The 57,671-nt window shown below is 38.4% G+C and carries 56 protein-coding genes; 41 read left to right on the top strand and 15 right to left on the bottom strand.

Annotated elements, in window-relative coordinates:
- Positions 1-11: 11 nt before the first annotated feature.
- From I2E21_RS07270 to I2E21_RS07240, 7 genes are all read right to left on the bottom strand, one after another.
- A complete protein-coding gene (locus I2E21_RS07270; protein WP_186935201.1) occupies positions 12-218 on the bottom strand; it encodes a hypothetical protein in 207 nt (68 codons plus the stop codon).
- Positions 175-300, bottom strand: coding sequence for a hypothetical protein (locus tag I2E21_RS12560; RefSeq protein ID WP_333780949.1), 126 nt, complete (start codon positions 298-300; stop codon positions 175-177). The genes I2E21_RS07270 and I2E21_RS12560 overlap by 44 nt, the downstream gene beginning before the upstream one ends.
- A gap of 226 nt (positions 301-526) precedes the next feature.
- Positions 527-706 (bottom strand): hypothetical protein, encoded by a 180-nt coding sequence (locus I2E21_RS07260; RefSeq protein WP_022233904.1) that lies wholly within the window; start codon positions 704-706, stop codon positions 527-529.
- Between the two features lie 529 nt (positions 707-1,235).
- Positions 1,236-1,664: a GNAT family N-acetyltransferase gene (locus tag I2E21_RS07255; RefSeq protein ID WP_195410864.1), complete on the bottom strand. Its 429-nt coding sequence runs from the start codon at positions 1,662-1,664 to the stop codon at positions 1,236-1,238.
- 603 nt (positions 1,665-2,267) lie between these two features.
- Complete coding sequence (locus I2E21_RS07250) at positions 2,268-2,471, bottom strand: hypothetical protein (RefSeq protein ID WP_207735319.1); 204 nt, start codon at positions 2,469-2,471, stop codon at positions 2,268-2,270.
- Positions 2,472-2,639: 168 nt separating this feature from the next.
- Positions 2,640-3,818 (bottom strand): 23S rRNA (uracil(1939)-C(5))-methyltransferase RlmD, encoded by a 1,179-nt coding sequence (gene rlmD, locus I2E21_RS07245; RefSeq protein ID WP_195410862.1) that lies wholly within the window; start codon positions 3,816-3,818, stop codon positions 2,640-2,642.
- Between the two features lie 70 nt (positions 3,819-3,888).
- Positions 3,889-5,187, bottom strand: coding sequence for a hemolysin family protein (locus I2E21_RS07240; protein ID WP_195410861.1), 1,299 nt, complete (start codon positions 5,185-5,187; stop codon positions 3,889-3,891).
- Positions 5,188-5,368: 181 nt separating this feature from the next.
- Between I2E21_RS07240 and I2E21_RS07235 the strand changes: the two genes are divergently transcribed.
- From I2E21_RS07235 to mscL, 6 genes are all read left to right on the top strand, one after another.
- The gene (locus I2E21_RS07235; RefSeq protein ID WP_022233909.1) at positions 5,369-6,169 is read left to right on the top strand and encodes an ATP-dependent Clp protease proteolytic subunit; all 801 of its coding nucleotides are present in this window, start codon (positions 5,369-5,371) and stop codon (positions 6,167-6,169) included.
- A gap of 95 nt (positions 6,170-6,264) precedes the next feature.
- Complete coding sequence (locus I2E21_RS07230) at positions 6,265-7,227, top strand: undecaprenyl-diphosphate phosphatase (protein ID WP_195410860.1); 963 nt, start codon at positions 6,265-6,267, stop codon at positions 7,225-7,227.
- A gap of 24 nt (positions 7,228-7,251) precedes the next feature.
- A complete protein-coding gene (locus tag I2E21_RS07225) occupies positions 7,252-10,026 on the top strand; it encodes a DNA translocase FtsK (RefSeq protein ID WP_243240605.1) in 2,775 nt (924 codons plus the stop codon).
- Positions 10,027-10,043: 17 nt separating this feature from the next.
- Entirely contained in the window at positions 10,044-11,966 is a 1,923-nt protein-coding gene (locus I2E21_RS07220) for a YgiQ family radical SAM protein (protein WP_195410859.1), read from the top strand.
- Between the two features lie 123 nt (positions 11,967-12,089).
- A complete protein-coding gene (gene tyrS, locus I2E21_RS07215) occupies positions 12,090-13,313 on the top strand; it encodes a tyrosine--tRNA ligase (RefSeq protein ID WP_022233913.1) in 1,224 nt (407 codons plus the stop codon).
- A gap of 128 nt (positions 13,314-13,441) precedes the next feature.
- Positions 13,442-13,870 (top strand): large conductance mechanosensitive channel protein MscL, encoded by a 429-nt coding sequence (gene mscL, locus I2E21_RS07210; RefSeq protein ID WP_022233914.1) that lies wholly within the window; start codon positions 13,442-13,444, stop codon positions 13,868-13,870.
- A 271-nt stretch (positions 13,871-14,141) separates the two neighbouring features.
- Here the strand turns inward: mscL and I2E21_RS07205 are convergent, their stop codons facing one another.
- From I2E21_RS07205 to I2E21_RS07195, 3 genes are all read right to left on the bottom strand, one after another.
- Complete coding sequence (locus tag I2E21_RS07205) at positions 14,142-15,614, bottom strand: LCP family protein (protein WP_195410858.1); 1,473 nt, start codon at positions 15,612-15,614, stop codon at positions 14,142-14,144.
- The gene (gene srtB, locus I2E21_RS07200) at positions 15,598-16,395 is read right to left on the bottom strand and encodes a class B sortase (protein WP_195410857.1); all 798 of its coding nucleotides are present in this window, start codon (positions 16,393-16,395) and stop codon (positions 15,598-15,600) included. Before srtB ends, I2E21_RS07205 begins: the two co-directional genes overlap by 17 nt.
- Before the next feature lie 123 nt (positions 16,396-16,518).
- Positions 16,519-17,001: an LPXTG cell wall anchor domain-containing protein gene (locus I2E21_RS07195; protein ID WP_195410856.1), complete on the bottom strand. Its 483-nt coding sequence runs from the start codon at positions 16,999-17,001 to the stop codon at positions 16,519-16,521.
- 256 nt (positions 17,002-17,257) lie between these two features.
- Here I2E21_RS07195 and nadA point away from each other — a divergent pair, with 256 nt between their 5' ends.
- Both nadA and mnmA read left to right on the top strand, forming a co-directional pair.
- On the top strand, positions 17,258-18,175 hold the full coding sequence (gene nadA / locus I2E21_RS07190) for a quinolinate synthase NadA (protein ID WP_022233918.1): 918 nt from the start codon (positions 17,258-17,260) through the stop codon (positions 18,173-18,175).
- 10 nt (positions 18,176-18,185) lie between these two features.
- Positions 18,186-19,259 carry a tRNA 2-thiouridine(34) synthase MnmA gene (gene mnmA, locus I2E21_RS07185; RefSeq protein ID WP_195410855.1) on the top strand — a complete coding sequence of 358 codons (1,074 nt, stop codon included), beginning with the start codon at positions 18,186-18,188 and terminating at the stop codon, positions 19,257-19,259.
- Positions 19,260-19,348: 89 nt separating this feature from the next.
- On the opposite strand, the gene I2E21_RS07180 is transcribed toward mnmA, so the two are convergent.
- Positions 19,349-20,392: a HAMP domain-containing histidine kinase gene (locus I2E21_RS07180; RefSeq protein WP_195410854.1), complete on the bottom strand. Its 1,044-nt coding sequence runs from the start codon at positions 20,390-20,392 to the stop codon at positions 19,349-19,351.
- Between the two features lie 773 nt (positions 20,393-21,165).
- Complete coding sequence (locus I2E21_RS12555; protein ID WP_195410853.1) at positions 21,166-21,945, bottom strand: sporulation initiation factor Spo0A C-terminal domain-containing protein; 780 nt, start codon at positions 21,943-21,945, stop codon at positions 21,166-21,168.
- A 167-nt stretch (positions 21,946-22,112) separates the two neighbouring features.
- On the opposite strand from I2E21_RS12555, the gene I2E21_RS07170 reads away from it, so the two are divergent.
- From I2E21_RS07170 to I2E21_RS07145, 6 genes are all read left to right on the top strand, one after another.
- Positions 22,113-22,484 carry a helix-turn-helix transcriptional regulator gene (locus tag I2E21_RS07170; RefSeq protein WP_195410852.1) on the top strand — a complete coding sequence of 124 codons (372 nt, stop codon included), beginning with the start codon at positions 22,113-22,115 and terminating at the stop codon, positions 22,482-22,484.
- A 240-nt stretch (positions 22,485-22,724) separates the two neighbouring features.
- The gene (locus I2E21_RS07165; protein ID WP_195410851.1) at positions 22,725-23,861 is read left to right on the top strand and encodes an ATP-binding protein; all 1,137 of its coding nucleotides are present in this window, start codon (positions 22,725-22,727) and stop codon (positions 23,859-23,861) included.
- Positions 23,862-24,295: 434 nt separating this feature from the next.
- Entirely contained in the window at positions 24,296-25,342 is a 1,047-nt protein-coding gene (locus I2E21_RS07160; protein ID WP_195410850.1) for a sulfate ABC transporter substrate-binding protein, read from the top strand.
- Positions 25,343-25,418: 76 nt separating this feature from the next.
- Entirely contained in the window at positions 25,419-26,258 is an 840-nt protein-coding gene (cysT, locus tag I2E21_RS07155) for a sulfate ABC transporter permease subunit CysT (protein WP_022233925.1), read from the top strand.
- A gap of 1 nt (position 26,259) precedes the next feature.
- A complete protein-coding gene (gene cysW / locus I2E21_RS07150) occupies positions 26,260-27,081 on the top strand; it encodes a sulfate ABC transporter permease subunit CysW (RefSeq protein ID WP_195410849.1) in 822 nt (273 codons plus the stop codon).
- Positions 27,081-28,139: an ABC transporter ATP-binding protein gene (locus tag I2E21_RS07145; RefSeq protein ID WP_195410848.1), complete on the top strand. Its 1,059-nt coding sequence runs from the start codon at positions 27,081-27,083 to the stop codon at positions 28,137-28,139. Before cysW ends, I2E21_RS07145 begins: the two co-directional genes overlap by 1 nt.
- A 58-nt stretch (positions 28,140-28,197) precedes the next feature.
- Here I2E21_RS07145 and I2E21_RS07140 read toward each other — a convergent pair whose 3' ends face one another.
- Both I2E21_RS07140 and I2E21_RS07135 read right to left on the bottom strand, forming a co-directional pair.
- Positions 28,198-28,950 (bottom strand): tRNA threonylcarbamoyladenosine dehydratase, encoded by a 753-nt coding sequence (locus tag I2E21_RS07140; protein WP_195410847.1) that lies wholly within the window; start codon positions 28,948-28,950, stop codon positions 28,198-28,200.
- Positions 28,943-29,173 carry a hypothetical protein gene (locus tag I2E21_RS07135; RefSeq protein WP_022233929.1) on the bottom strand — a complete coding sequence of 77 codons (231 nt, stop codon included), beginning with the start codon at positions 29,171-29,173 and terminating at the stop codon, positions 28,943-28,945. The genes I2E21_RS07140 and I2E21_RS07135 overlap by 8 nt, the downstream gene beginning before the upstream one ends.
- 263 nt (positions 29,174-29,436) lie before the next feature.
- Here I2E21_RS07135 and hemA point away from each other — a divergent pair, with 263 nt between their 5' ends.
- The 6 genes from hemA to hemL are packed head-to-tail and all read left to right on the top strand — an operon-like array spanning position 29,437 to position 35,770.
- Entirely contained in the window at positions 29,437-30,573 is a 1,137-nt protein-coding gene (hemA, locus tag I2E21_RS07130) for a glutamyl-tRNA reductase (protein WP_195410846.1), read from the top strand.
- Positions 30,573-31,178 carry a bifunctional precorrin-2 dehydrogenase/sirohydrochlorin ferrochelatase gene (locus I2E21_RS07125; RefSeq protein WP_195410845.1) on the top strand — a complete coding sequence of 202 codons (606 nt, stop codon included), beginning with the start codon at positions 30,573-30,575 and terminating at the stop codon, positions 31,176-31,178. Before hemA ends, I2E21_RS07125 begins: the two co-directional genes overlap by 1 nt.
- A gap of 1 nt (position 31,179) precedes the next feature.
- Positions 31,180-32,043, top strand: coding sequence for a hydroxymethylbilane synthase (gene hemC / locus I2E21_RS07120; RefSeq protein WP_195410844.1), 864 nt, complete (start codon positions 31,180-31,182; stop codon positions 32,041-32,043).
- Complete coding sequence (gene cobA, locus I2E21_RS12550; protein WP_195410843.1) at positions 32,040-33,524, top strand: uroporphyrinogen-III C-methyltransferase; 1,485 nt, start codon at positions 32,040-32,042, stop codon at positions 33,522-33,524. The genes hemC and cobA overlap by 4 nt, the downstream gene beginning before the upstream one ends.
- Positions 33,524-34,495, top strand: coding sequence for a porphobilinogen synthase (gene hemB, locus I2E21_RS07110; protein ID WP_176782118.1), 972 nt, complete (start codon positions 33,524-33,526; stop codon positions 34,493-34,495). Before cobA ends, hemB begins: the two co-directional genes overlap by 1 nt.
- 12 nt (positions 34,496-34,507) lie before the next feature.
- Positions 34,508-35,770: a glutamate-1-semialdehyde 2,1-aminomutase gene (gene hemL, locus I2E21_RS07105; protein ID WP_195410842.1), complete on the top strand. Its 1,263-nt coding sequence runs from the start codon at positions 34,508-34,510 to the stop codon at positions 35,768-35,770.
- 55 nt (positions 35,771-35,825) lie between these two features.
- Here the strand turns inward: hemL and I2E21_RS07100 are convergent, their stop codons facing one another.
- Positions 35,826-36,269 (bottom strand): Rrf2 family transcriptional regulator, encoded by a 444-nt coding sequence (locus tag I2E21_RS07100; protein WP_186935154.1) that lies wholly within the window; start codon positions 36,267-36,269, stop codon positions 35,826-35,828.
- A 305-nt stretch (positions 36,270-36,574) separates the two neighbouring features.
- Here I2E21_RS07100 and I2E21_RS07095 point away from each other — a divergent pair, with 305 nt between their 5' ends.
- The 21 genes from I2E21_RS07095 to I2E21_RS06995 all read left to right on the top strand — a co-directional run bounded on the left by I2E21_RS07095 (position 36,575) and on the right by I2E21_RS06995 (position 57,528).
- Positions 36,575-37,807, top strand: a complete 1,233-nt coding sequence (locus I2E21_RS07095; protein WP_195410841.1) for an aminotransferase class I/II-fold pyridoxal phosphate-dependent enzyme — start codon at positions 36,575-36,577, stop codon at positions 37,805-37,807.
- A gap of 16 nt (positions 37,808-37,823) precedes the next feature.
- On the top strand, positions 37,824-38,684 hold the full coding sequence (locus I2E21_RS07090; protein ID WP_022235253.1) for a 4Fe-4S binding protein: 861 nt from the start codon (positions 37,824-37,826) through the stop codon (positions 38,682-38,684).
- Entirely contained in the window at positions 38,677-38,922 is a 246-nt protein-coding gene (locus tag I2E21_RS07085) for a sulfurtransferase TusA family protein (protein WP_022235254.1), read from the top strand. Before I2E21_RS07090 ends, I2E21_RS07085 begins: the two co-directional genes overlap by 8 nt.
- Complete coding sequence (gene trxA, locus I2E21_RS07080; RefSeq protein ID WP_117704918.1) at positions 38,923-39,240, top strand: thioredoxin; 318 nt, start codon at positions 38,923-38,925, stop codon at positions 39,238-39,240.
- Between the two features lie 13 nt (positions 39,241-39,253).
- Entirely contained in the window at positions 39,254-39,460 is a 207-nt protein-coding gene (gene thiS, locus I2E21_RS07075; protein WP_022235256.1) for a sulfur carrier protein ThiS, read from the top strand.
- Positions 39,460-40,272, top strand: a complete 813-nt coding sequence (thiF, locus tag I2E21_RS07070) for a thiazole biosynthesis adenylyltransferase ThiF (protein WP_195410840.1) — start codon at positions 39,460-39,462, stop codon at positions 40,270-40,272. Before thiS ends, thiF begins: the two co-directional genes overlap by 1 nt.
- The gene (locus tag I2E21_RS07065; protein ID WP_195410839.1) at positions 40,269-40,679 is read left to right on the top strand and encodes a M67 family metallopeptidase; all 411 of its coding nucleotides are present in this window, start codon (positions 40,269-40,271) and stop codon (positions 40,677-40,679) included. The genes thiF and I2E21_RS07065 overlap by 4 nt, the downstream gene beginning before the upstream one ends.
- Positions 40,680-40,694: 15 nt before the next feature.
- Complete coding sequence (gene trxB / locus I2E21_RS07060; RefSeq protein WP_195410838.1) at positions 40,695-41,606, top strand: thioredoxin-disulfide reductase; 912 nt, start codon at positions 40,695-40,697, stop codon at positions 41,604-41,606.
- 38 nt (positions 41,607-41,644) lie between these two features.
- Positions 41,645-43,327 carry an adenylyl-sulfate reductase subunit alpha gene (locus tag I2E21_RS07055; protein WP_195410837.1) on the top strand — a complete coding sequence of 561 codons (1,683 nt, stop codon included), beginning with the start codon at positions 41,645-41,647 and terminating at the stop codon, positions 43,325-43,327.
- A complete protein-coding gene (locus I2E21_RS07050) occupies positions 43,311-43,625 on the top strand; it encodes a ferredoxin family protein (protein ID WP_195410836.1) in 315 nt (104 codons plus the stop codon). Before I2E21_RS07055 ends, I2E21_RS07050 begins: the two co-directional genes overlap by 17 nt.
- Before the next feature lie 12 nt (positions 43,626-43,637).
- Positions 43,638-44,537, top strand: a complete 900-nt coding sequence (gene cysD / locus I2E21_RS07045; RefSeq protein WP_117704912.1) for a sulfate adenylyltransferase subunit CysD — start codon at positions 43,638-43,640, stop codon at positions 44,535-44,537.
- On the top strand, positions 44,537-46,228 hold the full coding sequence (locus tag I2E21_RS07040; RefSeq protein WP_195410835.1) for a GTP-binding protein: 1,692 nt from the start codon (positions 44,537-44,539) through the stop codon (positions 46,226-46,228). The genes cysD and I2E21_RS07040 overlap by 1 nt, the downstream gene beginning before the upstream one ends.
- Positions 46,229-46,596: 368 nt before the next feature.
- On the top strand, positions 46,597-47,967 hold the full coding sequence (locus tag I2E21_RS07035) for an ABC transporter permease (protein ID WP_195410834.1): 1,371 nt from the start codon (positions 46,597-46,599) through the stop codon (positions 47,965-47,967).
- An 18-nt stretch (positions 47,968-47,985) separates the two neighbouring features.
- Positions 47,986-48,654 carry an ABC transporter ATP-binding protein gene (locus I2E21_RS07030; RefSeq protein ID WP_022235268.1) on the top strand — a complete coding sequence of 223 codons (669 nt, stop codon included), beginning with the start codon at positions 47,986-47,988 and terminating at the stop codon, positions 48,652-48,654.
- Position 48,655: 1 nt separating this feature from the next.
- A complete protein-coding gene (locus tag I2E21_RS07025) occupies positions 48,656-49,843 on the top strand; it encodes an FtsX-like permease family protein (RefSeq protein WP_022235269.1) in 1,188 nt (395 codons plus the stop codon).
- 163 nt (positions 49,844-50,006) lie between these two features.
- On the top strand, positions 50,007-50,627 hold the full coding sequence (locus I2E21_RS07020; protein WP_022235270.1) for a TetR/AcrR family transcriptional regulator: 621 nt from the start codon (positions 50,007-50,009) through the stop codon (positions 50,625-50,627).
- A 97-nt stretch (positions 50,628-50,724) separates the two neighbouring features.
- On the top strand, positions 50,725-52,479 hold the full coding sequence (locus I2E21_RS07015) for an ABC transporter ATP-binding protein (protein ID WP_022235271.1): 1,755 nt from the start codon (positions 50,725-50,727) through the stop codon (positions 52,477-52,479).
- Entirely contained in the window at positions 52,472-54,211 is a 1,740-nt protein-coding gene (locus I2E21_RS07010) for an ABC transporter ATP-binding protein (RefSeq protein ID WP_186935146.1), read from the top strand. The genes I2E21_RS07015 and I2E21_RS07010 overlap by 8 nt, the downstream gene beginning before the upstream one ends.
- Positions 54,212-54,281: 70 nt before the next feature.
- Positions 54,282-55,064, top strand: a complete 783-nt coding sequence (locus tag I2E21_RS07005) for a ZIP family metal transporter (protein WP_186935145.1) — start codon at positions 54,282-54,284, stop codon at positions 55,062-55,064.
- Between the two features lie 92 nt (positions 55,065-55,156).
- Positions 55,157-55,411 (top strand): hypothetical protein, encoded by a 255-nt coding sequence (locus I2E21_RS07000; RefSeq protein ID WP_022235274.1) that lies wholly within the window; start codon positions 55,157-55,159, stop codon positions 55,409-55,411.
- The gene (locus I2E21_RS06995) at positions 55,411-57,528 is read left to right on the top strand and encodes a heavy metal translocating P-type ATPase (RefSeq protein WP_195410833.1); all 2,118 of its coding nucleotides are present in this window, start codon (positions 55,411-55,413) and stop codon (positions 57,526-57,528) included. Before I2E21_RS07000 ends, I2E21_RS06995 begins: the two co-directional genes overlap by 1 nt.
- The last annotated feature ends 143 nt before the right edge of the window (positions 57,529-57,671 follow it).

Genomic DNA, 57,671 nt, shown 5'->3' with positions numbered 1-57,671 from the left:
TGCTGTCCTTATTACTTGGCTTTTTCGTTCACGGCTACCCAAATTTCACAACGATAGTTTGGGGCGGTTGTATCCGCAGACGGATAAACTTCAAACTCCACGCCCTTGGCATATTCATGCTGCGAGCTTTGCGGGAAGATTCTGCCGTTTCTTGACATCGTATGCTTTGGAGTGTTAGATTTCCTGTCCTTTGTTTTCTTTTTCCTGCATACCCTCATCGGCTTGTGCAATCATCTGTCTGTACTGTTCTTTTACACTTTCCGGTGCAAGTATCTGTACCTTGCCATTAAAGCCAAACACCCAACCGAAAAAGGTTGGACTGGCTGATACTTCGGTCTGTACTCTGAAAGACGTAATATCATACGCAAGGTTGTCACATCTTCTCCGAAGCGGTCAACCATTGTTTTCATCAGGGTGTTATCACAGCGTAAATCCACAAGAACTTTCTCGCCTGAGAACATAGAGAACACTTCTTTTGTAAAATTCTCTTCTCAAAGGACAAGTTGGCAAACTGGAAGTTGTATCATCATTTATCTTTATCTTTTTTTGAAAAAATAAGACTGCCAGATATACCAAAAGATATACCCAGACATATTCCGATTCCAATTCCAGCCATGCTATTTAAGACATTTATAAAAACAACGCTCCAAAGTATTGCTGCGATTATTCCAATAGTGACTCCTATAATTATCCTTTTGTTGTTCATCAGCTTTATCCTCCATAAATTCCGATTTATCTAATTTCTATTAACATCTATTTCACTGTTCATGAACCCCTCAAAACGGTCGAATTGCAGGATTGCCTGTCAGCTTTTTGTCCTATAAAATTCTCTCCAAACACACTGACATCTAATCCACTCACTCAATTTGCATTATCTAATCCGAGGTTACAACCTGAACAAAATTTTGCGTTGGATATGTTTCCGTAAGATATAGCCGAGTGTTTTTGATGGTTAAATATATAATTCTAAATTTAGAAAAAGCCATCAAACAAGCCGCATTATAGATTGTTTGATTATTTCCTTGACATCAATACTATGGTTTCAATATGGCGCGGTTGTTCAACGAAAAACATACTCACTATTGTACACGGGAATGGCGGAACGCACCTTTTCCCTTGAAATCCAGTGGTTCGAGCCTGTGATAACCTTGAATTGCTCTATCATTTGTATAGGCAAACAGGGAAAGCTCTATTCCTTAAACTTCATTTTTCATGTCATCCCTAGAAACTGGAATTTAGCACTTCCATACCATTGTAAATTCATTTTCTCCCGTATTATCATCTACACATTCAGATTGGATACTAAATTCTTCTCGCAGATAAAATTGAATTGCTCTCTCATTTTTTTGATAAACGTTCAATTTTAGAGTGGACTTGATTTTCTTCACCTGATCCAATAACTGTTTTCCGGTTCCCTTTGACTGTGCTACATCTTTTATAAAGATTCCTTCAATATAGTCGTTATTTAATCCAATAAATCCATCTATCTGATTTGCATTGTCAACTTCATGCACATATATTTCTGCAAGTGGAATCATTTCTTTTACCATATCAAAGTTGCTTTTCCAGTAATCTTGAGATATAAAACTATGTGCCTGAATATTCGTATTCAACCATATTTGCATTACTGAATCTAGATCACCAGCAACGTATTTCCTAATCATTTCATTGTCTCCTCAAATTCCAATTTATCTTTCTACTCAACTACACGCCAACTTCTTTAAAATATTAACATAATATTTAAGCTCATTCAAGGAACTCAAATAAACACACAAGTGGAATACCTCAAATTAAGTTTGGAAAAAGCTGATTAATGCTAAGCATTCGTTTCGCCGTTTTGAGCAACGCTCGAAAATACGTCACTGAGAGGACTGTGAACAAACGACAGAAACGATTTATTCAGCGTTTCCTTTGTTTATATGAAATTGCAATATAACTGCATATAGAAATCAGGAAACTTATACAGTACAAAACAACCGCTCCAAAACTAAACAATATTTCTCCCAAATAAGTTAGTCCTGGCATAAATCCATATCCAGGAAGATTATTAAAGTAAATCATCAGTCCTATGGATATAAGCAGCGGAATTAGTTCTGACGAAAACAATATCCGCCAAAGTTTTTTTATTTTCTTGCGAATGGTTATCACAAATAATATTATTTGAAATGTAAAAATTACTATATATGTAATCAGTAAGAACAGTGCCATTACTATTTTCCTCCGTAAATTCCGATTTGTCAATTTCATTAAATATGAAATTTGTCTCTCTATCGTGGATTCAGATATGTAATCGGATTCTGTGCCGACTGATTCAACTTCAGTCTGGCTATCGACTTTCCAATGTAGAATGTTTCATTCTCATCCAACGGAAATCCCTGCTCATATCTTTCATCCACGAAGAACACTCTGTTTTTAGTGCCTTTTCCAATATAGAAAATTTGCTTACTGCGTGGATCTATGAGTCCATACACATAATGATCTCCGAGTGAAAGAAGACTCTTCTCTGAAAATCTATCCATTCGTTTCTCCTAGTGTGCTGTCTGCATTCCCTTATTTGTATCCAAATCAAAGCCAACCTGCCAAAACAGCACAGCCTGACCAATACGCACAAACCACACCGTTAAGCCACCTATCCCGATTTACTCCTCTTTCCTTGACATCACCACCACGCACTCAATATGCGCTGTATGTGGGAACATATCTACGGGTTGGATTTTTTGGATTTTATATGTGCTGTTCTTATCTATGTATGCCAAATCTCTTGCTAAGGTTTCGGGGTTGCAGGAGATGTATACTACTGTTTTTGGCGACATTTTTATAAGGGAAGAGAGGAATTTTTCGTCACTGCCTGCTCTCGGCGGGTCCATAAATACTACATCGGGCTTTTCGCTTTCTTCTGCGACTGCCTCCATAAATTCGCCTGCATCGCCCTGATAAAATCTTATATTCTTCAAATTGTTTGCTCTTGCGTTCTGCACCGCATCCTTGACTGCGTCTTTGTTAAGTTCAACGCCTATAACTTCGCCTGCACCGTGCTTTGCGGCAACAATTCCGATTGTGCCGATTCCACAGTAGGTGTCAAGCACTGTTTCTTTGCCTTTTAGATTTGCAAATTCGATTGCTTTGTTGTAAAGTACCTCGGTCTGCACAGGGTTAATCTGATAAAAACTCTTTGGTGAAATTCTGAATTTGCATCCGCACAAAATATCCTCAATATATCCCTTGCCGTACAGTACTTTTTGCACATCGCCGAGCACAAGGTTTGTTCTGTACGGGTTTATATTCTGCACAACTGTTTTGATTTCGGGAAACTGTTTGGTAATCGCTTTTACGAAATTATTTTTTGACGGAAAAACAGGAGTGCCTGTTACCAAAACAAGCATTACTTCGTTTGTTGCAAAGCCTCTTTTTACAAGTATATGTCTTAAAAAACCTCTCTGCTTGTCCTCGTCATAGGTTGTGAGCTTGAAAGATTTAAGCATTTTTCGTACGGCAACTATGATTTTATCCGCCGTTACATCTTCTGTCATACATTCGTCAATGCCGACGATGTGGTGAGTTCCCGATTGGTAGACACCCGAAATTATTTTACCGTTTTTATCTGTTCTGAACGCTGCCTGAACCTTGTTGCGGTAATGATAGGGTGTGTTCATACCGATTATTTTATCTGCCTTGCAAAATTTTGAGAGCAGTTTTTCAACTTTTTTCTGTTTAAAGCTAAGTTGCTCGGTGTAGGTGAGATTCTGCAACTGACATCCGCCGCATTTTTTATATACGGGGCAGCTGCCTCTTTTTATGTTTTCTTTTGTATTGCTCATAATTTATTCTCCGTATCAATATCTGAAAAGAGCCAAGGCTTTGGGTGCTTGGCTCTTTATTTTGTATGTATTATTCTTCTTTTTCTTTTTCGTCTGTTGCTTTTTCTTCGTTTGTATTTTCGTCAACAAGTCTTTTTACAACAACACGAATAATTCTCTGATTTGCCACTTCCATAATCGTAAAGCGGAAACCGCCTGCCTCTACGCTTTCACGCTTATTCGGAATACTGCCTGCATTTTCAAGAATGTATCCGCCGACGGTTATGCTGTCACTGTCAATGTAATCTTCGTCAAGGTCGAACAGCGCAAGCATATCGTCAAGCTCGAGGTCGCCGTTTACAAGAAATTCATTCTTGCCGATTTTGTAGTAGTTGTGCTCAATTTCTTCGTCCTCGTCCCATATGTCGCCGACGATTTCTTCAAGCAGATCTTCCATTGTGAGAATACCGAGAGTTCCGCCGTATTCGTCGGTAACAATTGCAAGGTGAACTTTTATTCTCTTAAAAGTGCTGAGAATTTTTGAAAGAGGTTGAGTTCTGAATACAAAGTACGGCGGCTGCATTATGTCACGCACATCCGGTGCGATGCCGTCCGCAAGTTTTTCGAGATAATCTCTTGTGTGAAGTACGCCGACAATGTTGTCAACGGTATCTTTATATACAGGAATTCTTGAGTATCTGTTTTCAATAATTAAATTCTTAATTTTCTCCGGCGAATCGTCCACGCTTATGAATGTAACATCAACTCGAGGTGTGATGACTTCTTCGGCGGTTTTTTCGTCAAAGTCAAGTGCAAGGCGAACCATCTCGCTTTCGCTTTCTTCAAGCACGCCTTCTTCTTCAATGCTTTCTACTATATATTTAAGCTCATTTTCGGTAACGCTCGGTGCATCCTCTGTTCCGCCCGCAATCTTAAGGGCAAGGCTTTTGAATTGTACAAGGATAAACACAAGCGGGGTTAAAATGAACATCAAGAACTTTATTATGCCTGCTGTTTTAAGAGAAAAGCTGTCGCAATTTTCTTTAGCCAAACATTTAGGAAGCACCTCACCGAATGTGAGTACAAGCAAAGTAGTTGCACCCGTTGCAATAGCTGAACCGTAGTCGCCGAAAAGTGCCATACACAATACCGTTGCAAGTGATGAACAGCTAAGGTTTACTACATTGTTGCAGATAAGAATGGTGGTAAGTGCTTTGTCAAAATTTTCAATAACAAAAAGAGCGGTTGTTGCTTTTTTGTCGCCGTCTTCGGATTTCTTTTGAATGCGGATTTTGTTTACAAAAGAAAACGCTGTTTCCGTTGCGGAAAAGAACGATGACAATGCAATAAGTACGAAAATTACTATCGCCATTACTATGTTTGATGCCAATTAAATTCACTCCAAAAAACATTATTACTTTTATACTACTATAATTCTTTTATATCATTATTGTTTTTAAGAAAAAAGAGCAAAAAGATTGAAATATATTGCTATAAATGCTATAATATTTAATTGCAAAATACATTATTAACGCATTTTTGGAAAAAATATTTTTCGGAGGTGCATTAATATGGCACAAAAAGCAAAAGAAAAGAATACCACAGCAAAAAAATCGGGTAAGTCAAGGGTTGATAATACAGTAAAAAATCCGAACGAACAGCCCGAAAAAAAGTCGCTTGAAAAAGACAGTCCCATTGACGAACAGCATACGGATCAGGTAGAAGAAACAGGTTCGGTGCTCACTACGCATAAAGACAGCGTAATTCATTGTCTGACAATTATAGGACAGATTGAGGGACATTACATTCTTCCGCAACAGAATAAAACGACCAAGTATGAGCATGTTATTCCGTTGCTTGTATCTATTGAAGAGGACGAAAGAATAGATGGACTGCTTATTTTAATAAATACGGTCGGCGGAGATGTGGAGGCAGGACTTGCCATTGCCGAGGTGATTTCGGGAATGAAAAAGCCTACGGTTTCAATCGTGCTCGGCGGCGGACATTCCATTGGCATACCGCTTGCCGTTGCGGCAGACAAGAGTTTTATTGCACCGAGTGCGTCTATGACGGTGCATCCTGTGCGAACTACGGGACTGACGCTCGGCGTTCCGCAGACTTTTGAGTATTTTCAGCGTATGCAGGACAGAATTACAACCTTTGTTGCGGAAAATTCCGATATTTCAAAAGAACGGTACAATGAGCTTGTTCTCAACACGGGCGAACTTGTAATGGACATCGGAACGATTCTTGAGGGGGAAGAGGCTGTCAGTGAAGGTCTTATTGACGAGGTCGGCACGGTTTCGGATGCAATTGACTGCCTGTACACAATGATAAAACGCAATAAGACCCGTAAAAAACGTGGCAGATAATTTTATTTTTTACAGTAACCGCATATAAATAAATGCGGTTATATGGGCGGTCAAAAGTCGCCCTTACATATTTTATGGTTAAAGGAGTACATATTATGTCAATTATTGATGCAATCATTCAGGGCATCGTGCAGGGCTTAACAGAGTTTTTGCCTGTATCGAGCAGCGGACATCTTTCTATTACACAGCATATTTTGGGCGCAACGGAAAATAACCTTTTCTTTAATGTTATGCTCCATGTGGGAACACTTGTAGCGGTAGTTGCTTTTTACCATAAGCTTATATGGAGTCTTATCAAGGAATTTTTCTCACTTGTTAAAGATGTATTTACAGGTAAATTTAAATGGAAAGAGATGAATTACGAAAGAAATCTTATTATGATGCTCATTATAGGACTTCTTCCGCTTTTCCTGTTATTCCTGCCTATTCCGGGCACGGATATGAAAATTAAAGATCTTGCCGATGTTCTTACAGGCGAAAGATACTTGATTGTGGTTTCGATTTCTTTGATGATTACAAGTATTTTGCTTACTGTCGGTATTATCTGCAACAAGAGAACTATCGGTTCAAACGCAGGTTTTAAGCATTTAAAAAATGTAAAGCACAGCGAAAATTCGGCAGGCAAAGAGAGCTTTAATGTTCTTGACGCTGTATGCGTAGGTCTTATGCAGTTTGTTGCTGCAATTTTCCCCGGTATTTCCCGTTCGGGTTCAACTCTTGCAGTCGGTGAGATGAGAGGTATAAACAAGCAGAAAGCGCTTGACTACACATTTGTTCTCGGTGTTCCGTCAATACTTGCGGCAGCTCTTCTTGAGGGTGTTGACGCAATAAAAAGTCCGGAGGGCATATCAATTGACCCTGTGGTAATTATAGTTGGTATGGTAGTTTCTGCAATTGTAGGCTACTTTGCAATTCTTATTTTCAAATGGTTCTTAAAGACCGACAAAATGATAATTTTCGTAGTATATACTGCACTTGTAGGTATAGTATTCCTTGTTATTTCCTGCATTGAAATGAACACAGGAGCAAATGTCTTTACCGGTGCAATGATTCAATAATGCTTTTATCGGAGGTAGTATAAATTGGCAACCCAGAAAAAGACAACCAAAAAGAAAGCTTCAGGTAAATCAACCTCCTCAAAAGCAAAAAACACTAAAAAAAGTCAACCGATACCTGAATCACAACCTTTGCTGACACCAAGGATAAGAGCAATTATCCTTGGTGCTTTATCACTGTTTTTTGTAATTTTAATATTTGTTCAGAGCGTAAATTTATGGAGTACGGTTCGTTCCGCACTTTTTGGAGTATTTGGCTTTGCAACATTTTTTGTTCCCGTCTTTCTTATGTATATGGCGATTATTACGGACAAGGAAAAGCAAATACAGCATTTTAAAAGTAAGGTAGCACTCTGCATACTTATTGTTTTGCTGATAGGAGCATTGATTTATGTTGCAACAGGCACTCCTCATTCGGAAAAAGGTTATCTTGCCTGTGCAGGCGAACTTTATCTCGATATTTTCGAAAGTGAATCTTACTTTACATTCGGCGCCGGTTTTATCGGAGGATTGCTTGGTTATCCTATGGCATCGTTAATCGGAAATGTTCCGACGGTATTGATTTGTATTCTTGTATTGCTTGCCGTTATTTTCGGCATTACAAATCTTTCAATCAATGATATTGCAGAAGCTGCCGCATCAAAGGTTGAGCAAGGTGTTACATATGTAAAGCACAAGAGCGAAGAAAAAGCAAGGGTAAGGCGTGAGTACATTGCCGAGCGTGAGGCGGAAGAGGCACAGCGTGAGATGTTTATTGCAGGAGGAGAGAATGACAAAACCATAGTTTCTCCTCAAAAGAAAAAACGCAGAGGCAAGAGGAGCGGCATTGATATTCCTCTTGATGAAAACACTCACGATGATAATAAAACAAAGCTTAACAGAAAACTTGAGGTTGACTGCGACTACAAAGCAGATGTTAAAGATGCGTCAAAAGTTGCAGATGAAGTTGAAGAGCCGCAGTTTTATGAAAGTCCCGAAAAGGAAGTATACGGTGAAGAATACGAAGATGAAATAATACAGAATGAACATAACGAAAATGAAAATGTTTCTGACGATTTGATGGACATAATCAACAGAGCAAGCAAAAACTTTGATGAAAAGAATCATAAAGCAGAAACAGAACCCGAGCCGGTTCCGTCATACGAAGAGAACAGACATAACGAAGAAAACAGCTTTGAAGAAGAACTTGAAAATGCAAGCTATTCTCCTGTTGAAATCAGAGAAAAAGAAGAAAAGCCCGAGTATCATTTTCCGCCTATTCAGCTGTTAAGTCTTTCGGAAAACAATAACGATAAAAATGCTGCGGAAGAAATGCATAACAATGCGAAAAAACTCATTGATACGCTTGACAGCTTTAATGTAAAAGCATCTATAGTAAATATTTGCCGTGGTCCGTCTGTTACAAGATATGAACTTTCACCTGCTCCGGGTGTAAAGATAAGCAAGATTACAAACCTTTCAGACGATATTGCACTTAACCTTGCCGCAAACGGAGTAAGAATCGAAGCTCCTATTCCGGGCAAAGCCGCAGTCGGTATTGAAGTACCGAACAAGGTTGTAAGTATGGTTACTATGCGTGAGTTGATTGACTCCGATGAATTCAGAAGAGGAAAGAGTAAACTTACCTGTGTACTCGGTAAAGATATTTCGGGTGAAATTGTGGTTACCGACCTGTCAAAACTTACTCACTTGCTTATTGCAGGTACAACGGGTTCGGGTAAATCTGTTTGTGTAAACTCAATTCTTATGAGTATCCTTTACAAAGCTACACCCGACGAAGTAAAACTTTTGCTTGTTGACCCAAAAATGGTTGAATTTACAAAGTACAGAAGTATTCCGCATTTGCTTATTCCTGTAGTAACCGACGCTAAGAAAGCGGCGGGTGCGCTTGGATGGGCGGTTTCCGAAATGGAACAGAGATATAAGATTCTTTCGGAATACTACTGTAAAAATATTGACGCATACAATGAGCTTATAGAAGAAAATCTTAAGTATATGGCAGAAAATCCGCCTGTAGAAAATGAAGACGGCGAGCTTGTTCAGCCTGTACTTGAGAGAAACGGTTTACCCGTACCAAAGGAAAAAATGCCGAGAATTGTAATTGCAATTGATGAGCTTGCCGACCTTATGATGGCAGCTCCGAGTGAGGTGGAAGAGTACATTGCCCGACTTGCTCAAAAAGCAAGAGCCGCAGGTATGCATTTGCTTGTTGCAACGCAACGACCTACGGTAAATGTAATTACAGGTCTTATCAAGGCAAATATTCCAAGCCGTATTGCGCTTAAAGTAAGTTCAAATATTGATTCAAGAACTATCCTTGATTTCAGCGGTGCGGAAAAACTCATAGGCAGAGGCGATATGCTTTTCTTGCCTGTAGGTGCGCCAAAACCAATGCGTGTGCAGGGTTGCTATGCTTCCGATGAGGAAATTGAGGGTGTAACAAATTATATTAAAAAATCTTCTTCCGCTCAATATAATGCGGAGATTGAAGAAAAAATCAAGAGAATTGCCGCAGAAGAAATTACTCAGGGTAAAAAAGGCGATGACAGAGGCGGCGATGATATTGAAATTGACTCAAAAATGGAAGACGCAATTAAATGCGTAATTGAAGCAGGACAGGCATCTACTTCACTTCTTCAGCGCAGACTCAAGGTAGGCTATGCAAGAGCCGGCAGAATGATAGACGATATGGAGCAGATGGGTGTTGTAGGCCCTCACCAGGGTTCAAAACCGAGAGATGTACTTATGACCTATAATGAATGGCTTGAACACCGTAATATTATGGGCAGTGACGATGAATAGATTATATAGGTGATATTATGGCATTTTTACCGATGAATATAAAAGAGGTTAAAGCCCGTGGATGGGACGAAGTTGACTTTGTATATGTAATGGGCGACAGTTATGTTGACCACCCGTCTTTTGGTGCTGCCATAATTACAAGAGTGCTTGAGGACTGTGGCTATAAGGTTGCAGTCCTTTCTCAGCCTGATTGGAAAAATGACGCCGACTTTTTACAGTTTGGCAAACCAAGGCTCGGTTTTTTTGTTACGGCAGGCAATATAGACAGTATGGTTGCACATTATACCGTTGCAAAGCGTAAGCGAAGTGATGACGCTTATACGGCAGGCGGTAAAAACGGCAAGCGTCCTGACAGAGCTGTAACTGTTTATTCAAATATAATCCGCAGACTTTACCCCGATTCGGTAATAATTATCGGCGGACTTGAAGCCTCGCTAAGAAGATTTGCTCATTATGATTATTGGAAAAACACAGTAATGCCGTCTGTACTTTTTGACAGTAAAGCAGATATTATTTCTTACGGAATGGGCGAGCTGCAAACTATTGAAATGGCAAAGCGCTTGTCGGAGGGTTATCCCGTAGAGGCTTTGTATGACATCCGTGGTATTTGCTACGCTGTAAAGACAAGCGATTATGTTCCGAAAACCGTTGTGGAACTGCCGAGTTACGAAAGAGTTTGTGAGAGCAAAAAGGACTATGCAATTGCTGCCAGAAAAGAGCTCGAAGAGGCAGATGCGGTAAGAGGCAAAACTCTTATTCAGCGCCACGGCAACTTTATTTTAATTCAGAATCCGCCTATGCAGCCGCTTGACACAAAACAGCTTGATTATGTGTATTCGTTACCGTATGAAAGATGGTATCCGCAGTGTTACGAAAAACTCGGCGGTGTACCGGGTATTCAGGAGGTACTTTTCTCAATTACGCATAACCGTGGTTGCTTTGGCGCTTGTAATTTCTGTTCGCTTGCGTTTCATCAGGGAAGAGCGGTAACGGTAAGAAGTAAACAGAGCGTTATTGACGAGGCAAAGTCTTTTCTTAACGATAAGAGATTTAAAGGATATATAAGTGATGTGGGCGGCCCTACAGCCAACTTCCGTCTGCCGTCCTGCGAAAAACAGAAAAAGGCGGGACTTTGTAAAAGTAGAAAGTGTCTTGCTCCGACTCCTTGCCCTAATATGCAGGTGTCGCATACGGAGTATCTTGATATTTTGCGAGAATTGAGAAAACTTGACGGCATTAAAAAAGTATTTATTCGCAGCGGTATTCGTTTTGATTATCTTATGGAAGATCAGAGTGACGAATTTTTCGAAGAGCTTGTAAAGTATCATATAAGCGGTCAGTTAAGAGTTGCGCCGGAGCATTGCTCGGCTGCAGTTCTTGACAGAATGGGTAAACCGCACATAGAAACTTATAAAAAGTTTTGCGATAAATTCTATAAACTGACAGGTCGTATGAGTAAAGACCAATACATAGTGCCGTACCTTATGAGTTCGCATCCGGGTTCTACTTTGAAAGATGCGGTGGAACTTGCACTGTTCTGTAAGAGGGAGAATATACATCCAAAGCAGGTGCAGGACTTTTATCCGACTCCGGGTACAATTTCAACCTGTATGTTTTATACAGGCATAGACCCTTATACAATGAAAGAGGTTTATGTACCGAAAACAGAGGAAGAAAAGTCAATGCAAAGAGCACTTTTGCAATACTTTATTCCCGAAAACAAACAGAAAGTAATTAAAGCACTTATAAAAGCAGGCAGAAAAGATTTGATAGGTTATGATTCAAAATGTCTTGTTCAGCCAATGAGTAATCAAAATAATTATAAGGGAAATAATAAAGGTCAGAAATCTTCTTACAATTCAAATAAAAACAATTCCCGTAACAGAAACGGAAAACAGACAAAAGATAAGTTTGCAAAATACAGAAGAAAAAAGAAATAAATTAACTGTAAATGCAAACCGTCAAAGCCCTGTTCTTATATGTAAGTTTAGGTATTGACCTATTGTAAATTTTGATTTATAATTAACAAATGAAAACAAAATCAGAAAGGATTTTATAATAAAATGGGAGTTTATGAGGAATTAGTAGCCAGAGGTCTTATCGCTCAGGTTACAGATGAAGAAGAAATCAAAGAGCTTGTCAACAACGGTAAAGCTGTATTTTATATCGGTTTTGACCCTACTGCTGACAGCTTACATGTAGGTCACTTTATGGCGCTTTGTCTTATGAAACGCTTACAGATGGCAGGCAACAAGCCGATTGCTCTTATCGGCGGCGGTACAGCTATGATCGGTGACCCGTCAGGCAGAACAGATATGCGTCAGATGATGACTACAGAAACTATACAGCACAATGTTGATTGCTTTAAAAAGCAAATGGAGCGTTTTATTGACTTTTCAGACGGTAAGGCACTTATGGTAAACAATGCCGATTGGCTGCTCGACCTCAACTATGTTGATGTTTTGCGTGAAGTCGGTGCTTGTTTCTCTGTAAATAATATGTTAAGAGCAGAGTGTTACAAGCAGAGAATGGAAAAGGGATTAAGTTTCCTTGAGTTTAACTATATGATTATGCAGAGCTACGATTTCTATGCTCTCTATAAGAAGTACGGTTGTAATATGCAGTTCGGCGGTGACGACCAGTGGAGCAATATGCTCGGCGGTACAGAGCTTATCAGAAGAAAACTGGGTAAGGACGCATACGCTATGACTATTAATCTTCTCCTTAATTCCGAGGGTAAAAAGATGGGCAAAACCCAGTCCGGTGCTGTATGGCTTTCAGCAGAAAAGACAAGTCCTTACGATTTTTACCAGTATTGGAGAAATGTAGCCGACGAAGATGTAATCAAGTGCTTAAAGATGCTTACATTTTTACCGCTTGAGCAGATTGATGAGCTTGCTAAACTTGAGGGCAGTAATCTTAACAAGGCTAAGGAGATTCTTGCATATGAGGTAACAAATCTTATTCACGGCAAGGAAGAGGCAGACAAGGCACAGGAGGCTGCAAGAGCTTTGTTTGGCAGCGGTGCAAATACAGACAATATGCCTTCTACAGAGCTTACGGACGCTGACTTTACAGATGACGGTATCGCAATTCTTGATCTTCTTACAAAGTGTGCGCTTATTCCGTCAAAGGGGGAGGGCAGACGCCTTATTCAGCAGGGCGGTGTTGCCGTTGATGATGAAAAGGTAACAGATGTATATGCAAATGTTCCTAAGTCTGCTTTTGAAAAAGGCTATGTTGTAATTAAAAAAGGCAAAAAGAAATTCCATAAGGCTGTTTTATAATTCACTTTATTAACTCAATCAAAAAAATTTTCCCACTATTATTAGTGGGAAAGTGTTTGTCCTGCATTATTCTGTATTTTTGCGGTTATGTCAACTGCTAAAAATATCTTAACAGAGGAGTTTAGGAAATGAAAAAGTTTTTTGGCGAGTTTAAAACCTTTATTATGAGAGGCAATGTGCTTGACCTTGCAGTCGGTGTTATTATCGGTGCTGCTTTTCAGGCAATTGTAACTTCACTTACTTCCGATATCATTTCACCGATTCTCGGTTTGTTCGGCGGAATGAATTTTGACCAGTATGCGCTTACAATAGGCGATGTTTCGATTGGATACGGTAAGTTCTTAACTGCGGTTATTAACTTTATTATAATGGCATTTGTCATTTTCCTTATTGTTAAATTAGTAAATAAGATTATGGCAATCGGCAAAAAGCCCGAAGAACCAGCAGAACCCACAACAAAGATTTGCCCGTTCTGTCAGAGCGAAATTTCAATCAAGGCTACAAAATGCCCGCATTGTACAAGCGATATTCCTGCAGAAACAGAAACCAAGGAATAACTTTAATACATAACTGTAACTAAAAGCTCCCGATACAAAAATTGGGAGCTTTTGTGTTGATTTGTAATTTTTGTTTAGCGGAATAAATTTGAAAAGCAATTATAAAAGTTTGGTCGACCTTTGAAAAGGTCGTGGGTGTGGGCAAAGTCCACAACTATTTTCCCACATTTTTCCGTGATGAGGGATTTGTTTTACGGGTTTTGTTGGAATGACAGAACGCAATTCAAAATAAAAAGCTGAAGTCGTTTTTATATCGACTTCAGCTTTCGCTTTATCCGTTATACGGTTTGTAATAAGTATCAAGAATCAGTTTATAAAGCTCGTCTTCGTTTACATAAAACTCGGTATAAACTTCACCTTTTTTCAGTTCGCCCGGTACTGAAACCATTGTCATATTCATACCGTTGTGGCTAAGCATATTCTGTGATAAATAGCAAATTTTCGACGGGTTCAGGTTTGTGCATGAGTATGGGGCAGAGGCATTAAACAGGCTTACAGGTGTTGTAATGTCATTTTTAGTCTGCGCAAGAACCGTATTCATAAATGAATCAAGATATACCTGCTGTCTTTGCATACGCTTGCTGTTTGCGTCTACGCTTTCCATATCTCTTGAACGAACAAAAGCTTCTGCATTCTGACCTTCAAGATGGTAGCTTTCGCCCTCTTTAAAATCGCCTATGGTTTCGGGAGAAACAACATCAACTCCGCCTACGGCATCATTAAGAGCTGATATACCGTCAAGGTCAAGCGCAAAGTATGAATTAATCGGAATGTTGTAGAAAAGTCTTTCAACGGCGGTAACCGTATTTGCACAACTTGACTCCTTGCCGTCGCCGTAAGCGTATGAAAGACAAATCTGTTCGTTTACAGTTTCCACATAATAACCGCTTGCCGAATATACCGCAACATCGGTCATTGTATCTCTTGATATATTAATAAGCTTAGTTTCGCCTGTCGAGGTGTCCATAGCAACAAGTATAAGAACATCGGCTTGACCGTTTTCGCCTTTTATATCGCTTGCACCGTCAAAAGAACTTTTATCGATGCCCATACAAAGAATACTTGTCATATTCTTGTTAAATTCATATGTTTGTCCGTTATACACAATATATTGACCGCCGTTTTGAACAACTACATTTGACGGAGCCGAAATTATATTTGTATTGTCAAGCAATTCTTTAGAGCCGTTGTAAATAAAACATACCAAAAGCCCGCTTACAACAAGAACAAGCGCAAGAATTGTACTGATAATTGTGAGTATTACTCTCTGCCATTTTTTAAAACGCCTTTTCTTGTTTTTTTGATTTTCTCTAATTGCTTTTTTCTGTTCCTTAGAACCCATCGCAGGGTGATTGCTTTTTACAAGTTCGTCGTATTCCAGCAAATATTTTTCGTTGCCTGTACTCAAACTTTTTTTCTTTATTTTATTTGAACTGCCTTTTGCAGGGCGTGAGCTTTGTACCAATAATACATCATCGGAATTTTCTTTGCTTGAATGATGGTGGTGATGGTGTTTATGATGACCGTGGCTTTTATATGATTTAACAAACTTATAGTCGTTAATATCATCTCTTATACTACGGTCGGCGTATTGCACATTTCCTTTTTCATCATCACTTGCCGAGCTTTCGCCTGTTTGTGAAGGCTGATTATTTGAATTGCTGTAAATATTATCGTAATGTTTGGTTTCTTTATCGGCAGTATCCGTATTATTGCTGTTTTCGTTATTATTTTGTGAGTTCATCTTTTATTAACACCCCCTGTAAAAGAAGTCGTCCGTCACCTGAATTAAGGCAGGTGCTTAGCGTGACAATTTTGTCATTGATTGTCAGCTCCGAATTATCTCTTACAACTTTTGTGAATGATCTGGGATTTTGAATATAATCAAGGTATTCCTGAAAAACCTTGTCGTCATCAAAATCAAACGAATTCATTATATGTCGGTCGTCATATGAATAAACCGACACTATACGGTAGGTAAGTTTGTGCTGAGGTCTGTAGATGTAAAAATACTCATGGTCATTGAAAAAATCCGTATTTGTAAATTTATATAAATCGGCAAACATACTTCCGTCTGCCATATTGTGGCCGTAGAGTACGGTTACCCTGTCATGCATATATATAGAATTACAATACTGTGAATAAATAGAGCCTGAAAAGCTGTAATTTCCGTAAATATCATGATCCAGGTAAAAATTATCGTTTGTGTTACTCCTGCAAACAGGGTAATTTATGTTGGTATCGGGAATATATATCCAAGAATAGATTTCGTCATTTTGAGATTGCAGCGACTCAAAATCTATAGGATTATCTATAATAGGATTGTCGGCAAGAGTTTCGTCAATTGACGGGGAAGTAACTTCTTCGGCTATGCTCGGAGCCACAGAACTTGCAAGTTTGCTGTAATCGTCCTGCTCTTTGTGTTGAGTATTCATTTGATACATAACATAAATTACGCACAGAATTAACAGAATAATTGTAATAACAAGAATTGTGATAAGAATTTTATTTCGATTTTTTTTCATAATAAATCACATCAAATAATTATAACAAATATTGACAACCGTGTCAATATTTCTGTAAATTTTAACTATAATAAGCATTAAAAAACAGCTTTCGAAAACCGAAAGCTGTTTTTATTAGCAAAATTAGTTTGATTTCTTTGACTTAACAATAGTTACGCTGACAGCAACAGCTATAAGTGATAAGCCGATTATTATATACGGCATTGCGCTTGAAGGACCGGTCTGCGGCGATTTATCAGAAGTATCTGTTGTTACAGCCTGTGTAGGTGACTCACCGTTGATTGTGTAATAAGGAGTTACCTTAATATCACCTGTGATTGTAATATCAAGATTTCCATCTGTAAGTGGCTGATCGGTTCTGTAAGGACCGTCAATTACCCAATGGTCAAAAGAATAACCAGACTTTGGCTTTGGAGTAAGGTGAACATTCTGGTTACCGTCCTCATCAATGCCTGTAGTGAACTCATAGTCACCGCTGCCGCCTGTGGTAGGAATAACAACTACTACATAAGTGTATGTACCTGTAGGACTTGGTGCGGCAAATACCGGAATAGACGCTGCAAGCATCAGCACAAGAGCCAATGCGAGGGAAACAACTTTTTTCATTGTACTAACCTCCTGTTTATATTATCCAATTAAAATATTAAGCAGAATAACCTCTACTTGTATATATTAAATATTATATCACAATTAAAGTATAAAGTAAAGACAAAAATTCAAATAATTTTCGGCAATTGTGATAATTTATAATTCTTTTAACCATTAAACATAAACAATATTTTTAAAATAAAAAGACCTATTGCAATAGTAGGCAAAAAAATGTATAATAAATTTAAAAGGAAAAATGAAGGGAAATGTATGTATGAATATTTCTGAAATTCAAAATAAAATTCTTGAGTTAAAAAAAGAAAAAGATGTTTGTATTCTTGCCCACAGCTATCAGGCAAGAGAGATTTGCGAAATTGCCGATTTTACAGGCGACAGCTATAAATTGAGTGTAGATGCAAGCAAAGTTACAAATAAAAACATTCTTATGTGCGGTGTTCGTTTTATGGCAGAAACCTGCAAAATCCTTTCACCCGATAAAACGGTTTATCTTGCTCAGCCGAGTGCCGGCTGTCAGATGGCTGACCAGATGGATAAAGAAATGATTTCTTCCGTAAAAGAAATGTATCCCGATTATGCGGTAGTTGCATACATAAATACCACAGCAGATTTAAAAACTATTTGTGATGTTTGTGTAACAAGTTCATCTGCCGTTAAGATTGTAAGCAATATGCCTGAAAAGAATATTCTTTTTATCCCTGACTGCAACCTTGGCGATTATGTAAGCCGTCAGCTTCCGGATAAGAATTTTAAACTTTTGCACGGCGGTTGTCCGATTCACGCTTGCGTTACAGCGGAAGATGTTAAAAAGGCAAAGGCACAGTTCCCAAATGCCGAACTTCTTGTTCATCCGGAGTGCCAGCCTGCTGTTGTTGATCTTGCGGATTATGTAGGCTCGACATCGGGCATTATGAACTACGCAAAGAACAGTGATAAAAAGGAATTTATCATCGGTACCGAAATCAGTATTGCAGAGCATTTGCAGTATGATTGTCCCGATAAAAAATTCCATATTCTTACACAAAAGCTCATTTGTCCTAATATGAAAGCTACCACTCTTATGGATGTGTTCAATTGCCTTAAAGGCGAGGGCGGCGAGGAAATTATCCTTGATGAGCAGACTATTACAGACGCAAAGAAATGTATTGACGAGATGATAAGACTTGGCGGTTAAGGAGAATAATATGACCGAAAGGGCATTAATAGCAATGAGTGGAGGAGTTGACAGTTCGGTAGCGGCTTGCTTGATAAAGGAGCAGGGCTATGACGCTACGGGCATTACTCTTAAGCTTTTTGATAACGAGGATATTGGCGAAAAGAAGGAGAAAACCTGCTGTTCGCATGATGATATTGACGATGCGAGAAATGTTTGCAGAAAAATCGGAATACCTTATTATGTTTACAATTTTAAAGACAGCTTTAAAGAAAATGTAATTGACCGTTTTATTTCTGCATACGAAAACGGCTGTACACCTAATCCTTGCATTGACTGCAACAGATATATTAAATTTGAAAAGCTTATGCAGAGAGCCGATGAGCTTGACTTTGATTATGTAGTTACAGGTCATTACTCTGTCATTGAGTATGATGAGGGATTGCAAAGATATTTATTGAGAAAGTCCCCCGATGTAACAAAAGACCAAAGCTATGTACTTTACTCGCTTACTCAAAGACAGCTTTCAAGAACCTTGCTTCCGCTTGGAAAACTTACAAAGCACGAAGTAAGAAAAATAGCGGAAAAATATAACCTTATTAATGCTCAAAAACACGACAGTCAGGATATTTGTTTTGTACCTGACGGAGATTACGCAAAGTTCATTGAGCAGTACACGGGCAGAAAGTATGATTTTGGTGACTTTGTTGATGAAAACGGCAATGTTCTCGGTACACATAAGGGCATTATAAGATATACGATAGGGCAGAGAAAGGGACTTGGTCTTGCTTTGCCTCACCCGATGTATGTCAAGGAAAAGGATATTGCAAACAACAAGGTTATACTTTGCGATAATGACAGACTGTTTTCAAAAGAGCTTTACGCAAAAGATATTAATCTTATTGCTTACGAAAAGCTTGACAAACCTTTGCATATAAAAGCAAGGGTAAGATACAATCAGCCTGAACAGGATGCAACGGTAGAACAGCTTTCAGATAACAAACTGCACATTGTGTTTGATAAGCCGCAAAGAGCAATTTCAAAAGGTCAGGCAGTGGTTCTGTATGACGAAGATGTAGTAGTAGGCGGCGGAACAATAGAATAATTTTAATCTGCTTGCTTTTGGTGAGCCGATTTTTATGCAAAAGGCACAGCGAAAATGCTGTGCCTTAATTACTTCATATAAACGAAATATTAATTATAAGTAATTAAAATATCTTCACGGATGATTTTTTCTTTGAGAATTTCGCATCTGTAAGATCTTATAATAAAGTTTCCTTGACCGTCAAACCTGAAAGTAACGGTTTTGGTAAACGGCTTATCGGGTTCGTATTCGGTAATAATAAGACTTGCCTTTGAATTTTTCAGAGTATCAAAAGTTGTCATAAAACCTATGCCGTTGCCGCCGCTTTCTTTGTGAGTGGTAACTCTTTCGGTACCGAGTTTTTGTAAAGTATCGGTTTCAAATTCAATTCCGTTGTCGCTTACGGAAATTTCATATATTCCGTCAACCGAAGAAACAGATGTCAGAATATTTCCGTTCCTTTTGCCTGTGCTTTCAACGGCTATGACAGCGTCTTTTATATGGTCGCAAAGCAGGGTTTCAAGTTCGGTTTGTGAAAGAAAATGATTGATAAGGTAGTTAATATCTGTATTTGCTATCAAATCAAAATTAATTTCGTGAGCAGAGGCTTTTATATACATATTAAGCAGAGCGCCGTCAATAACAGAATTTCCCGTAGATGCAAGCACCTTATTTTCTGCCTGTTCTTTTTGCACGAGTTCGTTTCTTTCTTTTGCAAGAGTAAGAAGTTCAGCGATTATTTTACTTTCCTTTTGTTTATCGTTACAATTGCAAAGTTCTTCTAAAGAATATTGCAAAGAACTCATAAGGTGGTTGTCACGGTGCACTATTTTTGAAAGAAAGGCATTGGATTTTGTAAGTTCCTCAATATTACTGTCTTTTTCCGCAATAACCGAATTGAAATGTTCGTCTGCTTTTTGCTGCAGTCGGCTTTTATAGTACCGTGTTATGCTTGTTCTTATCCAAATTACAGCACCTATACAACAAATTATCAATCCTATAAACATATATACAAATATAGATTTGTAGTCATCGCCGTCTTGTGCAAGCAGAGCTATGATTAAGAAAATAAAACCTGATATTAACAGACCTATGCCAAAGTTATCGGAATTATTGAAAAAGGCAAGACCGTTTTTTAATCTCTTAATTTTCATTATATAGAATGTTGATAATAAATGTATTATGCCTATAAAAATTGCCGTAAAAATACTTTTCGGATTCAAGAAATCATATGTAACTAATGATATATAGTGTGATGCAATTGCAAAAATCAAGGCAATGATAAATCGTACGCAATAGGAAAGTCCCATTGAAACAATGGAGATGGAAATGGTATTTTTTATATTGTTTTTAGTAAACAGTGTGATAGTTACAATAAACAATATACAACTTGCCAAGAATCCCAAACTGTTGTCAAATAAAAGTACAACAGACGAAATTATATTGACGACAAAAAATGCAGTCAAAAGCAAAGCTAACTTTGATTTGCTGCATTTAATGTTTGTTGTTTTAATAAAAATATAGGCTGATGAAAATAATGTCGGAGCTTTAATAAAAAAATTCATAGCAAAATTATATAAAAGCTCTGTAATGTTTGTTGACATAATATTTAACTCCGTATTACTATAATGATAATATTATATCATACAAGCTAAATAATGTCACTATATTATTTTCCTAAAAGTTGTTTTAAAAATTCATAAATATCATCCCACATACTTCAGTACCTCCTTTACTTTTGTTTTACAAGTAAAGTGTACCTTTTTTGCGGGGAAATTCTGATTTGTTGCTGTAATTGCTTTATTTTTAATATAGTGAGTAAATATCACATAATGTAAAAATAATAATTAGAAATTGTTATTTTATGATGAATTTATAAATTTTTGTTGCAAAAAAAATCCCGATGCTAATAAACATCGGGATAAATTTACAGGCTTTTTTTGATTTTGGAAGAATAATAATAGATAAATTCCATAACTGTGGGAACGCCTTTCTGCGGATTTATGTATGTGGTATAGTAGCGTTCAAGACTTTCAATATCGGTGTTTCGCCAAGCGTGGTTTATGGCAGTTTGCATTGCACGCTCAACACTTGCATCGGTTTTTTTATATTTTTGCGCCACAATACTGCAAAGATTGGTTACTCGCTGATTGCAAGTGATTTCAATAGCGTCTGCAAGGTAATTTCTGCCCTTAAGTTTTGGGCTGATTCCTATTAAATCAAGCTCAACAGAGATTTTATTTCTTATAATTTCGCTGTTGCTTATGCGTTCAGCGGCTTTTGCGGCGCTCGGTGAACTGAAATTTGAGGTCAGCGTTGTTTGTACAATTGAGTTGAGAAACTCAAGTACCATTTTACAGCTGAAATCATTTTGATTTTTAGTTATTACAAAGTCTGCACCTAAATTTCTTGCTATGGAATGAGTAACATTACTGATATTATTGGTAACTACCAGTATAAAAGGCTTGTTTGGCAATGCAAGTTCAGACAACCCTTTTAAAAATAAAAGACCGTTGCCACTGCCCTGATGTAGTTCCAAGTCGAGAATAACAGCATGAGGACAGTATTCTTTTACCATTTCTACGGCTTTTGAGGAGTTGTTTGTAGTGCCGACAATATAAAAATTTTCAAAACCTTTAATATCAGATTTATACTCTTCTACAGTATTATTATCATCTTCTACAATAAGTAAGTTAACTTTGTTCACAATATCACCTCATTATTATATTATACTACAAAAACTAACGAAAACCAACATTTTATAATATTTTGTGTAATAAAAAGTAATATTATTTATTATGTTTGAGTTTTATAATTATACTAAGATTATATTATGAAATCAATGAATAATTTGTAGTATTAAAGGTGAGGGTTATGAGCGATAATTTTGGCGATTTCATTAAGGAAAAAAGGGCAAGATGTAACTATTCTCTTAAATATGTGGCAGAAACAATCGGTATTTCTAATGTGTATCAGTCAAGTATTGAAGCAGGCAAAAGACCTGCGCCGTCATATGATGTTTTAAAGAAATTGAGAGATGCGCTAAAACTTAATGATGATGAATTCGGTGAAATGCTTGACCTTGCAGCCGAAAGCAAAAATTCAAGGGCGGTTGCTTATGATCTTGCCGATTACATAAACCAAAATGATTTTATACATAAAACACTGCGATTTTCATTGAAAAATAAAATTCCCGAATCGGAGTGGGTCAGATTTTTTAATGCAATGAATGAAAAATATCAATAATATTTCGTTATGTAAAACTGTTATAGTTGACTTTTGTCATTTATAGCTGTATAATGTTATCGGTAGATATTTAAGCCGCTATTAGTGATTAAAAAATCTCCTTTTATTCACTATTTAAGCTGTACCGTTTCCTGTTTTTACAGAAAATCGGTGCAGCTTTTTATTATTTGCGTTAATTGTATTGCTGGCAGACGGATTTGGGAGTATAATAGTAGCATATTACGAACAGCAGAGGTAAGTATGAACAGAGAAGAATATGAAATTTCTATTGAAGAATTAAAGAGAGTTGATAAAAACACTTGTACGGTGATTGATATAAGAGATGAGATTTCTTATAACTACGGAAATATTCCAAACTCGGTAAATATTCCGCTTGAGAAAATTAAAAATGATAAAAACATTTTGCCGAAAGATAAGAGATTGATTATTTGCTGCAAAAGCGGTCAAATAAGCGATACTCTTGCAGAAGAGTTGCGAGAAGACGGCTACGATGCGGTAAATCTTGTGAACGGATATTACGGCTGGCTAAAGGATAAATTTACCGATGACGATTATGCGGCAGATGTTGAAAAAAGTATAAGAAAAAAATTCAGCAAGACCATATGGGGCAGATTTACAAAAGCTGTAATTGAGTATGAACTTGTAAAGCCGAATGACAAAATAGCCGTATGTATTTCGGGCGGCAAAGATTCTATGCTTATGGCAAAACTTTTTCAGGAACTTAAAAGGCATAATAAATTTCCGTTTGAGCTTGTATATCTTGTAATGGACCCGGGATACAGCGTTGAAAACAGAGATGTTATTGAGAACAACGCAAGAAAGCTGAATATTCCGATTACGGTTTTTGAAACACAGATTTTTGAGTCGGTATATAATGTGGAAAAGTATCCGTGTTATCTCTGTGCAAGAATGAGAAGAGGATACCTCTACAAAAAGGCTAAGGAACTTGGCTGTAATAAAATTGCACTCGGACATCATTATGACGATGTTATAGAAACCATATTAATGGGTATGCTTTACGGCGGACAGGTGCAGACTATGATGCCGAAACTGCATAGTACAAATTATGAGGGAATGGAGCTTATAAGACCGCTTTACCTTATAAGAGAGGCGGAAATAAAGCATTGGAGAGATTACAATAAACTTAATTTTATACAGTGTGCGTGCAGATTTACGGATACCTGCACATCGTGCAACCCGAGCAATACAGGCTCAAAAAGACAGGAAATAAAACAGCTTATTGCGCAGCTTAAAAAAATAAATCCTCAGATAGAGAGCAACATTTTCCGCAGTGTTGAAAATGTAAATCTTAACACGATTATCTCGTATAAGAAAGATGATTATCAGCACAGTTTTCTTGATGATTACGATAAATAATTTTTAATCAAACTCAGTCATTTTGTGGCTGAGTTTTTTCTTTGGATTTTTAATAATCGGAGTTTATAAAAAGCGGCTGCTTGTCTTAAAAATTGCCAAATCATAATTTTATCACTATTTTTATAGAATTATTAACCGAGTAATTGTATTTATCTGCCAAATAATGTACAAGTTTGAAAAAACACTTGACTTTTTGGCGATATGGATATAAAATATCTCTATCAAGCAAACATACTAAAATGATAGGTATTATAGGTTATGTGAAAATAAGTATGTTTGGCATTATGAAAGGCAAGGGTGGTTTGTATGAAAAATCATTTTAACCGAATAGATAAACGAATGTGCGGTTCTTTTGGCGGTAAGTCGATGTGTTAAAACATTTTATCGGTTTACTTATTAATTTATGATAAAGCTAAAAAAAAGGTTTGATTAAAATGAAAAAAGTGTTTACTAAAAGACTTATATCCGCAATTCTTACAACAGCCCTTATCGGTACTTCAGCCTTTGCTCTTTTCGGCTGCGGAAAAGCTTCTAAAGATACTTCTAATGATGCTAAGGTACATATAACCAATGTATCATATGACCCTACACGAGAACTTTACGAAAGCTATAATAAAATTTTTGCCGACCATTGGAAAGCAAAAACAGGTCAGGAAGTAGAGGTTACTCAATCGCACGGCGGTTCGGGCAAGCAGGCTCTTGAGGTTGCAAACGGACTTGAGGCAGATGTAGTCACGCTTGCGCTTGAGTACGATGTTAATGCCGTAAGAGATGCAGGTCTTATAAATGACGGTTGGATAAATAATTTTGAAAACGATTCTTCACCGTATACATCTACAATTGTATTCCTTGTAAGAAAAGACAATCCGAAAAATATTAAGGATTGGAACGATCTTATAAAGGACGGCGTCGGCGTTATTACTCCAAACCCTAAGACCTCGGGCGGCGCAAGATGGAACTACATTGCCGCATGGGCATATGCCGATAAGCTTTATAACGGTGATGAAAGCAAAATTGAAGACTTTGTAAAAAAGCTTTATCAAAATGTACTTGTACTTGATTCGGGTGCAAGAGGAGCAACAACCACTTTTGTGGAAAATGGACAGGGCGATGTGCTTTTAGCTTGGGAAAACGAGGCGTATCTTTCTATTAAAGACCATCCGGACGAATATGAAATTATAGCTCCGAGCGTAAGTATTCTTGCACAACCGTCGGTTGCCGTTGTTGATGAAGTAGTTGACAGCAGAGGAACAAGAGAGGTTGCTACCGAATATCTTAGCTACTTATACAGCGATGAGGCACAGAGGATTGCAGGCGATAATTATTACCGTCCATACAATCAGGATATTTTGAAAGAGTATTCAGATGTATTCGATTTAAATATTAACCTTGTTACAATTAGTGACTTCGGCGGTTGGGACGAGGCACAAAAAACACATTTCGCAGACGGCGGAATATTTGATAAAATTTACGAAAAATAATTAACTATGCGTATGTGTTCGGCTGTTTTGCGGCTGAACACTATGCTTTGTATTTACAAGAAAAGCGGGTGTAAGAATGAATAAAACTAAAAAAGCAAAACGAGTTATCCCCGGCTTTGGCTTATCTATGGGAGTTACTGTATCAATACTTAGCATAATCGTATTGATTCCGCTTGCTTCTCTTGTGATTTACACAGCACAGATGAGCTGGTCAGATTTTATAGATACAGTTACAAGCGAAAGAGTAATGGCAAGTTATCAGGTAAGCCTTATTACCGCATTCATAGCCTCTGCAATAAATGCGGTTATGGGTGTTATACTTGCGTGGGTGCTGGTTCGTTATAAATTTCCGGGTAAAAGAATACTTGACGGAATGATTGAACTTCCTTTTGCACTGCCGACAGCGGTTGCGGGTATTGCGCTTACTTCTTTAACAGCCGATACAGGTTACATAGGCAGTTTTTTCGCACGGTTTGGCATAAGCATTGCATATACAAGAGTAGGTATTACTTTTGCGCTTGTATTTATAGGTATTCCGTTTGTTGTAAGAGCGGTTCAGCCTGTACTCGAAAAACTTGACCCTGTTTATGAAGAGGCCGCAGGTGTAATGGGTGCGAGCAGAATAAAGATTTTTTGGAAGATTATTTTTCCTGAAATTCTCCCGTCAATTCTTACAGGTTTCGGACTTGCGTTCGGTAGATGTCTCGGTGAGTACGGCTCGGTAATTTTTATAGCAGGCAACAAGCCTTTTGAAACTGAAATTACACCGCTCATTATTATGTCAAAGCTGCAGGAGTTTGATTATAAGAGCGCTACAGCAATTGCACTTGTAATGCTTGCGGCATCATTCTTAATCTTGTTTGTTGTAAATCTTATTCAGGCAAGAAATTCAAAAATATTAAAGGGAGGAAGATAATATGCACGAAGAAACAAAAGGTTCAAAGGTCGTAAAGTGGATATTAATAGGTATCAGCGTTTTGTTTTTATTCATTATGCTTGTACTTCCTCTTGCAACAGTGCTGACAGAGGCATTGAAGAGCGGCTGGCAGGTATTTTGGGACGCAGTAAGCGACGAATATACTTTAAAAGCTGTTTTGCTTACACTTGAGGCAACAGCGTGCGCAGTTGTTTTCAATACAATATTCGGATTGTTCGCTGCGTGGTCTGTAACAAAGTTTCACTTTAAAGGTAAAAAAATTCTTACCACACTCATCGACTTACCCGTTACCGTATCGCCTGTAATTGCAGGTCTGATATTTGTACTTACCTTTGGCAGACAAAGTGTTTTGTATCCTCTTTTACAGGAACTTGATATAAAAGTAATTTTTGCGGTTCCGGGTATTATTCTTGCAACAATATTTGTTACATTTCCGTTTATCTCACGAGAGCTTATTCCCGTTCTTGAATCGGAGGGAACAGATGAGGAAGAGGCTGCCGCATTAATGGGAGCAAAGGGACTCACAATTTTCAGAAAGATAACATTTCCGCATATTAAATGGGCGTTTCTGTACGGCATAGTTTTGTGTGCGGCAAGAGCAATGGGCGAGTTCGGCGCAGTGTCTGTACTTTCGGGACATCTGCGTGGAAAAACCAATACATTGCCACTCCATATAGAAATTTTATTTAACGAATTTAAAACCGTACCTGCTTTTGCGGTATCGGCAATTCTTGTAATTATGGCGGTAATAATTCTGATTATCAGAAGTGTAATTGAATACAAAGAAAAGAAGGAATCTTAATGTATGTGGAATTAAAAAATATTAACAAGACCTTTGGCAATTACAAGGCATCTGATAATGTGAATTTCTCAATTGAACAGGGTAAGCTCATCGGTCTTTTAGGCCCGTCGGGCAGTGGCAAAACCACAATTCTCAGAATGATTGCCGGACTTGAAACTCCCGACAGCGGTGAAATTATTATTGACGGCAAGGTCGTAAATGATATTCCGGCAAGCAAACGAGGAATAGGTTTTGTATTTCAGAATTACGCACTTTTCAGATATATGACTGTTTTCGACAACATTGCGTTTGGTCTTAAAATTCAGAAAAAGGACAAAAAATATATAAAAGAAAGAGTAAGCGAACTTGTTGAACTTATCGGATTAAAGGGACTTGAAAAGCGTTATCCGAGTCAGCTTTCGGGCGGTCAGAAACAGAGAGTAGCGTTTGCAAGAGCACTTGCACCTAACCCAACGCTTTTGCTGCTTGACGAGCCGTTTGCGGCTATTGACGCAAAGGTAAGACAGGAGCTTCGCTCGTGGCTTAAAGAAATGATTGAAAAACTCGGAGTTACAAGTATATTTGTAACTCACGACCAAGATGAGGCTATTGAGGTTGCCGATGAAATCATTATCACAAACAAAGGCAGAATCGAGCAGATAGGCACACCGATGGAAATATATCAGAAACCGCAGACAGCCTTTTCCGCATCTTTCTTCGGTCAGACAACCGTGCTTGACGATTATACAAAATTTAAAACCTTTGATTTTGTGGATGGTGCGGACAAAGCTATTGTAAGACCTGAATTTATAAAGATTACCAAGTTGAACGAACCGTTCAGACAAAAAGCGTCCGTATCGGTCGGCGAGGTAGTGAAAACAGCTTTCAGAGGCAACAACATTGAAGTTACGGTAAAATGTGACGGCGGCGTAATTAACGGAGTAAGAGGACTTGAAGAACCTGAAGTTTATCACGGCGAAAAGGTAAATGTATTCTTATACAGACTGTTTGTTACAAAGGGAGATAACGCATTTATTCTTGAAAACAAATCTCTCACAGAGGAATCCGTAGTAATTTAATTTACAGATAAACTAAAACACACCGATTGGCTTTTCAATCGGTGTGTTGCTCTATAGATTATTTTATTAAATCTTTAACCACTTCGCCTGCAATTATAAGACCGACTACTGACGGTACAAATGCTATACTGCCGGGCACTTGTCGCCTTTGTGTGCATTTTCTTGCAGTTTCGGGAGGGCAGATGCAGTTTGTTTTGCAGCTTATTGCCATATCTTCAATAGGGGTGATAGGCTTTTCCTTTGAATATACAACTTTGAGTTTTTTAATGCCACGCTTTTTAAGTTCATTACGCATTACTCTTGCAAGAGGGCATACGGAAGTTTTGTAAAGATCGGCAACTTCAAAAGCACTTGCATCAAGTTTATTTCCCGCACCCATTGAACAGATTATAGGGGTGTTCGCTTTTTTTGCCTGCATAACAAGTTCTATTTTGCCTGTTACCGTGTCGATAGCGTCTACTATGTAATCATACTGTGTAAAATCAAATTCGGCGGAGGTTTCGGGAGTGTAGAATTTCTGATGCTTGTTTATAATTATATTCGGATTGATTTCTTTCAGCCTTTCTTCGGCAACATCTACCTTGTATTTGCCTACTGTTTTTCTTGTGGCAAATATCTGACGATTAATATTTGTAAGGCATACTTTGTCATCGTCTATAAGGTCAAGCCGGCCTATTCCTGTGCGTGCGAGCGCCTCGGCAGTGTATCCGCCTACACCGCCTATTCCGAATATTGCAACCTTTGCATTTGCAAGTTTTTCCATTGCCTCTGCTCCGAGCAAAAGCTGTGTTCTTGAAAATTGATTAAGCATTGATTTTCTCCTTAATATAAAAACTTAGTTTATCGTCCGAAATTTGTATCTTGTAATTCATATTACGAAAAAAGTTTTCTGCGTGTTTTAATACTTCATCACTCGGTACTTCGTCAAACGAAAAATATTGTCCGCCGCAGGCATCGTGAAAATGCAGATAAGTATTAAAGTTATCCATAAGTTCGGCTTTCAAAATTTTTACCGTATCAAATTTAACTGTCATAGCTGCTCCTTAATTTATAATTCCTATCTATACAATAAGTATTATATTTCAATCATTTGTTTTGTCAATAGCAAAATTAAAAAATTATTGACTTTACTTATCGGTAATAGTATAATAAAACATATTAATTCAGTAGGTTTAATATGATATAGCCCGTTTGTTTATTTTTATTATAAATCTTAACTTAAAAATAATGCATAAAATTGACAACGCTATACCTTAGTATTAAAATAACAGGGTAGAATTAAATTGGGTGGATAAAGATGTATTGCATAAGTGTAAATTATAAAAATTCAGATGTGAATATCAGAAAAAAACTTGCTTTTCCCGAAAATGTACAAAAAGAATTTCTAACTGAACTTATAAACGGAAAAACCGTAAGTGAGTGCGTTATTATTTGCACCTGTAACAGAACAGAACTTTATTTTTGCGGAAATGAAGACAGCCTAAATACAGTGCAAAATCTGCTTTCAAACTATTCGGGAATAGAATGTGATTTGCTTAAAAAGCATTTGTATTTGTTCTATTCCGATAAAGCGGTAATGCATCTTTTCAGAGTGGTAAGCGGTATTGAATCTATGGTTATAGGTGAGGACGAAATTCTCGGACAAATAAAACTTGCTTACACTATGGCAAAAGACTTGGGTATGACGGGTTACGAGTTAAATATGACTTTTCAATCCGCAATGGCTTGCGCAAAAAAAATAAAAACTCAAACCGCACTTTCAAAAACTTCTGTTTCAACCGCAACCCTTGCGGGAAATGAAATCGCACATTTTAAGGATAAAGTAAATGTTCTCGTTATAGGCGCAACGGGGAAGATAGGCACTGTACTTGTAAAAAATCTTTTGTCGCATAAAAATGTAAGCGTTATTGCAACATCAAGAAAACACAGTGCGGAGTCGGTACAGACCAAAGCAAACATTACAATTGCTAATTATGCCGATAGGTACAGTTATATGGATTCTGCCGATTGCGTAGTCAGCGCTACCGCAAGTCCGCATTACACTGTTACATATTATGATTTAAAGAAAAATATAAAAACCGATAAGCCAAGACTTTTTATAGATCTTGCCGTACCTCCTGACATTGACGGCTCGGTTGCAGAGATAAAAGGTTTAAAGCTGATCGGAATAGATTATTTTGAAAAACTCGCAAAGAACAACAATGAGCTTAAACTTGACAGTGTGGAAAGCGCAAAAGAGATTATAAAAGAAGAAAGCGATGTACTTAAAAAAGACATAGCTTTTCACTTTTTTTTACCGCATATGGAGAGTGTAAAAAATAAACTTAGTGAAAATTCGTTAGAAGAAATATTATATAAATTCAAAGCCGAGTTACCGTCAGAAGAATTTATAAAGATACTTGATGCATTTAAAAGTTGTGGAGAAAAGATATAATGGCATATTTTCCTTTTTATATTGATATAGAAAATAAAAATATTCTTGTAGTGGGCGGCGGAACGGTAGCTTTAAGAAAGATAGAAAAGCTGTCGCCTTTTAAGCCGAGTATTACCGTGGTATCCCCGAAAATCTGCAGGGAGATTTTAAAGTTTAATGTGAAAGCCGTTGAGCGTGAGTTTGATGACAACGATTTAAACGGTGCTTTTTGTGTTATCAGTGCTACCGATAACGAACAGGTGAACTCACATATATTTGAATTATGCAAGGAGAAAAATATTCTTGTAAATACTGTTGATGACAAAGAAAAATGCGGATTTATTTTTCCTGCGCTTGTACAAAAAAATTCGGTTACGGCAGGAATTACCACTTCGGGCAAAAGTCCGATATATGCAAAGTATTTAAAAGAGCAGTTTTTAAATATGCTTGAAAATACAAATTCCGATACCGCAGAAACATTGTGGCAGTACAGAGAATACATAAAGGAAAACACTGCGGACGAAGAGTTAAGAAAGAAAGTTTTTTCGGCACTTATGGGTATGTGCCTTTGCGGAGAAAGTATTGATACCGATGTTGTTAATAAAATTATAAAGGAAAACAGCTGATATGAAAGTAAGAATAGGTACAAGAAAAAGCAAACTTGCCCTTGCACAGACAGAGATGTTTGCAAATGCTTTGAAAAAGAGATTTGACGATATAGATACAGAAATAGTTTGCATTTCAACAAAAGGAGATAAAATTCTTGATAAGCCGCTTGCAATGATAGGCGGAAAGGGAGTTTTTATCTCTGAACTTGAGAATGCTTTATTAAGCGGAGCGGCAGATATGGCAGTGCACAGCGCAAAAGATCTGCCTCTTGAACTTGCATACGGACTTGAAATATCCTCTGCTTTAAATCGTGGCAATTATCGTGATGTGCTTGTTGCAAGAAAAAACAATCCGATACAAAACAGAGAAGATTTTATTGTGGGTACGGGCAGTTTAAGGCGGCAGAGTTTTATCAAAAAAATCTATCCGCTCGTTTGCATTAAGGATATAAGAGGAAATGTAGACACACGACTCGGCAAGCTGATGAACGGCGACTATGACGCAATTATTCTTGCGGCGGCAGGACTTGAAAGGCTGTCGCTTTACAACAGCGCCGATTATGATATAATGCCCTTTGAGTACAAAGATTTTCTCCCTGCGCCCTGTCAGGCGATTATCGTGGCAGAGAGCAGAAAGGGCAGTGCCGTATCGCAAATGCTTAGAGAAATCAGCCATAGGGAAACTATGCTTGAATTTGAAACAGAAAGACAGATTCCAAAGTTGCTAAACGCAGATTGCGGTATGCCTGTCGGCGCTTTTTCAAAGGTAACAAACGGCAAAATAGAGCTTATAATTTCTACAGATTGTAAAAAAACAATATCGGGCAGTGCCGATATTAAGGACAGGTTTAATCTTGCAAAAAGGTTGGTGAGCGAGTTGTGAACAACGGAAAAGTTTATCTTGTGGGAGCAGGGTGCGGCGATTATGACTTAATAACTCTGCGTGGGCAGAATTGTCTGAAAAAATGCGATGTCGTTGTATATGACAGCCTTACCGACAAGCTGTTGCTTGAGTATGCGGATAATGCAGAAAAAATTTGTGTCGGAAAACGAGCAGGAAAGCATAGTGAAAAGCAGGAGAACATAAACGAAATTCTCATTGCAAAAGCAAATGAAGGCAAGACTGTTGTGCGCCTAAAAGGCGGAGATCCGTTTGTTTTCGGCAGGGGAGGAGAGGAAGTACAGGCACTTCAAAGTCACAATATTCCTTATGAAGTTATCCCCGGTATTTCCTCGGCAATAGCAGTTCCCGAAATTGCGGGTATTCCTGTTACTCACAGAAATTTAAGCCGCAGTGTACACATAATCACAGGTCATACGGCGCAGGATACCTTACCGAAAAATATACGGGAATACGCAAAACTTGACGGTACACTTGTATTTTTAATGGGACTTAGAAAATTACCCGAAATTGTAAAAGGTCTTACAGAAAACGGCAAAAGTGAAAATACGCCTGTCGCAATTGTGTCAAACGGTGCATATGCAAAGGAAAGTACGGTAAGAGGTACTTTAAAAAATATTTGCAGTCTTGCAGAGCAAAGCAAAGTTGAACCGCCTGCAATAATCGTAGTGGGAGAAGCAGTGGGGTTTGACTTTTCCGCTACAATAGAAAAGCCGCTCAAAAATAAAACCGTTGCGGTTACAGGTACGCATAAATTGTCTGCGAAACTAGGCAGAGAACTTATGTCGCTCGGTGCGAGAATCAACCGTATTGATTATCTTAGTGTAAAGGAATACAGACAAAACGAGCAGCTTGACAAAGCGCTTTCAAACGTTAATAATTATAATTACATAGTGCTTACAAGTATGAACGGAGCTGAAATTTTTATTAAAAAATTGAGAGCGTTAAAGGTCGATGTTCGCAAACTGTGTAATGTAAAATTTGCCGTTATTGGCAGCGGAACAGCGGGTATTCTTGAAAAATACGGCATTTTTGCCGATATTATTCCAAAGGTTTATACTTCGGTTGATTTGGGAAATCTTTTGGCAGATACGGTAAACAAAAATGAGCGTGTGTTGATTTTGCGTGCGGAAAACGGCTCAAAAGAACTTACTGAAATTTTAAGTCGCAATAATATAATTTATGACGAAGTAAAGACCTATGACATTCAGTCGGAAAGTAAGTCGGAGGGCGGAATTATTACCTCCGATTACATAACCTTTGCAAGTTCTTCGGGCGTAAACGCTTTTTTTGAAAGCGGATATGCTGTTAGCGAAAACACAAAAATTGTTTGTATTGGCGAGATAACCGCAAAGGCTTTGCATAAGTACAATATAGCCGATTACAAAATTGCAAAAACAAAAGATGTAGTCGGAATTATCAATACAATTATTTCAGATGTTAAAAAAGAGAGTGATTTTTAATGAGAAGATTCAGACGACTGAGATCAAATGAAAGTATACGCAGTCTTGTGCGTGAAACAAGAGTAGATAAGAAAGACCTTATTTACCCGATTTTTGTTGCCGAGGGCGAAAATATAAAAAAGCCCGTGGAATCTATGCCAAATGTTTATCAGTATTCACTTGACAGATTAGATGAAATTTTAGCGGAAATAAGCGAGAGTTCGATTGCGGGAATATTAATTTTCGGTATTCCGAAACACAAGGACGAGCTTGCAAGCGGCGCTTATGACGAAAACGGAATTACCCAGCAGGCTATCCGATATATAAAAGTTAAATATCCGTCAATGCTTATAATTGCCGATGTGTGTCTTTGCGAATATACAAGTCACGGACATTGCGGTGTTGTATGCGGTCATAAAATATTGAATGACGAAACCCTGCCACTGCTTTCAAGAATGGCGGTAAGCCTTGCAAAGGCAGGTGCGGACATTATTGCTCCGTCAGATATGATGGACGGCAGAGTGTCTGCAATCAGAAATGCTCTTGATGAAAACGGCTTTGCAGATACTCCTATACTTTCTTACAGTGCAAAGTTTGCATCTGCATATTATTCACCGTTCAGAGATGCCGCCGAGTCCGCACCTGAATTCGGCGACAGAAAAAGCTATCAGATGGACTATGCAAACGGCAAAGAGGCACTGCGAGAGATTGAAGACGATATAGAAGAGGGCGCAGATATGGTTATGGTAAAGCCTGCGCTTGCGTATCTTGATGTTGTAAAAGCCGCAAGAGAGCGTTTTGATTTACCGCTTGTAGTGTACAATGTCAGCGGCGAATATGCGATGGTAAAGGCAGCGGCAGAAAAAGGTTGGATAGACGAAAAGAAAATTGTTTCCGAAAATTTAATCGCTATGAAAAGGGCGGGTGCGGATATTATAATTACATATCACGCGCTTGACGCCGCAAAGTGGATTGACGAATTTTACAAGTAAGAGGTGGCAAAAATGAATATTCAAAATTCGGAAAAGTTTTATGCCCAAGCTCAAAATTTTATGCCCGGAGGAGTAAACAGTCCTGTTCGTGCGTGCCGTGCGGTTGGCAGAGCGCCGTTGTTTATCGACCACGCAAAGGGTTCAAAAATATATGATGTCGACGGCAACGAATACATCGATTATATTTGCTCATGGGGTCCGAATATTCTCGGACACGCTAACGAAAGAGTTATAAATGCAGTAACCGAAACCTGTCAAAAAGGACTTACATTCGGTGCTTGTCACAGCGGAGAAATCGAACTTGCCGAACTTATAAAAAAGCATTTTCCGTCAATGGAAATGTTAAGACTTGTAAATTCGGGTACAGAGGCGGTTATGAGTGCAATCCGTGCCGCAAGGGGTTATACAAAGAGAGATAAAATAGTTAAGTTTGAGGGTTGCTATCACGGTCATTCGGACGGTCTGCTTGTGAAATCGGGTTCAGGACTTCTTACCAATTCTATCCCCGACAGTGCAGGTGTTCCTAAAGGATATACGGATAATACCCTGCTTGCAAAGTACAATAATAAAGAGTCGGTAGAAAAACTTTTTGAGGAGCATGGTGATAATATTGCCTGCGTTATTGTAGAGCCTTGTGCCGCCAATATGGGAGTTGTACCGCCGCAGGAGGGCTTTTTACGGTTTTTGAGAGATATTACGCTAAAATATAATTCTCTGCTTATTTTTGACGAAGTTATTACGGGTTTTCGACTTAGCATTGGCGGTGCTCAAAAATATTACGATGTTAAACCCGACCTTACCACACTTGGCAAAATTGTAGGCGGAGGTATGCCTTTGGCTGTGTACGGCGGTAAAAAAGAAGTTATGCAGTGCGTTGCTCCGCTCGGTTCGGTGTATCAGGCAGGCACACTTTCAGGTAATCCCGTTGCCGTAAGTGCGGGAATTGAAACCTTAAAAATCCTTGAGGAAAACGAAGCTGAAATTTATACAAGGCTTGAGAAAATTTCATTGCAGCTTGAAAATGCCATGCAAGAATCGGGAATGAATGTGAATCGTGTAGGTTCAATTATGACGGTTTTCTTTACCAATGAAAAGGTAAAAGATTATGATACAGCCAAAACTGCCGATACTGCCCGATTTGCCGAATATTTCAGACATATGCAGGACAACGGCATATATACAGCTCCGTCACAGTTTGAGGCAATGTTTGTTTCGTTTGCACATACCGATGAGGATATAGATAAAACAATCAATGCAATCAAAAGTTTAGAATAATAACGAAAAGAAAAAGTGCAGCAATTCTATAATCTTGCTGCACTTTTTTTCTTTATTACACAGCCTTAGCCTGTGCAATAATTTCGTTTTGTTTGTAATGTTCCGCAATTTCTGCCAGAGTTATACTTTCGGCATAGTTTTGCAGGTATGATGACATTGCGCTCCACAATCTGTCGTTTATAAGCTCCGTCATCATATCGTTTTTATCTCTGCTGTCAAAATAAACATCATTAAGCACCCTTGTGTCAAGAGCATTTAATATGTCTTTAAAAGTAATTTTACTCAAATCTCTTGCAACTACATAACCGCCGTTAAGTCCCTTTTGCCCACGAATCAGATTTGCGGAGGTGAGGGACGGCAGTATTTGTTCAAGATATTTTTTAGATATATTGTGCCTTTTGGCAATATCGGGAGCGGTGACCGAACAGCCGTTTTGAGAATAAACCGCTATGTCGATTATCGCCATAATGCCAAATTCAACTTTTGTTGATATTTTCAATTAATAATCAGCCCCTTATACAGAAGAAAAGCCTGTTTTGGAGCAGAATATGCCTGACTAAGCGTATTAAATATAGATTAACATTTTTTAAGGAAAAAATCAATACTTACCAAATAAATATGTATTGTATATAATGACAGATTTTAGAATAATATGGAATAAAATTTGTAAAATAGGTAAAATCCTACAAAACCTATTGAAATACTAAGTTAAATGCGTTATAATCTACAGTATCATCTTGCAGATAAGCTTTTGCAGGATAAGCATTGACTAAGCAAATATGATTTAAAAGGGATGGGAAGCTTATGGAGTTTAATACAGCGTTATTGCACAAAAATTTTAGCGGCGATAAGGCGTCGGGCTCTACTATGACTCCTATTTATCAGGTAAGTGCTTTTTCGCACAGCTCTGCCGAACAGCTTGAAAAAGTGTTCAACAACAAAGCGCCCGGATATGCTTATTCAAGAATAGGCAATCCTACGGTGGCTTCTTTTGAGGCAAGAATTGCCGCCCTTGAAAACGGTGCAGGTGCTGTTGCGTGTTCGTCAGGTATGGCAGCAGTTACAATGGCACTTCTTAATATATTGGAGTCCGGTGACGAAATAATAGTAGGCGCAGGTCTTTTTGGCGGAACTATTGATTTATTAAAGGATTTAGAGGCATTCGGTATAACCGCTCACTTTGCAGACGAGGTTACACCGCAGAATGTTGAACCGCTTATCAACGAGCGCACAAGAGCAGTGTTTGCGGAACTTATCGGCAATCCGAAACTCGATATTGTGGATATTGAATCGGTATCAAATCTTACACACAGATACAATATACCTCTTATTATAGACAGCACCACGGCAACACCGTATCTTGTTCACCCGATTGATTTCGGTGCTGACATTGTTGTTCATTCAACCTCAAAGTATATTAACGGCGGCGGAAACGCAATCAGCGGTATAATAATTGACAGCGGTAAATTTGAATGGGATACGGAGAAATTCAAAGGTATGAAGGAATACAAAAAATACGGTAAACTTTCGTATCTTGCAAAACTGCGAAACGGTATATGGCGAAACTTCGGTTGTTGTCTTGCTCCGTTTAATGCATTTTTAAATTCTGTCGGTCTTGAAACATTGGGACTGAGAATGGAGTGCCTTTGCAGCAACGCATTGAAACTTGCACAATTTTTTGAAACCTGTAAAGATATTGAGGTTAATTACCCGGCACTTGAAAGTTCAGAGTATTACGCACTTACACAAAAACTTTTAAAAGGCAAAGGCGGTGCGATTCTTACAATAAGAGCCGGCAGTAAAGAAAAAGCCTTTGAACTTATAAATAATTTGAAGTTTGCAACCAACGCAACAAATATCGGTGACACACGAACATTGGTAATTCATCCGTCAAGCACAATTTACGCACACAGTACAGAACAGCAGAAAGAGAACGCAGGTGTGTTTGACGATACAATCCGAATCAGCGTCGGTATAGAGGACATTGCAGATCTGATTGAGGACTTCGGAAATGCAATAAGTAAAATAAACAATTAGTTTTGGGGGATTCACAATGGCAGTTGATTATTCAACATTAAAAAAAGGCGGATTTATGCGCCAAAAGCAAAAAAATAATTTTTCCCTTCGTTTAAGAGTGGTAGGCGGAAATCTTACGGCAAAACAACTTGCCAAGATTGCAGAAGTAGCAGAAAATTTCGGTGACGGCTATGTGCATCTTACCTCAAGACAAAGTGTTGAAATTCCGTTTATTAAACTTGACGATGTTGAAAATGTAAAGGCGGCACTTGCCGAGGGCGATGTTGAACCCGGTGTATGCGGTCCGAGAGTAAGAACAATTACAGCTTGTCAGGGACAGGCAATTTGCCCGAGCGGCTGTATTGATACATATTCACTTGCAAAAGAACTTGATGACAGATATTTTGCAAAAGAACTTCCGCATAAATTTAAATTCGGTATTACAGGATGTCAGAACAACTGCCTTAAGTCAGAGGAAAACGACCTGGGAATTAAGGGCGGAATAAAGGTTGACTGGAGAGAAAGTGACTGTATAGGCTGCGGCGTTTGCGTAAAGGCTTGCCGACAGGGTGCTATCACTCTTGAGGACGGGAAAATTTCCGTTGACAAGTCAAAATGTAATTTCTGCGGAAGATGCTATAAGGCTTGCCCGACCGACGCTTGGGATACCGTTCACGGTTACATAGTTTCATTCGGCGGACTTTTCGGCAACTCAATTAACAAAGGTGAAACAATCATTCCTTTTGTTGAAGATAAAGAAAAACTTTTGAAAATCTGCGATGCGGCTGTTAATTTCTTTGAAGAAAACGCAAAGCCGAGCGAACGCTTTAAGTTCACAATCGACAGAGTAGGCAGAGAAAAATTTGAAGAAAAGATATTGGAGGCATACAATGGCTGATTTTATTATTGACGATACAGTAGATATTACCGATGTTGTCTGCCCGACAACATTTGTTAAGGCAAAGGTTGCTCTTGAGGAGCTTGATGACGGTCAGATTTTAAGTGTTAAAATGAATGACGGTGAGCCTGTACAGAATGTTCCGAGAAGTATCAAGGAAGAGGGTCACCAAATTTTAAAACTCATTGATAACGAGGACGGCACTTATAATCTTATAGTTAAAAAGGTTGGTGATTAAATGCCGACAAGAATCAGTAAAGACAATTTTGAAAAAGAAGTTTTACAGGCAGATAAAACTGTACTCGCTGATTTTTATTCAGACAGCTGTGTGCCTTGTAAAAGACTTTCACCGGTACTTTTCGCACTTGAAGAAGAATATGCCGAAAAGCTCAAAATTGTTAAAATCAATATAAATTTTGATTCCGAGCTTGCCGAAAAATACGAGGTACAGGCAGCACCAACTTTGGTATTTTTTAAAAACGGCGAAGAGGTTTCAAGACTGCGAGGCGCAGTAAAACAAGCAGAAATTAAAGAAGTTATTGAAAAATCAGTTTAAAGGGGTTATTATTATGACAATCACAGTTGCAGGTAATAAAAAAGAAGTAGCAGAAGGACTTACAGTAGCACAGCTTATTATTGACGAAGATGTAGAAACACCGGAGTATGTAACAGTAAGTGTAAACGACGAATTCCTTGCAAGCGGTACTTTTGAAGAAACCGTACTCAAGGACGGCGATGTAGTTGAATTTCTTTATTTCATGGGAGGCGGTCAGTAATGGCATTTACTAACGAACAGCTTGAGCGTTATTCCCGTCACATCATTCTCAAAGAGGTTGGTGCAAAGGGACAGAAAAAGTTGCTTAACGCAAAAGTGCTTATAATCGGTGCAGGCGGACTCGGTGCTCCCGCAGCAATGTATCTTGCCGCTGCCGGTATCGGTACAATCGGTATTGCCGATGCTGACGAGGTTGACCTTTCAAATCTTCAGCGCCAGATTATTCACGCTACAAAAGATGTAGGCAAGCCAAAGGTACAATCGGCAAAGGAAACTATGGAGGCTATGAATCCCGATGTTACGGTAAAAACTTACCATACCTTTGTTACAAGTGAAAATATTATGGACCTTATCAAAGATTACGATTTCATTATTGACGGTACCGATAATTTCCCGGCAAAGTTTCTTATAAATGACGCTTGCGTAATGGCTAAAAAACCTTTTTCACACGCAGGTATTATCAGATTTCAGGGACAGCTTATGACATATGTGCCCGGTGAAGGCCCTTGCTACCGTTGTGTATTTAAAAACCCACCGCCAAAGGACGCAGTTCCTACTTGTAAGCAAGCGGGTGTAATCGGAGCAATGGGCGGTGTTATCGGCAGTTTGCAGGCAATGGAGGCTATTAAGTATATTCTCGGCAAGGGCGATTTGCTCACAGGATATTTACTTACATACGATGCACTCAAAATGGAATTTCGTAAGATAAAACTTCCGTCAAACACACATAATTGTGCGGTTTGCGGTGATCATCCTACAATTACCGAGCTTATAGATTACGAACAGGCAGAATGTGACGGTGTTCATTTATGATTAAATTATCAAAAGCTGACTATAATAAAATTGTGGCTCACGCAGAAAGTGAGCTGCCTAACGAGGCTTGCGGATTGATTGCGGGTACGGTTGACGGCGAAAACAAGGAAATTAAAAAAGTTTATCTTCTTTCAAACATCGACCATTCAAACGAGCATTTTTCGCTTGACCCAAAGGAACAGCTTGCGGCGGTAAAGGATATGCGACAGAACGGTTTTGTACCGCTCGGTAACTGGCATTCACATCCTGAATCTCCGTCAAGACCGTCGGATGAGGACAAGCGACTTGCATATGACAGCAAGGCAAGCTATATGATTTTGTCACTTATGGACAGAGAAAATCCCGTGCTAAATTCATTTAAAATCAACGGCACATCTTCAGAAAAGGAAGAATTGGTTATTTACTAAACAAGGAGGGAAATTATGTACGACATAGTTATTATCGGAAGCGGTCCGGCAGGACTTTCTTCGGCAATTTATGCTCAACGAGCAGGACTTAAGACAGTTGTGGTTGAGAAAAACTACCTTGGCACAGGTCAGATTGCAGAAAGCGAGCGTGTAGATAATTACCCGGGATTATACGGCGAAAACGGCTTTGATTTGGGCGAAAAGTTCAGAACACACGCAGAAAGCCTCGGTACTGAATTTATAGAGGGAGAGGCTGTTAAAATCAGCAAAAACACAACTGATTACAGCATTGAACTTGACAACGGAAATTCATTAGAAACTCACACTGTAATTTATGCGGTCGGTACGGAACGCAGAAAACTTCAGGTTGAGGGTGAAAAAGAGTTTTCGGGCAGAGGAGTATCGTATTGCGCAGTTTGTGACGCTGCATTTTATAAAGATAAAATCACAGCTGTTGCAGGCGGCGGAGATACCGCACTTGGCGATGCGGCTTTGCTTTCAAAGTTTGCGAAAAAAGTTTATCTTATTCATCGCAGAGATAAATTCAGAGCCAATAAAACCTTACAGCAAAAAGTTGAAAATATTTCTAATATAGAAATATTGCTTAATTCGCAGATAAAAAAGATTAACGGCAGTAATAAGGTTGAGTCGATCACAGTTGATAAAAACGGCGCAGAAGCCGAAATCAAAGTTGACGGCGTTTTTGTTGCAGTCGGAAGTGTGCCTAATTCGGCAATTCTTAAGGATTTGGTTGAAGTTGACAATAACGGCTATATTGTTGCAAATGAGGACGGAGTAACTTCGGCAAACGGAATATTTGTTGCAGGCGATGTTCGTACCAAAAAGTTAAGACAGGTTGTAACAGCTGTATCGGACGGTGCTAATTGCGTATTATCTGCGGAAGATTATCTTGAAAAAATAAAATGATATGAAAATAAGGTGAGTGTAAAAGGGAGAGGCAGCCTATGAAAATTGAAAAATTAAGTACAGATATTCTGATAATAGGCGGAGGTACAGCAGGCTGTTATGCCGCACTCACTATTTCAGAAAATTCAGATAAAAAAGTTTTAATTTGCGAAAAGGCACACATCAAGCGCAGCGGATGTCTTGCGGCAGGAGTAAACGCTCTTAACGCATACATCGTTGAGGGAAGAAAGCCGCAGGATTATGTTGATTACGCAAAAAAAGATGCCGACGGAATTGTAAGAGAAGATTTACTCCTTACAATGTCCGAAAAGCTGAATGAGGTAACGGATAGGCTTGAAAAGTTAGGTCTTGTTATTTTAAAGGATGAAAACGGTAAGTATGTTACAAGGGGTAATAGAAACCTTAAAATAAACGGTGAAAACATTAAACCTATTCTTGCCTCGGCTGTTGAAAAAACAAAGAATGTTGAAATCCTCAACAGAGTAAACATTATAGATTTTGCCGTAAAAAACAATAAAATCAACGGTGCTTACGGTATAGGCATTGAAAACGATACATTTTACATAATAGAAGCAAAAGCCGTAATCGTTGCCACAGGCGGTGCGGCAGGTCTTTACAAGCCGAATAATCCAGGCTTTTCAAGACACAAAATGTGGTATCCTCCGTTTAATACGGGCGCAGGCTATGCAATGGGCATTAATGCGGGTGCGGAGATGACAACATTTGAAATGCGCTTTATCGCACTTCGTTGTAAAGATACAATTGCTCCGACAGGTACACTTGCACAGGGCGTCGGCGCAAAACAGGTAAATTCGCTCGGCGAGGTATATGAAACCAACTACGGACTTACAACTTCACAGCGAGTTTACGGCACAGTAAATGAAAACCAAGAGGGCAGAGGTCCGTGCTATCTTCGTACAGAGGGTATAACAGCCGAGCAGGACGAATCACTGTTAAAGGCTTATCTTAATATGGCGCCGTCACAGACAATTAAGTGGATAGAAAGCGGCAAGAACCCGTCACAGCAAAATGTTGAGATTGAGGGAACGGAACCGTATATTGTCGGCGGTCACACAGCGAGCGGCTATTGGGTTGATACCAAAAGAGCCACAACAATTGACGGATTGTTTGCAGGCGGCGATGTTGCAGGCGGCTGCCCGCAGAAGTATGTAACAGGTGCACTTGCAGAGGGTGAAATCGCAGGTATGTCGGCTGTTGAGTATGTGAACAATCATACACAAGCACCGCAGCTTGAAGATGAAATAACCGATAAGCACATTGCCGAAGTTGAAGAATTTTTAACAAAAAAAGATACCCGTTATACAACGGAACAGCTTGAAGAGGCAATGCAGACTGTAATGGACAGCTATGCAGGCGGTATAAAAACAAACTACCGTTTTAACGAAAAACAGCTTGATATTGCAGACTACAAAATCAAACAGCTTATTAAACTTTCAGGCAGTTTATATGCGGAAGATTTTCAGGAGCTTATGTATATTTACGAGCTTAAGGAAAGACTTACGGTTTGCAGAAGTGTAATTGCTCACTTAAAGGCAAGAAAGGAAACCCGTTGGCACAGCTTTGCGGAAAACCTTGATTATCCGAATAAGGATGACAAAAACTTTAATAAATATGTAAATTCACGACTCGAAAACGGCAAAATTAAAATAATTAACCGAGATTTGGTAGAGGGAGGTAAAAGCTATGAGCATTGCGATTGACAAGCAGAAGTGCATAGGCTGCGGAAGATGCCGAAATGTATGTCCCGGCAGTCTTATAAAGCTTGACAGTGACAACCGTGCTTACATAAAGTATCCGAAAGATTGCTGGGGCTGTACTTCATGTATTAAGGAATGTCCTGCATATGCAATCAGCTTTTATCTTGGTGCAGATATCGGCGGTATGGGCAGTCTTGTTCATACCGAGAAAAAGGGCGATATACTTAGTTGGATAATTGACAAGCCCGAGGGTAAAACCATTAAGATAGATATTAACCAAAAGGAATCGAATAAGTACTGAGGAGGAATAAGAATGAGTCAGCTTTCACATTTAGATGAGCTTGAGGCAGAGGCTATATATATAATCCGAGAGGTAGCCGCAGAGTGCGAAAAGCCTGTTATGCTCTATTCAATAGGCAAGGACAGCTCTGTTATGCTCCACCTCGCAATGAAGGCTTTTTACCCTGAAAAGCCGCCGTTTCCGTTTATGCACATAGACACTACATGGAAGTTTAAAGATATGATTAAATTCCGTGACGATACAGCAAAAAAACTTGGTATTGAGATGATTGTTTATTCCAACGAAGAGGGAATAAAGCAGGGAATAAATCCGTTTGACCACGGCGCTGCTTATACAGATATTATGAAAACTCAGGCTTTAAAGCAGGCACTTACAAAGTACGGTTTTACAGCGGCATTCGGCGGCGGCAGACGAGATGAAGAAAAGTCAAGAGCCAAAGAGAGAATTTTCTCTTTCAGAAATCAGGCGCAGGCTTGGGACCCTAAAAATCAGCGCCCCGAGATGTGGAAACTTTACAACACTAAAATCAACAAGGGCGAAAGCATAAGAGTTTTCCCGATTTCAAACTGGACAGAAAAAGACATCTGGCAGTACATAAAGAGAGAAAATATAGATATTGTTCCGCTTTATTTTGCGGCGGAAAGACCTGTTGTATATCGTGACGGCAATATTATAATGGTTGACGATGACAGATTCCCGCTCAAAGAGGGTGAAGTACCGGAGTACAAGTCGGTTCGTTTCAGAACCCTCGGCTGTTATCCTCTTACAGGCGGTATTGAATCAACCGCAACTACCCTTGACGAAATCATTGACGAAACTTTAAGCTCTGTGTCTTCCGAGCGTACCTCAAGAGTTATTGACAACGAGGCGGCAGGCAGTATGGAACGCAGAAAAAGGGAGGGCTATTTCTAATGAAAGGTTTATTGAAGTTTATTACCTGCGGAAGTGTGGATGACGGTAAATCTACACTTATAGGTCATATTCTGTATGATGCAAAGTTAATTTACGCCGACCAGGAAAAAGCTCTTGAGCTTGACAGTAAGGTAGGCAGCCGTAACGGTGACATTGACTATTCGCTTTTGCTTGACGGTCTTATGGCAGAGCGTGAACAGGGCATCACAATAGATGTTGCTTACCGTTATTTTACAACCGATAACAGAAGTTTTATTGTAGCCGATACCCCCGGCCATGAGGAATATACAAGAAATATGGCGGTAGGTGCGTCTTTTGCAGACCTCGCCGTAATTCTTATAGACGCATCTCAGGGTGTACTTGTGCAGACAAGAAGACACGCAAGAATCTGCAAACTTATGGGTATAAGACATTTTGTTTTTGCGGTAAATAAAATGGACCTTGTAAATTACAGTGAACAGCGTTTTAATGAAATCGTAGCACAGATTGACGAGCTTAAAAAAGAGCTTTCTCTTGAAAATATCTACATTATTCCGCTTTCTGCCACAGAGGGCGACAATGTTACGGTAAAGTCACAGAACATTCCATGGTATAACGGAGTTCCGCTCCTTGAATACCTCGAAAAAGTTGATGTATCTGCCTCGGAAGAGGAAGAGGGCTTTTATATGCCTGTTCAAAGAGTTTGCCGTCCCGATCACACATTCAGAGGTTTTCAGGGACAGATTGAGTCGGGCAGTATAAATGTAGGCGATGAAATCATTGCATTGCCAAGCAACGAAAAAGCTAAGGTTAAGCAGTTGCTTGCGGCAGGCAAAGATGTAAAAACCGCATTTAAGGGTCAGCCTGTTACAATTACACTTGATAAAGAAGTTGATGTGTCAAGAGGCTGTGTAATTGCAAAGGACACAAAACTTGCGTCTTATCAGAAACTTAATGTATCAATTCTTTGGATGGACGACGAACCTCTTGCGGTCGGTACAGATTATCTTGTAAAACTCGGTACAAAGACAATCAGCGGTATTATTACAGGTATTGAATATGCTGTTGATGTAAATACAGGCGAGCATATCAAGGCAGATACTTTAAATAAAAACGGTATTGCGGTATGTAATCTTTTACTTACCGAGCCGATTGTTGCCGACTTGTTCTCTGCTCACAAAACTTTGGGTGAACTTATACTTATAAACCGTGTAACGAATATGACTTCGGCATGCGGTGTGGTTGAAAAGGTAAGTCAGAAAGGCGTATCGGGTTCTGAAAAAGCTTCGTTTAAAAACGGCGAGCTTGAGGCAAGAGGAGATATTTTTGAAGAATTCTACTATGATACCACAAGCCTTAATGTACTTAAATATCAGCCTGTAAGAGAAACTTACACTGTCGGTGACGAAATTCCGACAAGGGGCGACAGCTACTCATACCCAGACAACTTTGATATTATTGTACTTCGTGATTTGGTGGCAGTGAGCGTTCGCAATAAGGTGGTTACAGCCATTACTTCGGTTGATGATTACAAATACAGCGCTGTGCCTGTTATCAACGGCAGGGGTTTTGAGATTCTTGCCGACAGTGACGAGAAAATCAAAACAATGCTTGACGAATACAAAAATCTTGAAGATATTAACGATTCAAAATTCTTTGTAAAATGGGTAAAGTTTAATACATACAGAAAAATTGTAATTCAAAAGCTATAATAACCACAATACATAAAAACAGATGTAAAACGAATTTGAGTTTTGCGTCAGTTACTGTGTTGATGACATTCGGCTTTGTAATGATGATGATAAAAGGTATAATCGTACCGTGCATAATTTTAGCGATAGTATGGCTTTGTCACCTGATTTATTTTATATTCTTTGTGAAAACAATTGCAGAATAAATTAAAGAGAAAAATATACGACAGTGTGTGATTTTTATTTCATACACTGTCGTTTTTTGTAAAATGGATGTATATATGTTAAAAATTAATTGACAAAAATAATCGTTAATGATATTATAAAATTGTATTAACTTTATATTTTATATGCAAATATTACACAGATTTATTTACGGGTGAAAAGTAATGAAGATAAAAAATATTAATTTCTTGGCAAAAGCAAATATCAAAGGTAATCGAAAGAGTATATTTATTACAGCTTTTATGGTTATACTTGTTATTTCCCTTACATTGATTTCAAGTTATGCCGTAACAATTAACAGAGCCGTAACTGATTATAAAAATGATATTCGTGCGAGAATGATTACTTTCAGTCCGATAGACAACGGTGCCGTTACCGACGAATTAAAGAGCAAGTTAATGTCTTTTGACCATGTGGAAGATATATACGAACTTAAGGGAATAATAAATCAGTATATGGATGTAGTTGATGTAAGTGACGAAAACGGCGAATATAAAGATTTTTATAAAGGCAACGAAGATTTAAACGGCAGTTTAAATTTATATCCGTTGATAGGCGATGAAAAAATGGATGTAATGGCAGGAAAAAGTCTTGATGAAAGTCCCGTGTACAGTTGTATAATACCAAGTCTTTTTTATCCTTTTGAATATGAAAACACTGATTCTGACCTTAATTATATAGACGGCGAAAGTCTTATCGGAAAAACAATTACAGTAACGCCTTCGAATGGTGACGGACTTGAAGTTTTTTATAATATCGACCCTGAATTGGCAATGTATGAAAATAAAACTATGTATTTGCCTGCAATTGAATATAAGTTGAAAGTTGTGGGTGTGTATTATTCAGAGCCTACAACTAAGGGCTATTATAACCATATATTTGTTTCGGAGGATACGGGGGTGCAGATAATTCAAGACGCTTTTGACGCTTCAATAATAGATTTGAATGATGAAAGGTCAAATGCAGTGCATTGGTACAAGACCCCGTCTTTGCACGATCACTTTATAGTCGTTGATGATTACGATAACATAGTACCGTTGTGTAATGAACTTAATGAGGCAGGGTATTTTGTATTTTCCGACCCCGAACTCGGAATACAGGAGGAAACGGTTAAATCATCAAAAGTTTTCAAAATATTAAGTGTTTTTATGATTTCGGCATCGCTTATACTGTGTGTTGTTATTCTTATACAATCGACGGTGCTTTCTCTGTTTAACAGAAAGGGTGAAATCGGTTTGCTGAAAGCTATAGGTTATAAAAACAGTCAGATATTTAAATGTATGTATTTTGAACAGTTGATTCTTACAATAAGGGGCTGTGCTATAGGTGCGGTTATTTCAGCATTGGTAATTGCGGTTATGAATTTTATGTTTAATCATGATACATATATAAATCGTTTGTATGTTGTAAATTGGACTGATTACCTGATTTTCCTTGCCGTTTCATTGGCTTTGGCAGTTGTTGTTCCGCTTATATGTCAGCTTATTTCACTCTGCAAAATTAATAAAATACAGCCAAAGGACGCTATGAATTAAATTAAACGAGGTACTGTTATGAACGCAATAGAATTAAAAGAAATTTCAAAAATATATAACAACAGTGTAGTTGCCGTGGACAATGTTTCGCTTACGGTAAATCAAGGTGAATTTATTGCCGTTATGGGACAGTCGGGCAGCGGAAAAAGCACTTTGCTTCAAATTGCGGGTTTACTTGATACTTGCACATCGGGGCAGGTAATTATTAACGGCAATGATGTATCGACCCTTGACAAAAATGCGATTGCAGATGTTCGTATGGAAAATTTAGGCTTTGTGTTTCAAGCCTTTCATCTTAATGCACATTTAAAACTCTACGAAAATGTTATGGTACCTATGCTGATAAACGATAAATTCACCTCAATGAATGATATGAAAGAACAGGCAATGCAGCTGATAGATTCGGTAGGTCTTACTAACCGCAAAGAACATTATCCTTTCGAACTTTCTGGCGGTGAACAGCAGAGAGTTGCCATTGCAAGAGCGCTTGCCAATGACCCCGATTTTATTCTCGCCGACGAACCGACAGGAAATCTTGACAGTAAAAACGAACTTATGGTTTTTGAAGAATTAAAAAAGTTGTGTTATCTTGGCAAAGGTGTGCTTGTTGTAAGTCATAATGACGCCGTTATTGATTTTGCGGATAAAATATATACTATGAAAGACGGAGTATTGGGAGAAAAGTAAAATGAAACTTGCAAGACTAAATATTCTGATAAAATCATCGGTAAAAACCAGAAAGCTGTCTTCCGCATTTTTCTGTATATTTGTGATATTATCAACAGTTCTTATGCTTTTGTCGATTGGTTTGATTTTACCTATGACTGACAATGTGGTAAATAAAATTAATAATCATATTTCAAGACGAGAACTTGAAACTGATTTTACGGATAATATACCGGACGACTATATAGAAAGTAAAATCACAAAGCTGAAAGAAAATCAATATGTAACCGATGTTTATAAAATTCCGTCAAAACTGACTTTTTCCGATAGTTCTAAAACTTTGTCGTCACAATACACATTGGCGTTTGTTCATAACGAAAGTTCTCCTTTAATTACTTCGGGCAGAACTTTTGACGAAAGCGAAACCGGAGTAGCGCTTGTTCCCGAAAAAATAAAAGATTACAATGAAAACGAACGCAAATTCAGTGAGATAAAAGGTGAAGATTTAATCGGAAAAACTCTTGAATTAAATGTAGGAGAGGATACGGTATTTAAAATAAAAATAATCGGCGCTTACAGTACATCGGATCCTATATTTGAAAATAAAGAAATACTTGTGCCGAAGAATGATTTGTTTAAATACGATGCGGCGGTATCGGGTGAATATTCGGGCGATAAAAGTTATATGATTGTTGTAGATAAACCCGAAAATACCGAAACGGCGCTGCAGGAGTTGTCTGATATATGTAATGTTTATAAAAGAACGGATGTTATAAATGTACAGACTTATAATACAGCAATGTATATTTCTCTTGCGACAGCGGTTTTATTTATTGCTTTTATTATAGTCGGATTTTTTATTTTTTTAAAAAACAATATAAGCAACCGTACAAACGAGCTTGCTTTGTACCGTGCTCTCGGCTACAAAACAAAGCATATATTTTATATAATTTTTACAGAGCATATAATACTCGCTTTGATTTCGATATTTATAGGTATAATTTTCGCTTTCTTGTTAGGAAATCTGCTTATAAATCCTTACATATATTCATTGCTTGGCAATACAATTATGGAAATGACCGTAAAAATAACGATTGGTGAAATTTCAACGGTAATACTGATGATTATATTGCTCCTCTTTATAGTTTGTAAAACAGCGGTAAAACGGTCTGAAAAAACAGACTTAACCGTCTTACTTAGAGAAAGATAAGGACAATCCCTCAACGGTAAATTTCATAATTTGCTGTTGAGGGATTTTTATAATGCAGGTTTATTAATATGTTATACAATTAAAAACTCTCTTGACAAAGAGATAAATTAATGATAAGATAACAGTGTTATATAACGCTGTTATCTTTTGCGAGGTAATTTAAATGACAGGTAATGAAGAAACAAAGGCAAAAATCGAAAAAGCGGCTCTTGATGAATTTATGGAAAAAGGTTTTGCCAATGCCTCATTAAGACAAATAGTAAAAAATGCAGGACTCACCACAGGTGCGTTTTACAAATATTTTCCAACTAAAGAGGATTTATTTGCTTCGCTGGTTGAACCGTATGCAAATAAAATATATTCTATTTATGATGTTACTTTGCAAAATTTTCAGACTTTGTCGAGCAGTGAACAGCAAAATGCCATGACCGGAGTTTCAACGGATTCCATCACGCAAATGCTCAACTATATTTACGAACATTACGATAATTTTAAATTGCTGCTTTGTAAGGCTGACGGCACGGAGTTTACTTCTTTTATACATAATCTTGTTGAAAGAGAAACGCAGTCAACCCTTACATTTATTGAAGATATGCGAAAAAGCGGAACGGAAATTCCGCAGCTTGACAAGGACTTTATTCATATGGTGTCGAGCGGTATGTTTTCGGCAATGTTTGAAATTGTGGTTCACGATATGAAAAAGAGCGTTGCGATTGAGCGTGTCAAAAAGCTGAAAATGTTTTATACCGGAGGCTGGGAAAAACTTTTCGGTATATCATTTTAAAATCAGTATAATTTTTTCGTATCTGTATAGGCAGATACGAAAATTTTTAAATAAAAGTTAGCGTAAACTAACTTTTTTATTAAAGGAGAGTGGAATAATGAAAAAAGAAAAATCCTCTGCGGCATGGATTATGCAGTGGGCAGGCAGGCAAAAATCTCTTTACTCAGTAAGCGTAGTGCTTGCGGTTTTGAATGTATTGTTCAAGCTGATACCGTTTTTCATTATAGGTGATGTTATCAACAAACTGTTAAACGGAGAGAAAAACTTTTCGGTGTATCTGATTGAAATTGCAATGATAGCGGCTTCTTTTGTTATAGCCGAAATATTCCATTCGATTTCAACTGCTTTTTCACACAAAGCTACTTTCAGCGTACTCGGTCAGATTCGTAAAGAAACCTGCGACAAACTTTCAAGAGTGCCGCTCGGATATGTTAAAGATACATCATCGGGTACGCTTAAGAACATAATGGTCGAGCGAATAGACAGCATAGAAACAACGCTTGCGCATATTCTGCCCGAATTTACTTCCAATCTGATTCCGCCCGTTGCAGTGCTTGTATATTTGTTTGTAATTGACTGGCGAATGGCACTGCTTTCGCTTGTAACCGTTGTGCTCGGCTTTTGCTCAACCTTTGGAATGTTTATCGGCTATGAAGAAAACTTTAAAAATGCGGTCGAAAAAACCAAGGCGCTTAACAATGCGGCAGTGGAATACATAAACGGCATTGAGGTTATAAAGGTATTCGGCAAGGCGGACTCCTCTTACGAAAAATTCACAAAAGCCGCTAAAGAGGGAGCAGAGGCGTATATCGGCTGGATGCGCAAATGCTGTATTTACCATAGCATTTCGCTTGTTCTTACCCCGTACACACTTCTCACCGTTTTGCCGTTTGGCGCAATGTTTATTTTAAACGGCAGTCTTTCTGTTGCAAATTTTGTAATGTGCATTATTCTTGCACTGAGCATTGTAGGACCGCTCATTACCGTTATGAGCTACACCGATGACCTCGGCAAAATAGGCACTGTTGTGGGCGAAGTGGCAGGTATTCTCACCCAAAAGGAACTTGACAGACCCGAAAAATCAAAGAAAAAGCCTTATGATTATTCTATAAGACTTAAAGATATATGCTTTGGTTATCACGATGAAGAAGTCCTGCACAACATAAATATGTGTATGGATTCGGGCAGTGTAAACGCTATTGTAGGTCCTTCGGGCAGCGGTAAATCAACAATTGCAAAACTCATAGCTTCTCTGTGGGATACAGACAGCGGCAGTATTGAAATCGGCGGTGTAAATATCAGAGATTTGTCGCTTGAAGAATACAATAAGAGCGTAGCTTATGTTGCACAAGACAATTACCTTTTTAACGAAACAGTAAGGGAAAACATCAGACAGGGCAATCTGAATGCGACTGACAAAGAGGTTGAGCAGGCAGCAAGATTAAGCGGTTGTTATGATTTTATTATGTCGCTTGAAAACGGCTTTGATACTGTAGCCGGAGGTGCAGGTGGACATCTTTCGGGAGGCGAAAGACAGCGTATATCAATTGCAAGAGCAATGCTTAAAAATGCTCCTATAGTTATTCTTGATGAGGCAACAGCATATACCGACCCTGAAAATGAAGCGGTAATACAGTCGTCTGTTGCAAAACTTGTGGCAGGCAAAACTTTAATTGTAATTGCACACAGACTTTCTACAATTACAGACGCAGACAGAATTTTTGTTATTGACGACGGCAGAGTTTGCGAACAGGGAACTCACAAGGAATTGCTTGAGGATAACGGATTATACAAGCAAATGTGGCAGGCTCATATTTCTGTTAAAGATAACGGAGGTGATATTAATGCTTAAAATTTTAAATAAGTTTTTTGATTTTTGCGGAAGTGTAAATAAAAAGAAGTTTCAAATTTCAATCGTGCTCGGAGTTATTCAGGCTGTTTGCGAGGCTATGAAAATCCCTGCGATTATGATTGTTCTTATGGATATAACCGATAATACGCTTAGTTCAAAAACTGTATTTTTGTCGCTTGCTATAATGTTTGTTTCAATTACGGTTGATTTCTTTGTAAGGAAAAAATCAGCTATGCTGCAGACAGAAGCAGGTTATAATGCGGCGGCAAACAAGAGAATTGAAATTGCACAGCATTTGCGTTATCTCCCAATGGGCTATTTTAATAAGAACAGCCTTGGTTCAATTACCTCCGTAGCAACCAATACAATGGAAAATCTCGGAGATGTTGCAACCCGAGTTGTAATGATGAGCACACAGGGGATTTTAAATACAGCGCTTATAATTGTAATGCTGTTATGTTTTGATTTCAGAATAGGTCTTATTGCCGCCGCAGGTGTAATTTTATTTTTTGTTGTTAATTCTCTTCTACAAAAAGCAGGCGATAAACTTTCTGCCGAAAAAGTTGAATCGGACCAAAAACTTGTAAGTGAAATAATGGAGTATGTGCAAGGCATAGCGGAAGTTAAATCATACAACCTTTTCGGCAAGCAAACTAAAAAACTGAATAAAGCTATTGATAACAATGTAAAAGTAAACACCGAAATGGAATTTGCATTTATTCCGTATATGACAATTCAGAATATTATAACAAAACTTACGGGTGCGGTTATGATGTTTGTTTCTGTTTTGCTTTATCTTAACGGTTCTATGAGCCTTATGATTTGCATTGGTATGACAATTTGCGCATTTATGCTTTACTCAAGTCTTGAACAGGCAGGAAGTTACTCGGCACTTTTGCGTACGATTGATATTTGTATTGACAAAGCGCAGAAAATTCTTGACCTTGATACAATGGATATTGACGGAAAAGATATTATTCCGCAAAACTACGATATAGATGTTAATAATATTGAATTTTCATATGACAAACGAAAAATTATTGACGGCATTTCACTGCATATCCCGCAAAAGACCACAACCGCAGTTGTCGGTCCGTCAGGCGGAGGCAAATCAACCCTTTGCAATCTTATTTCAAGGTTTTGGGATGTTGACGGAGGTAATATCCGACTGGGCGGTATTGATGTACGGGAATACAGTATGGACAGCCTTATGAAAAACTTTAGCTTTGTGTTCCAGAATGTTTATCTTTTTGCGGATACCATAGCAAATAACATTGCTTTTGGCAGAGAAAACGCTACAAGAGAAGAAATTGTAACTGCCGCAAAAAAGGCTTGCTGCCACGATTTTATTATGAGTTTGCCCGATGGTTACGATACAGTGATAGGTGAGGGCGGTGCAAGTATTTCAGGCGGTGAAAAGCAGAGAATTTCAATAGCAAGAGCAATTATGAAAAATGCACCTATAATTATTTTGGACGAAGCAACCGCAAATGTTGACCCCGAAAACGAAAAAGAGCTTGTTGAAGCGATTGACGCTCTTACAAAGGAAAAAACAATAATTATGATTGCGCACAGATTAAAGACGGTGCGCAATGCAGATCAGATTGTTGTTGTTGACAGCGGAAAAATAGCACAGCTCGGAACACATACGCAGCTTATGCAGGAGGGCGGAATTTACAAGAACTTTGTTAATGCCCGACAGCAAGCGGCAGGTTGGAAAATTAATGCATAAACTTAAAGAAAGACTGCTTTTTACAGACTTTCTTTGCATATTATAAAACAGTAATATAAGGTGGTGGAAGATGCTTTATCAACAAACAGCAATACTTTTAATACCGTTTTTAGGAACTTCTTTGGGTTCTGCAATGGTTTTCTTTACAAAAAATAAAATCAACGAAAAATTCCAGAAATTTTTACTCGGTTTTGCCTCGGGAGTAATGATAGCCGCATCGGTGTGGTCGCTGATTATTCCGTCTGTTGAAATGTCCGCTAAACAAAATGTAATCGAATGGCTGCCTGCTGCGGTGGGATTTTTGCTCGGAATAGGATTTTTGCTCTTGCTTGACAGTGTAATCCCTCATTTGCATCTTAACAGTGACAAACCTGAGGGTGTAAAGTCAAGACTTTCAAAAAATACTATGCTTGTGCTTGCGGTTACATTGCATAATATTCCGGAAGGTATGGCTGTGGGCGTAACTTTGGCAGGTGCAATTACAGAAAATACGGGTATAACCGTGGCAGGTGCGATTTCACTTGCAGTCGGAATTGCAATTCAGAATTTCCCGGAGGGAGCAATAATATCTCTGCCGCTCAAAGACGGCGGCTGTTCAAAGTTAAAATCATTTTATTACGGCGTGATTTCGGGTGCGGTTGAACCGATAGGTGCAATGATTACTTTGATTTTTGCGGGAATAGTAACACAAATTCTGCCGTATCTGTTGTCTTTTGCGGCAGGTGCTATGATTTATGTTGTAACGGAAGAATTAATACCCGAATCGCAGAGCGGAAAACACTCAAATATCGGTACAATCGGAGTTGCAATTGGGTTCGTAATTATGATGATTTTAGATGTTAGTTTGGGATAACCTACAAATTTCGATTAGATTTTTCTTACAGTATTGACAAATTGTGACAAGTGAGTATAATATAATTATCATAAATCTTAGGAGGAACAGTTATGAAGAATTTTTTAAAAAATGAAAAATTATGGTGCGTTGTTGCAGGCGCAGCAGCAGTTATTGTAGGTAAAAAAGTATTTACTTCACCAAAGACTCGTAGCGTTGCAGTAACCGGTCTTGCAAAAGGTATGAAGCTTCAGAAAGATGCTAAGGCTAAATTCCAGAGCATGAAAGACGATGCGGCAGATCTTTGCTACGATGCAAAGGCAGAAGCCGGCATTGAAACAGAAACTGAAACAGAAGTTGAAGAATAATGAAATATTCTATTGTATATGATAAGCCGCAGCGAATCAGATTCCGCTGCGGCGCATATGCTTTTGATAAGGCGTATGAGGGTTGTATTTATAATTTTCTTATAGAGAAAAATTATGTAAAAAAGGTTGAAGTAAATTCTGAAAACGGCGGTATCCTTGTTATGTATGACAAAGGCTATCGTCAGAATGTAATTGATGTTATAGCGTCAATAGAGCGCAGTTCTCTTGTAAAAGTTGAGGCAAAGAAAACTGTCAGCGTTCAAGATATTGACAATAATTTTAAACATAATCTGATTTCTTGCGTGGCAAAAAGACTTTTGCAAAAATGGCTTTTGCCCGCACCTATCAGAATGGTAGTTACAATTTACACAAGTATAAAATACATAAAAAAGGCTTTAAAGGCACTTTGGAACTGCAAACTTAATGTTGATGTGCTTGACGGTGCGTCAATTGCAACCTGCTTGTTACAGAGAAACTTTAAAACCGCAGGAACAATAATGTTCTTGCTTACCGTATCCGGTATGCTCGAGGATTATACTCATGCCCGTACAAAAGCTGTGCTTACGGACAGCCTTGCTGTTAAGGCGGACAAGGTATGGCTTGTAACCGATGATAATTCAGAGGTACTTATTCCTATGTCTGATTTGACAGAGGGTGATAACATCAGAGTACAGACAGGCAATGTTATTCCTGTTGACGGTGTTGTTGTATCGGGTGAGGCAACAGTAAACGAGTCGTCTATGACAGGTGAGCCGCTCCCTGCTGCAAAGCGTGAGGGCATAACCGTATTTGCCGGTACTGTTGTGGAAGAGGGAAACATTGTAGTTAATGTAAAGGCTCTTTCTTCAAACACCAAAATAAGTAAGATTATTGACCTTATTGATAATTCGGAAAATCTTAAGGCAGGAGTACAAAGCCGTGCCGAAACCTTGGCGGACAGAATTGTACCATTCAGCTTTTTAGGTTTCTTGGCTACTTTGGTTCTTACAAGGAATATTACCAAAGCTGTTTCTTTGCTTATGGTTGACTATTCCTGTGCTATCAAACTTTCTACTCCGATTGCGGTTATTTCCGCAATCAAGGAGGCGGCCGACCACGATATTACCGTTAAAGGCGGTAAGTATCTTGAGGCATATGCTCACGCAGATACCATTGTATTTGATAAAACAGGTACACTGACAAATGCCGAGCCGAAGCTTGAAAAAGTAATTTCTTTCAGTGATTATTCAGAGGAAGAAATACTCAAAATTGCAGCTTGTCTTGAGGAGCATTTCCCTCACAGCGTTGCGAATGCCGTTGTAAATGCAGCGAATGAAAGAGGATTATCTCACATAGAGGAGCACTCTGATGTTCAGTATATTGTTGCACACGGAATTGCAACCACACTGCATGGCAAAAAGGCTGTAATAGGCAGTAAGCATTTTGTAGTGGAGGACGAGCAGATTCCTGTAACCGAAGAACAGCAGAAAACTATTGATGAAAAATCAGGCGCTTGCTCTGTGCTTTATCTTGCTATCGGCGGTGTGCTTGTCGGTGCGTTATGTATAAGTGACCCACCACGAGAAGAGGCTGTGAGAGCTATTCAAATGCTTAGAAATCAGGGTATTGAAAGAGTTGTAATGCTTACCGGCGACAGTCAGAAAGCGGCTCAAATGACCGCAGAAATGCTTGGCATTACCGAATATAAATGTCAGGTACTTCCCGAGGATAAACATAAATATGTTGAAGAACTCAAGAAGAGCAGCAAGGGCGTAATTATGGTTGGTGACGGTATTAACGATACACCGGCGCTTGCGGCTGCAAATGTATCTGTTGCTATGCGAGATGCGTCTGATATTGCAAGAGAAACCGCAGATATTACAATCAAAAGCTCCGACCTTACCGAACTTGCGAGAATAAGAACAATAAGTCAGACATTAATGGATAGAATTAACCGCAATTACAGATTTATTGTAGGTTTTAATTCAGCACTGATGGCTTCGGGATTTTTAGGTCTTATTTCTCCGTCTATGTCTGCATTATTGCATAATTCTTCCACTATGCTTATTTGTGCCAAGAGTATGACTCCGCTCACAGAGAAAAAGCATAAAAGAAGAAAACCAAAAGAGAATAATTAACTTATAAAATTAACCGCTCTGTATTTTATGACCCGACCCCCAAAAGTTAGACCTAAAAAATCTAACTTTGGAGGTCGGTATTTTTATGTCAAAATACAGTTATGAATTCAAGAAGAAGGTAGTAATGGACTACATAAATGGAA

Origin of the sequence: Ruminococcus sp. BSD2780120874_150323_B10, assembly GCF_015553695.1 — a bacterium.
GTDB classification, from domain to species: Bacteria; Bacillota; Clostridia; order Oscillospirales; family Acutalibacteraceae; genus Ruminococcoides; species Ruminococcoides intestinale_A.
Note: the sequence above shows the minus strand (reverse complement) of the source record. Positions and strands in the feature narration are given on the sequence as shown.

Excerpts from the sequence above, each read along its gene's own strand:
- cysD (WP_117704912.1), top strand. The coding sequence starts at position 43,638 with ATGAGTCAGCTTTCACATTTAGATGAGCTTGAGGCAGAGGCTATATAT.
- I2E21_RS07205 (WP_195410858.1), bottom strand. The coding sequence starts at position 15,614 with ATGAACTCACAAAATAATAACGAAAACAGCAATAATACGGATACTGCC.
- I2E21_RS07055 (WP_195410837.1), top strand. The coding sequence starts at position 41,645 with ATGAAAATTGAAAAATTAAGTACAGATATTCTGATAATAGGCGGAGGT.
- I2E21_RS07195 (WP_195410856.1), bottom strand. The coding sequence starts at position 17,001 with ATGAAAAAAGTTGTTTCCCTCGCATTGGCTCTTGTGCTGATGCTTGCA.
- trxB (WP_195410838.1), top strand. The coding sequence starts at position 40,695 with ATGTACGACATAGTTATTATCGGAAGCGGTCCGGCAGGACTTTCTTCG.
- cysW (WP_195410849.1), top strand. The coding sequence starts at position 26,260 with ATGCACGAAGAAACAAAAGGTTCAAAGGTCGTAAAGTGGATATTAATA.
- I2E21_RS06995 (WP_195410833.1), top strand. The coding sequence starts at position 55,411 with ATGAAATATTCTATTGTATATGATAAGCCGCAGCGAATCAGATTCCGC.
- hemA (WP_195410846.1), top strand. The coding sequence starts at position 29,437 with ATGTATTGCATAAGTGTAAATTATAAAAATTCAGATGTGAATATCAGA.
- mscL (WP_022233914.1), top strand. The coding sequence starts at position 13,442 with ATGAAAAAGTTTTTTGGCGAGTTTAAAACCTTTATTATGAGAGGCAAT.
- I2E21_RS07010 (WP_186935146.1), top strand. The coding sequence starts at position 52,472 with ATGCTTAAAATTTTAAATAAGTTTTTTGATTTTTGCGGAAGTGTAAAT.
- I2E21_RS07085 (WP_022235254.1), top strand. The coding sequence starts at position 38,677 with ATGGCTGATTTTATTATTGACGATACAGTAGATATTACCGATGTTGTC.
- I2E21_RS07220 (WP_195410859.1), top strand. The coding sequence starts at position 10,044 with ATGGCATTTTTACCGATGAATATAAAAGAGGTTAAAGCCCGTGGATGG.
- thiF (WP_195410840.1), top strand. The coding sequence starts at position 39,460 with ATGGCATTTACTAACGAACAGCTTGAGCGTTATTCCCGTCACATCATT.
- I2E21_RS07270 (WP_186935201.1), bottom strand. The coding sequence starts at position 218 with ATGAGGGTATGCAGGAAAAAGAAAACAAAGGACAGGAAATCTAACACT.
- hemB (WP_176782118.1), top strand. The coding sequence starts at position 33,524 with ATGAGAAGATTCAGACGACTGAGATCAAATGAAAGTATACGCAGTCTT.
- thiS (WP_022235256.1), top strand. The coding sequence starts at position 39,254 with ATGACAATCACAGTTGCAGGTAATAAAAAAGAAGTAGCAGAAGGACTT.
- I2E21_RS07260 (WP_022233904.1), bottom strand. The coding sequence starts at position 706 with ATGAACAACAAAAGGATAATTATAGGAGTCACTATTGGAATAATCGCA.
- I2E21_RS07165 (WP_195410851.1), top strand. The coding sequence starts at position 22,725 with ATGAACAGAGAAGAATATGAAATTTCTATTGAAGAATTAAAGAGAGTT.
- I2E21_RS07140 (WP_195410847.1), bottom strand. The coding sequence starts at position 28,950 with ATGCTTAATCAATTTTCAAGAACACAGCTTTTGCTCGGAGCAGAGGCA.
- I2E21_RS07145 (WP_195410848.1), top strand. The coding sequence starts at position 27,081 with ATGTATGTGGAATTAAAAAATATTAACAAGACCTTTGGCAATTACAAG.
- tyrS (WP_022233913.1), top strand. The coding sequence starts at position 12,090 with ATGGGAGTTTATGAGGAATTAGTAGCCAGAGGTCTTATCGCTCAGGTT.
- I2E21_RS07180 (WP_195410854.1), bottom strand. The coding sequence starts at position 20,392 with ATGAAAATTAAGAGATTAAAAAACGGTCTTGCCTTTTTCAATAATTCC.
- I2E21_RS07005 (WP_186935145.1), top strand. The coding sequence starts at position 54,282 with ATGCTTTATCAACAAACAGCAATACTTTTAATACCGTTTTTAGGAACT.
- I2E21_RS07000 (WP_022235274.1), top strand. The coding sequence starts at position 55,157 with ATGAAGAATTTTTTAAAAAATGAAAAATTATGGTGCGTTGTTGCAGGC.
- hemC (WP_195410844.1), top strand. The coding sequence starts at position 31,180 with ATGAAAGTAAGAATAGGTACAAGAAAAAGCAAACTTGCCCTTGCACAG.
- I2E21_RS07015 (WP_022235271.1), top strand. The coding sequence starts at position 50,725 with ATGAAAAAAGAAAAATCCTCTGCGGCATGGATTATGCAGTGGGCAGGC.
- I2E21_RS07230 (WP_195410860.1), top strand. The coding sequence starts at position 6,265 with ATGTCAATTATTGATGCAATCATTCAGGGCATCGTGCAGGGCTTAACA.
- hemL (WP_195410842.1), top strand. The coding sequence starts at position 34,508 with ATGAATATTCAAAATTCGGAAAAGTTTTATGCCCAAGCTCAAAATTTT.
- I2E21_RS07030 (WP_022235268.1), top strand. The coding sequence starts at position 47,986 with ATGAACGCAATAGAATTAAAAGAAATTTCAAAAATATATAACAACAGT.
- I2E21_RS07135 (WP_022233929.1), bottom strand. The coding sequence starts at position 29,173 with ATGACAGTTAAATTTGATACGGTAAAAATTTTGAAAGCCGAACTTATG.
- I2E21_RS07125 (WP_195410845.1), top strand. The coding sequence starts at position 30,573 with ATGGCATATTTTCCTTTTTATATTGATATAGAAAATAAAAATATTCTT.
- I2E21_RS07065 (WP_195410839.1), top strand. The coding sequence starts at position 40,269 with ATGATTAAATTATCAAAAGCTGACTATAATAAAATTGTGGCTCACGCA.
- I2E21_RS07020 (WP_022235270.1), top strand. The coding sequence starts at position 50,007 with ATGACAGGTAATGAAGAAACAAAGGCAAAAATCGAAAAAGCGGCTCTT.
- I2E21_RS07050 (WP_195410836.1), top strand. The coding sequence starts at position 43,311 with ATGAGCATTGCGATTGACAAGCAGAAGTGCATAGGCTGCGGAAGATGC.
- srtB (WP_195410857.1), bottom strand. The coding sequence starts at position 16,395 with ATGAAAAAAAATCGAAATAAAATTCTTATCACAATTCTTGTTATTACA.
- trxA (WP_117704918.1), top strand. The coding sequence starts at position 38,923 with ATGCCGACAAGAATCAGTAAAGACAATTTTGAAAAAGAAGTTTTACAG.
- rlmD (WP_195410862.1), bottom strand. The coding sequence starts at position 3,818 with ATGAGCAATACAAAAGAAAACATAAAAAGAGGCAGCTGCCCCGTATAT.
- nadA (WP_022233918.1), top strand. The coding sequence starts at position 17,258 with ATGAATATTTCTGAAATTCAAAATAAAATTCTTGAGTTAAAAAAAGAA.
- I2E21_RS07095 (WP_195410841.1), top strand. The coding sequence starts at position 36,575 with ATGGAGTTTAATACAGCGTTATTGCACAAAAATTTTAGCGGCGATAAG.
- I2E21_RS07035 (WP_195410834.1), top strand. The coding sequence starts at position 46,597 with ATGAAGATAAAAAATATTAATTTCTTGGCAAAAGCAAATATCAAAGGT.
- I2E21_RS07255 (WP_195410864.1), bottom strand. The coding sequence starts at position 1,664 with ATGATTAGGAAATACGTTGCTGGTGATCTAGATTCAGTAATGCAAATA.
- I2E21_RS07160 (WP_195410850.1), top strand. The coding sequence starts at position 24,296 with ATGAAAAAAGTGTTTACTAAAAGACTTATATCCGCAATTCTTACAACA.
- I2E21_RS07235 (WP_022233909.1), top strand. The coding sequence starts at position 5,369 with ATGGCACAAAAAGCAAAAGAAAAGAATACCACAGCAAAAAAATCGGGT.
- mnmA (WP_195410855.1), top strand. The coding sequence starts at position 18,186 with ATGACCGAAAGGGCATTAATAGCAATGAGTGGAGGAGTTGACAGTTCG.
- cysT (WP_022233925.1), top strand. The coding sequence starts at position 25,419 with ATGAATAAAACTAAAAAAGCAAAACGAGTTATCCCCGGCTTTGGCTTA.
- I2E21_RS07025 (WP_022235269.1), top strand. The coding sequence starts at position 48,656 with ATGAAACTTGCAAGACTAAATATTCTGATAAAATCATCGGTAAAAACC.
- I2E21_RS07090 (WP_022235253.1), top strand. The coding sequence starts at position 37,824 with ATGGCAGTTGATTATTCAACATTAAAAAAAGGCGGATTTATGCGCCAA.
- I2E21_RS07170 (WP_195410852.1), top strand. The coding sequence starts at position 22,113 with ATGAGCGATAATTTTGGCGATTTCATTAAGGAAAAAAGGGCAAGATGT.
- I2E21_RS07040 (WP_195410835.1), top strand. The coding sequence starts at position 44,537 with ATGAAAGGTTTATTGAAGTTTATTACCTGCGGAAGTGTGGATGACGGT.